At 72.6% G+C, this 56,017-nt stretch carries 56 protein-coding genes and 1 tRNA gene (2 of these 57 only partly in view); 35 read left to right on the plus strand and 22 right to left on the minus strand.

Annotated features, from left to right (window positions below; translation table 11 throughout):
• Positions 1–243: the 5' portion of a PIG-L deacetylase family protein gene (locus ABT295_RS01285; RefSeq protein ID WP_352392616.1), read on the minus strand. Its footprint begins 507 nt before the window's first position; the window shows 243 of its 750 coding nt (coding positions 1–243); it begins with the start codon at positions 241–243; the stop codon falls past the left edge of the window.
• A 55-nt stretch (positions 244–298) separates the two neighbouring features.
• Between ABT295_RS01285 and ABT295_RS01290 the strand changes: the two genes are divergently transcribed.
• Positions 299–739, plus strand: a complete 441-nt coding sequence (locus ABT295_RS01290) for a pilus assembly protein CpaE (RefSeq protein WP_352392617.1) — start codon at positions 299–301, stop codon at positions 737–739.
• On the opposite strand, the gene ABT295_RS01295 is transcribed toward ABT295_RS01290, so the two are convergent.
• A complete protein-coding gene (locus ABT295_RS01295; protein WP_352392618.1) occupies positions 736–1,500 on the minus strand; it encodes an Rv1486c family protein in 765 nt (254 codons plus the stop codon). The two genes, ABT295_RS01290 and ABT295_RS01295, sit on opposite strands and share 4 nt — an antisense overlap.
• 59 nt (positions 1,501–1,559) lie before the next feature.
• On the opposite strand from ABT295_RS01295, the gene ABT295_RS01300 reads away from it, so the two are divergent.
• From ABT295_RS01300 to ABT295_RS01320, 5 genes are all read left to right on the plus strand, one after another.
• Positions 1,560–2,345, plus strand: a complete 786-nt coding sequence (locus tag ABT295_RS01300) for an ABC transporter ATP-binding protein (protein ID WP_352392619.1) — start codon at positions 1,560–1,562, stop codon at positions 2,343–2,345.
• Positions 2,346–2,473: 128 nt separating this feature from the next.
• Positions 2,474–2,923 carry an NfeD family protein gene (locus ABT295_RS01305; RefSeq protein WP_352392620.1) on the plus strand — a complete coding sequence of 150 codons (450 nt, stop codon included), beginning with the start codon at positions 2,474–2,476 and terminating at the stop codon, positions 2,921–2,923.
• Between the two features lie 107 nt (positions 2,924–3,030).
• Complete coding sequence (locus ABT295_RS01310; protein ID WP_352392621.1) at positions 3,031–4,257, plus strand: SPFH domain-containing protein; 1,227 nt, start codon at positions 3,031–3,033, stop codon at positions 4,255–4,257.
• 108 nt (positions 4,258–4,365) lie between these two features.
• Positions 4,366–5,136 carry a sulfite exporter TauE/SafE family protein gene (locus tag ABT295_RS01315; protein WP_352392622.1) on the plus strand — a complete coding sequence of 257 codons (771 nt, stop codon included), beginning with the start codon at positions 4,366–4,368 and terminating at the stop codon, positions 5,134–5,136.
• 38 nt (positions 5,137–5,174) lie between these two features.
• Positions 5,175–5,984 (plus strand): TrmH family RNA methyltransferase, encoded by an 810-nt coding sequence (locus tag ABT295_RS01320; RefSeq protein ID WP_352392623.1) that lies wholly within the window; start codon positions 5,175–5,177, stop codon positions 5,982–5,984.
• A 9-nt stretch (positions 5,985–5,993) separates the two neighbouring features.
• Here ABT295_RS01320 and ABT295_RS01325 read toward each other — a convergent pair whose 3' ends face one another.
• The 6 genes from ABT295_RS01325 to ABT295_RS01350 are packed head-to-tail and all read right to left on the minus strand — an operon-like array spanning position 5,994 to position 11,100.
• A complete protein-coding gene (locus ABT295_RS01325; RefSeq protein ID WP_352392624.1) occupies positions 5,994–6,371 on the minus strand; it encodes a DUF3037 domain-containing protein in 378 nt (125 codons plus the stop codon).
• Positions 6,368–7,138 (minus strand): HipA family kinase, encoded by a 771-nt coding sequence (locus ABT295_RS01330; protein ID WP_345508901.1) that lies wholly within the window; start codon positions 7,136–7,138, stop codon positions 6,368–6,370. The genes ABT295_RS01325 and ABT295_RS01330 overlap by 4 nt, the downstream gene beginning before the upstream one ends.
• 9 nt (positions 7,139–7,147) lie before the next feature.
• Positions 7,148–8,422, minus strand: coding sequence for an MFS transporter (locus tag ABT295_RS01335; RefSeq protein ID WP_352392625.1), 1,275 nt, complete (start codon positions 8,420–8,422; stop codon positions 7,148–7,150).
• Between the two features lie 16 nt (positions 8,423–8,438).
• On the minus strand, positions 8,439–8,939 hold the full coding sequence (locus ABT295_RS01340; RefSeq protein ID WP_352392626.1) for a MarR family winged helix-turn-helix transcriptional regulator: 501 nt from the start codon (positions 8,937–8,939) through the stop codon (positions 8,439–8,441).
• A 39-nt stretch (positions 8,940–8,978) separates the two neighbouring features.
• Complete coding sequence (locus ABT295_RS01345) at positions 8,979–10,106, minus strand: baeRF3 domain-containing protein (protein ID WP_352392627.1); 1,128 nt, start codon at positions 10,104–10,106, stop codon at positions 8,979–8,981.
• A complete protein-coding gene (locus tag ABT295_RS01350) occupies positions 10,087–11,100 on the minus strand; it encodes a TerC family protein (protein WP_352392628.1) in 1,014 nt (337 codons plus the stop codon). The genes ABT295_RS01345 and ABT295_RS01350 overlap by 20 nt, the downstream gene beginning before the upstream one ends.
• A 144-nt stretch (positions 11,101–11,244) precedes the next feature.
• Between ABT295_RS01350 and ABT295_RS01355 the strand changes: the two genes are divergently transcribed.
• Complete coding sequence (locus ABT295_RS01355) at positions 11,245–11,595, plus strand: winged helix-turn-helix domain-containing protein (protein ID WP_352392629.1); 351 nt, start codon at positions 11,245–11,247, stop codon at positions 11,593–11,595.
• A gap of 41 nt (positions 11,596–11,636) precedes the next feature.
• Here the strand turns inward: ABT295_RS01355 and ABT295_RS01360 are convergent.
• Positions 11,637–11,723, minus strand: a tRNA-Leu gene (locus tag ABT295_RS01360).
• Between the two features lie 125 nt (positions 11,724–11,848).
• Here ABT295_RS01360 and ABT295_RS01365 point away from each other — a divergent pair.
• The gene (locus tag ABT295_RS01365; RefSeq protein ID WP_352392630.1) at positions 11,849–13,207 is read left to right on the plus strand and encodes a M20/M25/M40 family metallo-hydrolase; all 1,359 of its coding nucleotides are present in this window, start codon (positions 11,849–11,851) and stop codon (positions 13,205–13,207) included.
• A 92-nt stretch (positions 13,208–13,299) separates the two neighbouring features.
• On the opposite strand, the gene ABT295_RS01370 is transcribed toward ABT295_RS01365, so the two are convergent.
• The gene (locus ABT295_RS01370) at positions 13,300–13,485 is read right to left on the minus strand and encodes a DUF5703 family protein (protein ID WP_345508894.1); all 186 of its coding nucleotides are present in this window, start codon (positions 13,483–13,485) and stop codon (positions 13,300–13,302) included.
• Between the two features lie 244 nt (positions 13,486–13,729).
• Here ABT295_RS01370 and ABT295_RS01375 point away from each other — a divergent pair, with 244 nt between their 5' ends.
• Entirely contained in the window at positions 13,730–14,530 is an 801-nt protein-coding gene (locus ABT295_RS01375) for an SCO4651 family lipoprotein (RefSeq protein ID WP_352392631.1), read from the plus strand.
• Between the two features lie 148 nt (positions 14,531–14,678).
• A complete protein-coding gene (locus ABT295_RS01380; RefSeq protein WP_352392632.1) occupies positions 14,679–15,107 on the plus strand; it encodes a hypothetical protein in 429 nt (142 codons plus the stop codon).
• 61 nt (positions 15,108–15,168) lie between these two features.
• Here the strand turns inward: ABT295_RS01380 and ABT295_RS01385 are convergent, their stop codons facing one another.
• Positions 15,169–16,131: an aldo/keto reductase gene (locus ABT295_RS01385; RefSeq protein ID WP_352392633.1), complete on the minus strand. Its 963-nt coding sequence runs from the start codon at positions 16,129–16,131 to the stop codon at positions 15,169–15,171.
• 75 nt (positions 16,132–16,206) lie between these two features.
• Here ABT295_RS01385 and ABT295_RS01390 point away from each other — a divergent pair, with 75 nt between their 5' ends.
• Together ABT295_RS01390 and ABT295_RS01395 are read left to right on the plus strand one after the other, a co-directional pair.
• Complete coding sequence (locus ABT295_RS01390) at positions 16,207–17,283, plus strand: LLM class F420-dependent oxidoreductase (protein WP_352392634.1); 1,077 nt, start codon at positions 16,207–16,209, stop codon at positions 17,281–17,283.
• Between the two features lie 126 nt (positions 17,284–17,409).
• The gene (locus tag ABT295_RS01395; protein WP_352392635.1) at positions 17,410–18,270 is read left to right on the plus strand and encodes an undecaprenyl-diphosphate phosphatase; all 861 of its coding nucleotides are present in this window, start codon (positions 17,410–17,412) and stop codon (positions 18,268–18,270) included.
• A gap of 43 nt (positions 18,271–18,313) precedes the next feature.
• Here the strand turns inward: ABT295_RS01395 and ABT295_RS01400 are convergent, their stop codons facing one another.
• Positions 18,314–19,315, minus strand: a complete 1,002-nt coding sequence (locus tag ABT295_RS01400) for a magnesium and cobalt transport protein CorA (protein WP_352392636.1) — start codon at positions 19,313–19,315, stop codon at positions 18,314–18,316.
• 81 nt (positions 19,316–19,396) lie between these two features.
• Between ABT295_RS01400 and ABT295_RS01405 the strand changes: the two genes are divergently transcribed.
• The 7 genes from ABT295_RS01405 (at position 19,397) to ABT295_RS01435 (ending at position 25,796) form a co-directional block, all read left to right on the plus strand.
• Positions 19,397–20,134 carry a histidine phosphatase family protein gene (locus ABT295_RS01405; RefSeq protein WP_352392637.1) on the plus strand — a complete coding sequence of 246 codons (738 nt, stop codon included), beginning with the start codon at positions 19,397–19,399 and terminating at the stop codon, positions 20,132–20,134.
• A gap of 10 nt (positions 20,135–20,144) precedes the next feature.
• A complete protein-coding gene (locus tag ABT295_RS01410) occupies positions 20,145–20,690 on the plus strand; it encodes a DUF3090 domain-containing protein (protein ID WP_352392638.1) in 546 nt (181 codons plus the stop codon).
• A complete protein-coding gene (locus ABT295_RS01415; protein ID WP_352392639.1) occupies positions 20,674–21,483 on the plus strand; it encodes an SCO1664 family protein in 810 nt (269 codons plus the stop codon). Before ABT295_RS01410 ends, ABT295_RS01415 begins: the two co-directional genes overlap by 17 nt.
• A gap of 76 nt (positions 21,484–21,559) precedes the next feature.
• Positions 21,560–22,816: a cysteine--1-D-myo-inosityl 2-amino-2-deoxy-alpha-D-glucopyranoside ligase gene (mshC, locus tag ABT295_RS01420; protein ID WP_352392640.1), complete on the plus strand. Its 1,257-nt coding sequence runs from the start codon at positions 21,560–21,562 to the stop codon at positions 22,814–22,816.
• A gap of 457 nt (positions 22,817–23,273) precedes the next feature.
• Complete coding sequence (locus tag ABT295_RS01425; protein WP_352392641.1) at positions 23,274–24,644, plus strand: hypothetical protein; 1,371 nt, start codon at positions 23,274–23,276, stop codon at positions 24,642–24,644.
• Positions 24,645–25,167: 523 nt separating this feature from the next.
• Positions 25,168–25,389, plus strand: a complete 222-nt coding sequence (gene vapB / locus ABT295_RS01430; RefSeq protein WP_352392642.1) for a type II toxin-antitoxin system VapB family antitoxin — start codon at positions 25,168–25,170, stop codon at positions 25,387–25,389.
• Positions 25,386–25,796 carry a PIN domain nuclease gene (locus ABT295_RS01435; RefSeq protein ID WP_352392643.1) on the plus strand — a complete coding sequence of 137 codons (411 nt, stop codon included), beginning with the start codon at positions 25,386–25,388 and terminating at the stop codon, positions 25,794–25,796. Before vapB ends, ABT295_RS01435 begins: the two co-directional genes overlap by 4 nt.
• Before the next feature lie 197 nt (positions 25,797–25,993).
• On the opposite strand, the gene ABT295_RS01440 is transcribed toward ABT295_RS01435, so the two are convergent.
• Positions 25,994–26,848, minus strand: a complete 855-nt coding sequence (locus tag ABT295_RS01440; RefSeq protein ID WP_345508883.1) for a PAC2 family protein — start codon at positions 26,846–26,848, stop codon at positions 25,994–25,996.
• 223 nt (positions 26,849–27,071) lie between these two features.
• Here ABT295_RS01440 and metH point away from each other — a divergent pair, with 223 nt between their 5' ends.
• Positions 27,072–30,860, plus strand: coding sequence for a methionine synthase (gene metH, locus ABT295_RS01445; RefSeq protein ID WP_502991063.1), 3,789 nt, complete (start codon positions 27,072–27,074; stop codon positions 30,858–30,860).
• 73 nt (positions 30,861–30,933) lie between these two features.
• On the plus strand, positions 30,934–31,572 hold the full coding sequence (locus ABT295_RS01450; RefSeq protein WP_502991118.1) for an HAD family hydrolase: 639 nt from the start codon (positions 30,934–30,936) through the stop codon (positions 31,570–31,572).
• On the opposite strand, the gene ABT295_RS01455 is transcribed toward ABT295_RS01450, so the two are convergent.
• Positions 31,569–32,528, minus strand: coding sequence for a LysR substrate-binding domain-containing protein (locus ABT295_RS01455; protein ID WP_352392645.1), 960 nt, complete (start codon positions 32,526–32,528; stop codon positions 31,569–31,571). The genes ABT295_RS01450 and ABT295_RS01455 overlap by 4 nt on opposite strands.
• A 101-nt stretch (positions 32,529–32,629) precedes the next feature.
• Between ABT295_RS01455 and ABT295_RS01460 the strand changes: the two genes are divergently transcribed.
• Positions 32,630–33,001 (plus strand): DUF5997 family protein, encoded by a 372-nt coding sequence (locus ABT295_RS01460; RefSeq protein ID WP_352392646.1) that lies wholly within the window; start codon positions 32,630–32,632, stop codon positions 32,999–33,001.
• Positions 33,002–33,011: 10 nt separating this feature from the next.
• On the opposite strand, the gene ABT295_RS01465 is transcribed toward ABT295_RS01460, so the two are convergent.
• Complete coding sequence (locus tag ABT295_RS01465) at positions 33,012–34,409, minus strand: aminotransferase-like domain-containing protein (RefSeq protein ID WP_352392647.1); 1,398 nt, start codon at positions 34,407–34,409, stop codon at positions 33,012–33,014.
• Between the two features lie 59 nt (positions 34,410–34,468).
• On the opposite strand from ABT295_RS01465, the gene ABT295_RS01470 reads away from it, so the two are divergent.
• Both ABT295_RS01470 and ABT295_RS01475 read left to right on the plus strand, forming a co-directional pair.
• On the plus strand, positions 34,469–35,968 hold the full coding sequence (locus tag ABT295_RS01470; protein WP_352392648.1) for a CoA-acylating methylmalonate-semialdehyde dehydrogenase: 1,500 nt from the start codon (positions 34,469–34,471) through the stop codon (positions 35,966–35,968).
• Between the two features lie 17 nt (positions 35,969–35,985).
• Positions 35,986–37,368 carry an aspartate aminotransferase family protein gene (locus ABT295_RS01475; RefSeq protein ID WP_352392649.1) on the plus strand — a complete coding sequence of 461 codons (1,383 nt, stop codon included), beginning with the start codon at positions 35,986–35,988 and terminating at the stop codon, positions 37,366–37,368.
• Between the two features lie 149 nt (positions 37,369–37,517).
• Here the strand turns inward: ABT295_RS01475 and ABT295_RS01480 are convergent, their stop codons facing one another.
• Positions 37,518–38,357 (minus strand): RecB family exonuclease, encoded by an 840-nt coding sequence (locus tag ABT295_RS01480; protein ID WP_352392650.1) that lies wholly within the window; start codon positions 38,355–38,357, stop codon positions 37,518–37,520.
• A gap of 148 nt (positions 38,358–38,505) precedes the next feature.
• On the opposite strand from ABT295_RS01480, the gene ABT295_RS01485 reads away from it, so the two are divergent.
• From ABT295_RS01485 to arc, 4 genes are all read left to right on the plus strand, one after another.
• A complete protein-coding gene (locus tag ABT295_RS01485) occupies positions 38,506–39,651 on the plus strand; it encodes a site-2 protease family protein (protein WP_352392651.1) in 1,146 nt (381 codons plus the stop codon).
• Positions 39,652–39,868: 217 nt separating this feature from the next.
• Positions 39,869–40,279, plus strand: coding sequence for a single-stranded DNA-binding protein (locus tag ABT295_RS01490; RefSeq protein WP_352392652.1), 411 nt, complete (start codon positions 39,869–39,871; stop codon positions 40,277–40,279).
• 11 nt (positions 40,280–40,290) lie between these two features.
• Positions 40,291–41,439 carry a tRNA (adenine-N1)-methyltransferase gene (locus tag ABT295_RS01495; RefSeq protein ID WP_352392653.1) on the plus strand — a complete coding sequence of 383 codons (1,149 nt, stop codon included), beginning with the start codon at positions 40,291–40,293 and terminating at the stop codon, positions 41,437–41,439.
• Positions 41,440–41,494: 55 nt separating this feature from the next.
• The gene (gene arc, locus ABT295_RS01500; RefSeq protein WP_352392654.1) at positions 41,495–43,249 is read left to right on the plus strand and encodes a proteasome ATPase; all 1,755 of its coding nucleotides are present in this window, start codon (positions 41,495–41,497) and stop codon (positions 43,247–43,249) included.
• 74 nt (positions 43,250–43,323) lie between these two features.
• Here arc and ABT295_RS01505 read toward each other — a convergent pair whose 3' ends face one another.
• Entirely contained in the window at positions 43,324–43,896 is a 573-nt protein-coding gene (locus ABT295_RS01505; protein ID WP_352392655.1) for an NADPH-dependent F420 reductase, read from the minus strand.
• 103 nt (positions 43,897–43,999) lie between these two features.
• Between ABT295_RS01505 and ABT295_RS01510 the strand changes: the two genes are divergently transcribed.
• A complete protein-coding gene (locus ABT295_RS01510) occupies positions 44,000–44,485 on the plus strand; it encodes a MarR family winged helix-turn-helix transcriptional regulator (RefSeq protein WP_352392656.1) in 486 nt (161 codons plus the stop codon).
• Between the two features lie 3 nt (positions 44,486–44,488).
• On the opposite strand, the gene ABT295_RS01515 is transcribed toward ABT295_RS01510, so the two are convergent.
• From ABT295_RS01515 to ABT295_RS01530, 4 genes are all read right to left on the minus strand, one after another.
• Positions 44,489–45,064, minus strand: a complete 576-nt coding sequence (locus tag ABT295_RS01515) for a dihydrofolate reductase family protein (RefSeq protein WP_352392657.1) — start codon at positions 45,062–45,064, stop codon at positions 44,489–44,491.
• Positions 45,065–45,265: 201 nt separating this feature from the next.
• Entirely contained in the window at positions 45,266–45,670 is a 405-nt protein-coding gene (locus ABT295_RS01520) for a DUF3054 domain-containing protein (protein WP_352392658.1), read from the minus strand.
• Entirely contained in the window at positions 45,667–46,656 is a 990-nt protein-coding gene (locus ABT295_RS01525; RefSeq protein WP_352392659.1) for a ribose-phosphate diphosphokinase, read from the minus strand. Before ABT295_RS01525 ends, ABT295_RS01520 begins: the two co-directional genes overlap by 4 nt.
• A gap of 40 nt (positions 46,657–46,696) precedes the next feature.
• On the minus strand, positions 46,697–47,743 hold the full coding sequence (locus ABT295_RS01530; protein WP_352392660.1) for an alpha/beta hydrolase: 1,047 nt from the start codon (positions 47,741–47,743) through the stop codon (positions 46,697–46,699).
• Positions 47,744–47,836: 93 nt separating this feature from the next.
• On the opposite strand from ABT295_RS01530, the gene ABT295_RS01535 reads away from it, so the two are divergent.
• The 5 genes from ABT295_RS01535 to prcA all read left to right on the plus strand — a co-directional run bounded on the left by ABT295_RS01535 (position 47,837) and on the right by prcA (position 53,900).
• Entirely contained in the window at positions 47,837–50,425 is a 2,589-nt protein-coding gene (locus tag ABT295_RS01535) for a lysylphosphatidylglycerol synthase domain-containing protein (protein WP_352392661.1), read from the plus strand.
• Positions 50,426–50,545: 120 nt separating this feature from the next.
• Positions 50,546–52,066, plus strand: a complete 1,521-nt coding sequence (gene dop, locus ABT295_RS01540; protein WP_352392662.1) for a depupylase/deamidase Dop — start codon at positions 50,546–50,548, stop codon at positions 52,064–52,066.
• 102 nt (positions 52,067–52,168) lie between these two features.
• Positions 52,169–52,375 (plus strand): ubiquitin-like protein Pup, encoded by a 207-nt coding sequence (locus ABT295_RS01545; RefSeq protein ID WP_352392663.1) that lies wholly within the window; start codon positions 52,169–52,171, stop codon positions 52,373–52,375.
• Positions 52,372–53,190, plus strand: coding sequence for a proteasome subunit beta (gene prcB, locus ABT295_RS01550; protein WP_352392664.1), 819 nt, complete (start codon positions 52,372–52,374; stop codon positions 53,188–53,190). Before ABT295_RS01545 ends, prcB begins: the two co-directional genes overlap by 4 nt.
• Positions 53,187–53,900, plus strand: coding sequence for a proteasome subunit alpha (gene prcA / locus ABT295_RS01555; protein ID WP_352392665.1), 714 nt, complete (start codon positions 53,187–53,189; stop codon positions 53,898–53,900). Before prcB ends, prcA begins: the two co-directional genes overlap by 4 nt.
• Before the next feature lie 94 nt (positions 53,901–53,994).
• On the opposite strand, the gene ABT295_RS01560 is transcribed toward prcA, so the two are convergent.
• A complete protein-coding gene (locus ABT295_RS01560) occupies positions 53,995–55,191 on the minus strand; it encodes a DivIVA domain-containing protein (RefSeq protein ID WP_352392666.1) in 1,197 nt (398 codons plus the stop codon).
• Between the two features lie 126 nt (positions 55,192–55,317).
• Between ABT295_RS01560 and pafA the strand changes: the two genes are divergently transcribed.
• On the plus strand, positions 55,318–56,017 hold the 5' portion of the coding sequence (pafA, locus tag ABT295_RS01565) for a Pup--protein ligase (RefSeq protein ID WP_352392667.1). It continues 692 nt past the right edge of the window; 700 of the gene's 1,392 nt are visible here — the first part of the coding sequence; its start codon is at positions 55,318–55,320; its stop codon lies off the right edge, out of view.

Below are 56,017 nucleotides of genomic sequence, written 5' to 3' on the forward strand. Positions count from 1 at the left end.
GCGTTCCTCCTGCTCGCGCAACGGGCCCGCCTGCGCGGGCGGCACCGTGTCGATGCCGGCCTCGCCGCGGGTGACGAGCAGGTACGTCACGTGCTTGCCGGCCCGGACCCAGCGGTCCACGGCCGCCGCCGTGCCGTACTCGAGGTCGTCGGGATGGGCCGCGACGCAGAGGATGCGCTCGAAGGCCTCGTCGGCGAGGACGTCGAGGGTGGGTGGCGAGGACTGCTGCGAGGGCTGGGTCATGCAGCAAATCTAGGGTTGCTTGGCGCCTCGCCGCGTCGATGTGACGATGGTGCCCATGTTGACCATCGAGCTGGCCCGCCGCCTCGCCGACGCGGGGCTCACCTGGCAGCCTGCCTCCGGCGACCGCTTCGTCGTGCCCGTCGACGGGATGGAGCAGGACGTCTTCGTCATCAGCGACCTCACGGTCGACGTCCACCACTTCAGCACCGGCGACGTCATCGGCTTCAACGGCACGACCGAGTGGGCGCTCGACAGCGTCGAGCAGGCCAAGGTGGTGTGGCTCCCGCGCGAGGAGCAGCTGCGCGACCTGCTCGGGGACGCGTTCGTCTCCCTCGAGCAGCTCGACGGCGGGTATGCCGTCACCGTCGTCACGCCCGCGGGTGGCACCGAGCGCCACGCGGACATCGACGCCGAGCGCGCCTACGCCCGGGCGGTCGTCGCCCGGCTCGAGGCGGACTCCTCCGGTGGAGCAGGCGGCTCCGGCGCCCCCGACTAGGCCGGTCGCCAGCCGGCGATCGACATGACGGCCACGTTCGTGGCGTCGGCGAGGGCCGCGTCGGCGTCCCCGGCGAGGTCGCGCAGGAGCATCCCCCGGGTGCGCACCGTGCCCGCGTCGAGGCCGCCGGAGCCGAGCGAGGTCAGGCCGAGGGTCCGGTGCGCGAGGCGGGAGAGGTTCGCCGCGAGCGACATGATGCGCAGCGCGCGGCCCGAGGTCGCCGGCGGGATGCCCCAGAGGGCCGTGTCGAGGTCGGCCTGTGCCTCGGCGCGGGCCTCGTCGCCCCACGGGTGGCCGCCGACCTGCTCGAAGCGCTCGGTGTGCTCGCGCAGTCGCAGCAGCAGGCCGCGTTCGATGTCGCGCAGGTCGAGCATCTCGAGCCGGTGACGGGGGATCGGGTCGGCCTCGTAGGCGGTCCAGTCCGCGCGCACGCCGACGTCGCCCTCGGGCCCGAACTCGCTGAGGGTGGGCACGAGCACCCCGCCGAGGCCGGCCACGAAGACGCACTCGCCCGCCTCCGCCGCGTGCGCGGTCGCGGCGGTCGAGCCCCGCGGCATCCGGCTGGGGTCTCCCGGGCGGGGGAGCGCGACGAAGAGGGCGCGCTCGCCGAGGTCGCGCCACACGTCCAGGCGGGCGAGGTCACCGGCGACGTGGTCGAGGTCGGGGAAGGCGCGGCCGAGCGCGGCCGTCGTGTCGAGGTCGCCCCGCCACGATGCCGTCATCCACAGGGCGAGGCGCACGGAGGCGGGCAGCTCGGACACGACGCCATCGTAGGGTGCGCCGCCGCAGCGGCCCCGAGGCCGTGCCATAGGGTCGAGCCATGAGCGACGTCCTCGCCTTCGCCGGAGTCACCGTCCGCCGCGGTGCCTCCACGCTCCTCGACGACGTGACGTGGGAGGTGGAGGAGGGCGAGCGCTGGGTCGTGCTGGGCGCCAACGGTGCCGGCAAGACCACGCTGCTGCAGGTCGCCGCGGCCCGGATGCACCCGACGAGCGGCGTGGCCGGCATCCTCGGCGAGGTGCTCGGCGCCGTCGACGTCTTCGAGCTGCGCCCGCGGATCGGTCTCGCCAGCTCCTCGATGGCCGAGCGCATCCCGGCCGGCGAGCTCGTCGGCAACGTCGTCGTCACGGCGTCCTACGGCATCATCGGTCGCTGGCGCGAGAGCTACGACCCGATGGACTACGTGCGCGCCATGGAGCTGCTCCGGGCGCTCGGCGCCGAGCGCCTCGCGGACCGGCCCTACGGCACGCTGAGCGAGGGGGAGCGCAAGCGCGTGCAGATCGCGCGGGCCCTGATGACCGACCCCGAGCTCATGCTCCTCGACGAGCCGGCCGCCGGCCTCGACCTCGGGGGCCGCGAGGACCTCGTGCGACGCCTCGGGACGCTCGCCGCCGACACCGAGGCGCCGGCCATGGTGCTCGTCACGCACCACGTCGAGGAGATCCCGCCGTCGTTCACCGACGTGCTGATGATCCGCGACGGCCGGGTCGTCGCCGCCGGGCCGATCCCGCTCACCCTCACGGCCGAGAACCTCAGCGAGACGTTCGGGCTGCCCCTCGTGCTCGAGCAGCACGGCGACCGGTGGTCGGCGCGCGCCGCCTCGTGATCGAGACCGTCCCGTTGCCCGGCTCCACCGATCACCCGATGGAACTGGGGCAGACTTGATGACGTCACAGGAGTGACGCACGGGACGTCGGTGTCTGCGCCGACCCGATCAAAGGCAGGGTGTTGCACGTGTTCGAGGGGCACGCATGGATGGTGTGGCTCGGCGTGGCCCTCGTGCTCGTCGCCATCGAGACCCTGACCGTCGACTTCACCTTCCTCATGCTCGCCGGCGGCGCCACGGGTGCCTCCGTCGCGGCGGCCTTCGGAGCCCCACCGGCGGTGCAGGCCGTCGTGGCCGCGCTCGTCGCGGTCGCGCTGCTCGCCGTCGTGCGTCCCTGGCTGCGCAAGCGCTTCCAGGCGTCGTCGCCGACCCAGCTGATGGGGACGGCGGCCCACGTGGGTCGCTCGGCCGTCGCCCTCGACCGCGTGACCCCGGAGGGCGGGCAGGTCAAGCTCGCCGGCGAGACGTGGTCGGCCCGCACCCTCGGCGACAGCATCGAACCCGGCGAGGAGGTCGTCGTCGACTCCATCGACGGCGCCACCGCCATCGTCAGCCGCGCCCACCTCGTCGGGGGCTGAGGCACCGACGACACCAGACGAACCACCGAGCGGTCCACCCGGACCGTTCGCACACGCCGCGCCCCTCGGGGGAGCGCGGACCGCACAGGGAGAAGGTCGAGGAACCCGTGGACCCGGTACTCATCATTCCGTTGCTCATCCTGCTGCTCGCGATCGTCGTGGTGCTGCGCACCGTGCGCATCGTGCCGCAGCAGACCGCACAGATCGTCGAGCGGCTCGGCAGCTACAACAAGACGCTGACGGCGGGGATCCACTTCCTCATCCCGTTCGTCGACAAGGTGCGCGCGAACATCGACCTGCGTGAGCAGGTCGTGACGTTCCCGCCGCAGCCCGTCATCACGAGCGACAACCTCGTCGTCAACATCGACACCGTCATCTACTACTCCGTCACGGACGCCAAGGCGGCCGTCTACGAGATCGCCAACTTCATCCAGGGCATCGAGCAGCTGACCGTGACGACGCTGCGCAACGTCATCGGCTCGCTCGACCTCGAGCAGGCGCTGACGAGCCGCGACCAGATCAACGGCCAGCTGCGCGGCGTCCTCGACGAGGCCACCGGCAAGTGGGGCATCCGCGTCAACCGCGTCGAGCTCAAGGCCATCGACCCGCCCCACTCGGTGCAGGAGACGATGGAGAAGCAGATGCGCGCCGAGCGCGACCGTCGCGCCGCGATCCTCACGGCCGAGGGCTTCAAGCAGTCGGCCATCCTCACGGCCGAGGGTGAGAAGCAGAGCCAGATCCTGCGCGCCGAGGGCTCGGCCCAGGCCCGCATCCTCGAGGCCCAGGGCCAGGCCCGCGCCATCCAGCAGGTCTTCTCGGCCATCCACCGCGGCAAGCCCACCCAGAAGCTGCTCGCCTACCAGTACCTCCAGGTGCTCCCGCAGCTCGCCCGGGGCGACTCGAACAAGATGTGGATCATCCCGTCCGAGCTGACCGACGCCCTCAAGGGCATCGGCAACGCGCTCGGTGGCGCCGAGACCGCGCCGACCGGTGGCGGCGACGACGAGGCCTGGGTCGACCCGGGGGACTCGGACGACGACGCCTTCGCCGAGACGGTGCTCGAGGACCCGGCCAAGGCGCTCGCCGAGGCCCGCGGCCAGGCCGCGCAGGCGAGCGCGGAGTCGACCGAGCAGGCGGCCCCGCTCTACCGCCAGCAGGCACCGAGCCACGCCGTCGACGCCGAGACGAAGCCCGTGACGGCCGCCCCGTCCACGCCGGCGGTCGCGGCCCCGGCGGTTCCGGCCGTCCCGGAGGCCACCGAGCCCCCGGCCATCGCGCCGCCGGCCCCGGCCGACCTGCCCGAGAACCCGACGGAGGCGCCCGGCACGCGCTGAGCGCCACGGCCGTCCGCACGGCCTGACGGCCTGACGGGCTGACGGCCCACGGCTGGACGGCACGACCTCCGACCGACGACACCCGGCCACCCTCTGTAGGGTGACCGGGTGTCGTTCTGGTCCGCCGTCGCCGTCGCGCTGGCGGGCACCGGCGCGGGCCTCATCAACACCATCGTCGGCTCCGGGACGCTCATCACCTTCCCGACGCTCCTCTTCTTCGGCGTCAACCCGCTCGTGGCCAACGTGTCGAACAACATCGGCCTCGTCGCCGGCGGGGTCACCGGCGCCTGGGGCTACCGCCACGAGCTGAACGGCCAGGCGCCGGTGCTGCGCCGGCTCATGCCGCTCTCGTTCCTCGGGTCCGTGGCCGGGGCGGGCCTGCTCCTCGTCCTGCCGGCCGCCGCGTTCCGCGCCATCGTGCCGGTGCTCATCCTCGTCGCGCTCGTGCTCGTGCTCGCGGGTCCACGGATCCAGGCGCGGGTGCACCCCGAGGGGTCCGACCGGCCGGTGCCGGGCTGGCACGCCCCCGCCATGGGCGCGGGCGTCTTCGTGGCCGGCGTCTACGGCGGCTACTTCGGCGCGGCGCAGGGCGTGCTGCTCATGGGCCTGCTCAGCGCGCTCAGCCTCGAGCCGCTCCAGCGGCTCAACGGCTACAAGAACGTCCTCTCGCTCGTCGTCAACCTCGTCGCCGCCGGCGTCTTCGTGCTCTTCGCCCGCGACCACATCGACTGGCTCGTCGTGCTGCTCATCGCGGTCGGCGCCTTCGTCGGGGGCATCATCGGGGCGAAGGTGGGGCGGCGCATCCCGCCGGCGGTGCTGCGCGGGCTCATCGTGCTCATCGGCGTCGTCGCCATCGTCAAGCTCGTCTGGTTCCCCTGAGGCGAGCGGCTCCTAGAAGGCGCACTACCCTGACGGGCGTGCCGATCGCGATTACCGACCCCACCGACCCCCGCCTCGAGGACTACGTCTCCCTCACCGACGTCGCCCTGCGCCGGCGCACGGAGCCGGAGCGGGGGCTCTACGTCGCGGAGAGCCAGAAGGTCATCCGCCGGGCGCTCGCGGCCGGTCACCGGCCGCGCTCCTACCTCATGGCCGAGCGGTGGGTCACCGACCTCGCCGACCTCGTCGACGCCGCCGAGGCCGACGGCATCCCGGTCTACGTCGGGGCGCACGACGTCATCGAGGCGCGCACCGGCTTCCACCTGCACCGCGGCGCGCTCGCCTCGATTCAGCGGCCCGAGCTGCCCGCCGTGGCCGACGTCATCGCCGGTGCGCGCCGGGTCGTGGTCGTCGAGGACGTCGTGGACCACACCAACGTCGGGGCCATCTTCCGGAGCGCCGCCGCCCTCGGCGTCGACGCCGTGCTCGTGACGCCGCGCTGCGCCGACCCGCTCTACCGCCGCTCGATCCGGGTGTCGATGGGCACGGTGTTCCAGGTGCCGTGGACGCGGATCGACCCGTGGCCGCAGGGGATCGGGCTGCTGCGCGAGGCCGGCCTGCAGGTGGCCGCGATGGCGCTCTCGGACGACTCGGTGTCGCTCGCCGACCTCGAGTCCGACCCGCCGGAGCGCCTCGCGCTCCTGCTCGGCGCCGAGGGCGACGGGCTGTCGGCCCGCACCGTCGCGGACGCCGACCTGACGATCCGCATCCCGATGGCGGGCGGGGTCGACTCGCTCAACGTCGCGGCGGCGAGCGCCGTCGCCATGTGGGCGCTGCGCGGCCGCTGACGCCGGTCGTCAGGGGCGCACGAGCCGGCCGAGCAGGCGCTGGAGCTCGACCGCGGGGTCGTCGCACAGTCCGCCGTGCACGGGCCCGGGCTGCACGACCGTCGAGCGGGGCGCGATGATCCAGCCGAAGCGCTGGCCCGGCTTCTCGAGCGTCGGCAGCCCCCGCCCGGTCTCGCCCCGGCACACGGCGCGCACGCGGTCGAGCATCGAGCGCACGCCGTCGAGGTCGCACGTCGGGGCGAGCGCCGCGGCGCGTGCCTCGTCGAGCTCCCAGGCCGCGTCGAGGAACCCGGCGTCCTGCGAGTAGAGCACGACGCCGACGTTGATGAACTCCTCGCGGTCGACGCGCGGCACGAGGCGGAGCAGCACGTACTGGTATGCGTTCACGCGGCGACCCCGCTCGGCACCCAGGTGAGCGGCCCGTCGAGGCGCGCGCGCAGCATCCGGCCGTATGCCGTCCGCACCGCGTCGGCGTCCACGAGCTCGTCGGTCGTCTCGAGCCACTCCTCGGGCACCTCGGCGACGACGGCCTCGAGGGCCTCCGGCGTCAGGCGCGCCGCCAGCTCGTCGTGTCGACGGGCCACGTCGCCGGCGACGTCGCGCAGCACGTGGCGGCTCGCGTCGAAGGGCTGCGCCGCGAAGCGCTCCGGCGACGGGGCGCGGCTCGGCCACGAGTGGTGGAAGTAGAGCGCCGCACCGTGGTCGATGGCCCAGGTGCGGCCGTGCCAGACGAGCAGGTTGGGGTTGGCCCACGTGCGGTCGACGTTGGCCGTCAGGGCGTCGAGCCAGATGATCCGCTCGGCGAGGTCGGCGTCCGGTGGCCGCGACCCGTCGTAGCCGAGCGAGCCGGGCAGGAAGTCGACGCCGAGGTTCGTGCCGACCGACGCGGTCAGCAGGTCCTGCACCTCCTCGTCGGCCTCGTAGCGGGCGATGCGGGGGTCGAGGCGCACGACGGCGAGCTCGGGCACGGGCACGTCGACGAGGCGGGCGATCCCGGCCACGACGACCTCGGCCACGAGCACCTTGAGGCCCTGCCCGGCGCCGCGGAACTTGAGCACGTAGGTGCCGTCGTCGTCGGCCTCGACGATGCCGGGCAGCGAGCCGCCCTCCTTGAGCGGCGTCACGTAACGGGTGGCGGTCAGCTCCGGAAGCACCGGGTCAGCCTACTGTCCGGCCGGGGACCGGCCGAGGTCGAGCCGGCTGGCCCGACCCCAGAGCCGGGCGAGCAGCATCGCGAGCCCGCCGTAGAGGCACGCGAACGCGAGCAGCGGCCACCACGCCAGGCCGCTCGCGGGCAGCACGAGCGCGCCGAACGCCGCGGCCGCGACCATGCCGGCGTTGTAGACGACGTCGTAGGCCGAGAAGGCCCGGCCGAGGAGGTGGTCGTCGACGTGGGCCTGCAGGAGCGAGTCGACGGTGATCTTGACGCACTGCGAGGTGAACGCGACGGCGAAGGAGACGGCGACGATGCTCCACGGCGTGAGGAAGGGACCGAGGAGGGCGCAGACGACGGCGCCGACGGCGAGCATGCGGGCGGCATACGGCACGGCCGTCAGACGCGGGGCGAGCCACGGGGTGACGAAGGCGGCCGACGCGAAGCCGACGGCCGAGGCGCCGGCCGCGATGCCGAAGCCCATCGCGCCGTGGCCGCCCTCGAAGGGGCCGCGGAAGAGGAGCAGCGTCTGCAGCAGGAGGAAGCCGAAGGGGATGCGGGTGAGGAAGACGAGCGCGAGCAGGAGCCAGGCGCGGTGCGGGAACGTCTTCACGGCCTCGACGAGTCCGGTGACGACCGAACGCGTGATCTGCCCGACGGAGGGTGCCCCGCTCGTGTCGTCGGGACCGATGAAGGGCAGGCGAGAGGCCACCCAGGCGGCGCCGAGCACCCCGACGGCCGCGAGCAGCACGTCGACGACGTCGCTGCTGCCGAGCGCGCGCACGCCCGTGCCGACCGCCCCACCGAGGAGGTAGGCGAGCGAGCCGCAGGTCGGCGCAACGGAGTTCGCGCTGACGAGCTTGTCCCGCGTGACGACGTGGGGCATGCCGGACGAGAGCCCTGCGAGGATGAAGCGGTTGACGGAGAAGACGAGCAGGACGAGGGCGTAGAAGGCCGGCCCCGTGTCGGTGCCCGAGACGAGCGCCGCGACGCCCAGCATGGCCGTGGCCCGGACGAGCTGGCTGACCACGAGCACGCGCCTGCGCGGCCACCGGTCGAGCAGCACGCCGACGAACGGGCCGAGCGCGCTGTAGGGGAGCAGGACGACGGCGAACGCGATGGCGATGCCGCGGGCGTCAGCAGCCTGCTCGGGGTTGAAGAGGACGTGGCTCGCGAGGGCGACCTGGAAGATGCCGTCGCTGAACGACGAGGCGACCCGGCTCGCGAAGAGGCGACGGAAGCCGCGCCCCCGCAGGAGGGTCGCCAGGGCGCGCAGGAAGGTCACGCGGCACAGCGTACGGTCAGGCGCGAGCCTGATCAGCCGGTGTGCGCGGTAGGGCGGTGACGGTCGCGTCGTCGTCGGTGAGCGACGCGGCGACCCGCGCGATCGTGGTCAGGGCGGCGGCGAGACGCTCGCGCTCCACCTCGTCGAGGGTGGCGAGAGCGGCGGCGGTGGAAGCGGCTCTGCGATCGCGCCACCGCTCGAGTCCCTCGCGGGCCGACGCCGTCAGCTCGAGCCGGACGACACGTCGATCGGTCGTGTCGCGGGCGCGCACCACGACGCCGACCGTGACGAGCTGGCCGACGAGCGTCGAGACGGTGTTCGCGGCCAGCCCGAGGACGCGGGCGGCCTCCGCGACGGTGATGCCGGGGTTGCGGCGCACGACCCGCGCGAGCTCGAGCTGCGCACCCGACAGGGCGAGGTGGGGCAGCGGCGAGCCGACGAGTCGGCCCGAGCGGCGTCGGAGCAGCCCGATGACGTCGTAGAGGTCATCGGCCAGGGCCAGCGGGTGCTCGTCCACGACCCGAGAGTACCGAAGCAGGTCGGCGACGCCCGCGGATCAGCGAAGTGGGTCCCTCGGCCGGAGGGTGAGGGCGACCCGCTCCCGGGTCGACAGGGCACCGTCGCGGACGAGGGCGATCCAGCCGCCCCGGCGCAGGACGGCCTCGATGACCTCGTCGACGGCGTCGTCGATGACATCCGGGTGCTCGACGTCGGTGGCGGGCGTCAGGAAGTCGCCGTCCGCGCTCAGCCGCGCCGGGTAGAAGAGGCCCTCCTCGACCGCCAGCATCTCCGGCCGCTCGGCCCGGGACGCCAGCCACACCGCCGGCATGCCGGTCGCCACCGCGCCGGAGCCGCTCCGTTCGTCGAGCAGGGCGAGGGCCTCCTCCTCGCGGGAGCGCAGGTAGGCCTCCAGGACGGGTCGCGTCAGCCGAGCGAGCTCGGGCAGCGGCGTCCGTGCGTGGCTCCCGTGGATGCGCCCGGCCAGACGGCGCAGGTTGGCCGAGATCCCGCCGAAACGAGCCAGTGTGCGCGCGGTCCCGATCAGGACGAGCGGTGCCGGGTGCAGCCTGAGGTACGTGCCGAGCGCCCGGTCGACCGTCCGGAGGAAGGCGTCGGTCCGTCGGTCGGCCCCCGTCGACGTGGCGCGTCCCCGGTCGTCTCGCCTGACCAGGGGGAACGCTGTGGAGTGGGCCGGCGTCAGCGAGTCGCCGACGCCGTCGAAGAGCCGCGCCTCGCGCTCCGTCAGGACGAGGACGACGTGGCGCGGTGTCCGGTGCAGCGCGCGCACGAGGTCACGGGTGGCGAAGGTCGGGTCGACCACCACGCGGTCGACGACGGCTTCGGGCAGGCCCCAGGCCGAGGAGTGGAGACCGGCGACGAAGAGCGCGACGGCCGCACGGGTCGGTCGTCGTCTGGTGTCGTCGACCAGGCGCTCCAGCTCGTCCCTGGCGGCACCGCAGACGACGTCGCCGAACTCGGCGCGCACACGTTGGACGGCGTCCTCGACGAGCGCCTCGAGCCGGTCGAGGTCGCCGGTGGTCATGACGGGAGCCGGGGTCGTGGTGCACAGGACCGAGATCGCCGGGTAGTCCCGAACGGACTGGAGGGCGAGCACGTCGGTGGGTGTCGGCGACGGCAGGGCTGCAAGCCGAGCGCCGGTCGTGTCATGGGCGGTCATGGTCATCGTGTCCTCCTCGGGAGATGGCGGATGCGGTGGTGGTCCGGTCGGGGAGCCCGCTGCGGGTGGGACCGGTGCCGCGCGTGCTCCAGAGGCTGGTCACGATGCTGGCCGCGAGCGTGACGAGGATGACGCCGAGGGTGAGGGCCACCGGCAGCTTGCCGACAGGCGTCTCGGCGAGGACGAGCTTGACCCCGGCGAAGGCGAGGAGGACGGCGAGCCCGTAGTGCAGGTGCACGAACCGCACCAGCAGTCCCGAGAGGCAGAAGTAGAGAGCGCGCAGGCCGAGGACGGCGAACGCGTTGGCCGCCCACACGATGAAGGTCGTCGTCGTGATCGCGAGCACGGCAGCCACCGAGTCGAGGGCGAAGACGAGGTCGGTCGCCTCGACGGCGACGAGTGCGACGAACAGCAGCGTCGCCGTCCGGCGCCCGTCGATGCGAACGAAGAACCGCCCGCCGTGGTAGGCCGGCGTCGTCGGCACGACCCGTCGGACGATGCGCACGACGAGGTTGCGTTGCGGGTCGACGTCGGTCGAGTGGTGGAAGGCCATCTTCCAGGCGGTGTAGAGCAGCAGCACGCCCAGCAGCACGGCGGTCCACGACAGGGACTCGAGGAGGGCGACGCCCGCGAAGATGAGGACGAGGCGGAAGACGAGGGCGCCGATGACGCCCCAGAAGAGGACCCGGTGCTGCAGGGCCCGTGGCACGGCCAGGGCGGCGAAGACCATGGCGAAGATGAACACGTTGTCGATCGAGAGCGCCTTCTCGATGAGGTAGCCGGCGACGTAGGTGCCGGCCACGTCGGGGCCCTGCCAGACCCACAGGACGACGCCGAAGCCGAGTCCCACGGCGATCCAGACGCCGCTCCAGACGGCCGCCTCGCGCAGGCCGATCTCGTGGTGGTCCCGGTGGAGGAGCAGGTCGACCCCCAGCATCACGACGATGGTGGCGACCAGGGCGGCCCAGGCCCACCAGGGGACGGCGAACGTGTGGTCCACGGCGGCTCCTTCGACGGTGTCGAAGGTCTCTCCCACCGGAACGGGCCACGGTCGAGGCGCCGGGTCGGGGTCGACCGGGGTGACGACGCTCTCGTTTCGGGATACTCCCCTTGTGCGACACAGTATTGGCGAAATACTTGTCGCATGTCAACGACCCGGTGGACCTTCCTGTCCAACCACACGCACGTGCTGGTGTGCATCGCCCGCGATCCTGCCGCCACCATGCGCGAGGTCGCCGAGCGGGTGGGGATCACCGAGCGGGCGGTGCAGCGGATCGTGCGGGACCTCGAGGCGGCCGGTTACGTGCGACGGCGTCGTGAGGGCCGGCGCAACACGTACGCGCTGCGCTCCGACCGCCCGCTGCGGCACCCGCTCGAGGCGGGGACGGACGTGCGCACCCTGCTCTCCGTGCTCGACCCGGGCGTCGTCGACGACGTCGACCGAGGAGAGGCCGCGGCGACCGCGACGTCCGGCCCGGGCGAGGCCGGGACATGAAACGGTCCCGGGCCTTCGACGAGCGAAGACCCGGGACCGGTTGGTGTCGAGGGGGGGACTTGAACCCCCACGCCCGTTAAGGGCACTAGCACCTCAAGCTAGCGCGTCTGCCATTCCGCCACCCCGACAAGGTGATCTGCAAGGCACTCCGGGGAGCCCCTTGCGGCGAGACGAAACGTTAGCACGGGGCCTGTGCAAAAGACCAAACCGGGCGGACGCGCCCCGGTGGGGCGTGCGGCATACGCTGATCGGCATGAGCCACAGTGACGCCGACCGCCCCGTGACGCCCTCTGCGACAGGGGCGTCCGCGCCCGAGGACGAGGTCGCCCGGCTCTGCGCCGAGCTGATCCGCATCGACTCGTCGAACTACGGCGACGGCTCGGGGCCGGGGGAGCGCGAGGCGGCGGAGTACGTCATGGGCCAGCTCTCCGACGTCGGCCTCGAGGGCACCCTGCTCGAGAGCGAGCCGGGGCGCGCGACGGTCGTCGTGCGGCTCGAGGGCGAGGACTCCTCGCGTCCGGGCCTGGCCGTGCACGGGCACCTCGACGTCGTGCCCGCGAACGCCGCGGACTGGCAGGTCGACCCCTTCGGCGCCGAGGAGCGCGACGGCTGCATCTGGGGGCGCGGCGCCGTCGACATGAAGGACATGGACGCGATGATCCTCGCCAACATCCGTCACTTCGCCCGCACCGGCACGAAGCCGGCCCGTGACACGACCTTCGTCTTCTTCGCGGACGAGGAGGCCGGCGGCACGTACGGCAGCCACTGGCTCGTCGACCACCACCCGCAGTGGTTCGAGGGCGTCACCGAGGCGATCAGCGAGGTCGGCGGCTACAGCGTCACGGTGCCGACGCCGACGGGCCGGCAGCGTGCCTACCTGCTCCAGACCGCCGAGAAGGGAATCGCCTGGCTGCGGCTACGCGCGCACGGCCGGGCGGGGCACGGCTCGGTGCCCAACGACGAGAACGCGATCGTGCGGCTCGCGGGCGCCGTCGGGCGCATCGCCGCCCACGAGTGGCCGCGCGAGTACATCGCCTCGGTGCGCGAGCTGCTCGACACCCTGAGCACGATGACCGGGCTCTCGGCCGACGACGCCGACCTCGAGCCCCTCCTCGCCACGCTCGGCGGCGCCCAGGGCTTCGTGCGCGGCACGCTGCGCGACACGGCGAACGTGACGATGCTCGAGTCGGGCTACAAGCACAACGTCATCCCGCAGACGGCCACCGCGGCCGTCGACTGCCGCTTCCTGCCCGGTCACGAGGACGCGCTCATGGCCACGATCCGCGAGCTGGCGGGGGAGCACGTCGAGGTCGAGGTCGTGCACCGCGACGTCGCGCTCGAGGCACCGTTCTCCGGCGACCTCGTCGAGTCGATGAAGCAGGCGCTGCTGCGCGAGGACCCCGAGGCGGCCGTGCTGCCCTACTGCCTCTCCGGCGGCACGGACAACAAGGCGCTCCAGCGCCTCGGCATCCAGGGCTACGGCTTCGCGCCGCTGCGCCTGCCCGCCGACCTCGACTTCGCCCCGATGTTCCACGGCATCGACGAGCGCGTGCCCGTCGACTCGCTCCGCTTCGGCGCACGGGTGCTCGGCGACTTCCTGCGCAGCTGCTGACGCGCCCGCTCACCCACCCGCTGACCCACCTGCCGACCCACCCGCTGACCCGCGGCCGTATGCCGGTCGCTGCACCGCGCGGACGCGCGGCCTCAGGCCGTGCGCTCGATGCGCATGATGCGCCGGCGCAGCCACATCCGGCGGACACCGCCCTCGTAGATCACCGTCCGCGACAGCTCCCACCGGCCGTATTCGGCGTGCTCACGCACCGCCTGCCGCGCCTGGGACTTGGACGTGTGGCGGTCGAAGGTGAGGACCCGGTACTCGTACTCCGTCATCGCCGACCATTCTGTCACCCCGGTGCTCCTGCCGTCCCGCCGCCGGGGTGATCCCCGAGGCCGAGCTCAGGGACGACCCTGGACGCACCCCGGAAGGTCGCGGTGGTGGGTCGGTTCGAGCGGCCGGCGCGATACGGTTCGAGGGTCAGTTGACCGCTCGTGCGGCCCGGAGACGGGTGCGGACGGGCGGCCGTCGGGGGAACCGCCCGGACCCACCCGGCGTCCAGGGGCCAGGAGGTCAGTCATGAAGTGGAACATCCGCCGCACCGCGGCAGCAGTCATCGTCCTTCCCGCCGTGCTCGGCATCGCCGCGTGCGGCTCGAACGGGAGCCCGGCCCCGGCCGGCCAGAACCAGAGCCAGACGCCGGCCGCCAGCAGCTCGGCCGCGCCCACCACGGACGCGTCCGCGCAGCCGTACAAGGACAAGGCCGCGTTCGTCGCGGCGATGAAGTCGGCCGGCCAGGACGCCACGTCGGCGCACGTGAGCATGACGATGGACGCCGCCGGCCAGAAGATCGCCATCGAGGGCGACACGAAGGTCGACGCGTCGAACCCGGCCATGAAGATGAGCATGGACATGGGCAGCTCGATGAAGCTCGACATGATCGTCGTCGACAAGAAGGTCTACATGAAGGGCTTCCCCGGCCTCGCCGCGGGCAAGTGGGCCGTCATCGACAGCAGCTCGACGACGGGCAAGCAGCTCGCCGACGCGCTCAACCAGGCGGACCCGTCGAAGATGTACGACCAGTTCGGCGCGGCGGTCTCGGACGTCAAGTACGTCGGCGAGGACACCGTCGACGGCGCCAAGACGTTCAAGTACGACCTGACGCTCGACACGAAGGCCATGCAGGCCCAGCTCGGCTCCGACGCGACCAAGCTCCCGTCGTCCATCACCTACACCGCCTGGCTCGACGAGGAGAACCACCTGCGCAAGGTGACCTTCGACCTGTCCGGCGTCAAGGCGGTCATGACGATGAGCAAGTACGGCGAGCCCGTCGACATCACGGCCCCCGCGGCCGCCGACACGGTCAAGGCCCCGCTCTGACCCGACTGCGACCGACCCGGCCCGGCGCCAGCCGGCCACCCGCACGACCGAACGGCCCCGCCACGAGATCTCCTCGCGGCGGGGGCGTTCGCCGTCCCGTCACGTCGATGCGGTTCTCAGCACCCCACGGGTCGACTACGGTCGACCCATGACCGTGGACCCCCGCGCCGCCCTCGAGCAGCTGATCGCCGCCCTCGAACGCCACCTCGAGGCGGCGAACGCCAGCCGAGACCCCGACCACCCGATGGTCATGGCTGCCGCCCAGGACCTCGCCGAGGCCTTCGACGACTACGACGAGGCGCTCTACGAGGCGACCGAGGTGGCGACCCCGCTCGCCATCTACGGCGACGAGTTCGACGGCCCCGAGGACGAGGACCGCGAGGAGGGTGCCGTCTACGCCGGTCTCGACGCGGACGAGTACGACGAGGACGACGACGAGGAAGACCTCGACGACGACGAGGACGACGAGGACGACGAGGACGACGACCTCGAGGACGACGAGGACGACGAGGACGACGAGGACGAGGACTTCGACGACGGTCCCCACCCCACCGACGGGGCGTCCACGCGGTCCTGACCCCGGCGCAGCGACCCTGGGACCGGCCGAGACCAGCTGGGCCGGCTGTGGTCCGCGGGGGTCAGCGCCGTCCCGGGGCGCCGGCGGCCGGCGACGACACGTCGTCGAGGGCCGCCACGATCTCGTCGGGCAGCACCAGCTCGAGGCTGGCGATGGCCGAGCGCAGCTGGCCGGACGTGCGCGCTCCGACGATCGGCGCCGCCACACCGGGCCGGTCGCGCACCCAGGCGAGCGCGACCTCGGCGGGCGACGTGCCCAGCCCGCGGGCCGCCATCGCCACTGCGTCGGCGATCCGCGACGAGCGTTCGTCGAGGAACCGGCCGGCGAAATTCGGGAAGTCGGCGGACCCCGCCCGCGAGCCCGAGGGGATGCCGTTGCGGTACTTGCCGGTGAGGACGCCGCGCGCGAGCGGTGACCAGGGGAGGAGCCCGAAACCGAGCGCCTCGGCGGCCGGGGCGAGCTCGGTCTCGGGTGCGCGGGAGGTCAGGGAGTACTCGATCTCGTTGGCCACCAACGGGATCCGAGCAGCCTCGAGCAGGCTGAAGGCGCGCGTGGCCTGCCAGGCGGAGTAGTTCGACACCCCGACGTAGCGAGCCCGCCCGGACGTCACGGCCCACTCGAGCGCCGACATCGTCTCGGCCAGCGGCACGTCGTCGGACCACGTGTGCACGAGCCAGAGGTCGACGTGGTCGCTCCGGAGCCGACCGAGCGAGGTGTCGAGCTGCGCCATCAGCCCCCGCCGCGACACGTCGACGCGTCGCGTGCCGTCCGCGCGCGAGATGCCGGCCTTGGTGCAGACGACGACGTCCTCGCGGGGAACCGTGCCGTCGAGCAGCTCGCCGAGGATCGACTCGGCGTCCCCGCCGCCGTAGCCGTAGGCGGTGTCGACGAGGTTGCCACCCGCGTCGACGAAGGCGCGCAGGTGCTCGCCCGCCTCGTGGCGGTCGACGGCGTTGCCCCAGAGCATCGTCCCGAGGGCGAGCGGGGTGACGGGAAGACCGGACGAGCCGAGACGCCTGCGCATGGACCTGACGGTAGTGGGCGGCACGCCGCGCCGGGCGCCCGCCACGTCGATGTCGGCGCCGATACCCTGCGGGACATGAGGATCGGTGTGAATCTCGGGTACTGGGGACGCGGCACGACCGGAGCCGACCAGGTGGCCCTGGCCCAGGCGGCGGACCGCCTCGGCTACGACAGCGTGTGGGTCGCGGAGGCCTACGGGTCGGACAGCCCGTCGATGCTCGCGTGGATTGGGGCCCTGACCGAGCACGTCGACCTGGGGTCGGCCGTCATGCAGATCCCCGGACGCACGCCCGCCATGACGGCCATGACCGCCACGACGATCGACACCATGTCGGGCGGTCGCTTCCGCCTCGGCCTCGGCGTCTCCGGGCCGCAGGTGAGCGAGGGCTGGCACGGCGTGCCCTTCCGCCACCCGCTCGGACGCACCCGCGACTACGTCGAGATCGTGCGGGCGGCCGTGCGCCGCGACACGGTGAGCCACGACGGCCCGTACTACCCGCTGCCGCTGCCGGGCGGTCCGGGCAAGGCGCTGAAGCTCGGCTCGCGCCCGGTGCGCGCCGACATCCCCGTCTACCTCGCCGCGGTCGGCCCGAAGAACCTCGAGCTGACCGGCGAGGTCGCCGACGGCTGGCTCGCGATCTTCTTCAGCCCCGAGCACGCCGGCGACCTCCTCGCCGCCCTCGAGACGGGTCGACGGCGCGGTGGCCGCGGCCCGATCGAGCATGCCATGACGGGCTTCGACGTCGTGGCGACGACGCCCGTCGTCCTCGTCGACGACGTCGCGGCTGCCGCTGACCACGTGCGCGACTACTGCGCCCTCTATATCGGCGGGATGGGCTCGCGCGAGCAGAACTTCTACAACCAGCTCGCCTGCCGGATGGGCTTCGAGGACGCCGCCGCCCGCATCCAGGACCTCTACCTGGCCGGCCGGCACCGCGAGGCCGCCGCCGCCGTGCCCCTCGAGTTCATCGACGAGACAGCCCTGCTCGGCTCACCGGCCCGCGTGGCGAGCCGCCTCGGGCGCTACGAGGCGGCCGGCGTCACGACGCTGTCGGTCGCCGTCGGCGGCGGCATGACGCGCGACGAGGCCCTGACGACGCTCGACGTCGTCGCCCGCGTCGCAGGCCTGGAGCCGCCGGGGCCGGCGGCCTGACGCCGCGCCCGGCCCGGGCTCCCACCGAAGGCTCGGGGTGAGGTGCGAGACTGTGCCCGACCGGCTGCCACCCACGGGTGGGCGGCCACGCCCGTCTCTCCCCGCGCGGAAGGCCCACCCTGACCCATGGCTGACCTCAGCTACCTCGACGCCGTCGTCCTCGGCATCGTCGAGGGCCTCACCGAGTACCTCCCCGTCTCGTCCACCGGGCACCTCACCATCACCGAGAAGCTGCTCGGGCTGCAGGTCGACGACGCGGCCGTGACGGCCTACACCGCCGTCATCCAGCTCGGCGCGATCGCGGCCACGCTGCTCTACTTCTTCCGCGACATCGTGCGCTTCGCCGTGGCGTGGTTCCGCGGCCTCGGCTCCGTCGAGGCCCGCAAGGACCCGGACTACGGCCTCGCCTGGGCGGTCGTCATCGGCTCGATCCCCGTCGGCGTCGTGGGCTTCCTCGGCCGCGGCATCGTCTCCGGACCGCTGCGCAGCCTCTGGGTCGTCGCGGCCGCGCTGCTGCTCTGGAGCGTCGTCATGGTCGTCGCCGAGCGGATGCACAGTCGGTTCGAGGCGCAGGGGACGCTCCGGGGCGAGCACTCGGTGCGCCCGGTCGACGGGCTCGTCATCGGCCTCGTGCAGTGCTTCTCGCTCGTGCCGGGCGTCTCCCGCTCGGGAGCGACGATCTCGGCGGGCATCGCGCGCGGCATCGACCGCGTGACGGCCACCCGCCTCAGCTTCTTCCTCGCGATCCCCGCGCTCACCGCGGCCGGCCTCTTCCAGGCCGTCGGGGAGAAGAGCGGCCTGGCGGCCCTCGGTGTCGGCCCCGTGCTCGTCGGGCTCGTCGTGGCGTTCGTCGTCGCCTTCGCCTCGATCGCGTGGCTGCTGCGCTTCGTCGCCTCCAACAGCCTGATGGCCTTCGTCTGGTACCGCGTGCTGCTCGGGGTCGTGCTCGTCGTCGTGCTTGCCACGAACGTCATCACGGCGACCTGAGCACGGCGACCCCGAGCACGGCGACCCAGAGCGACGGGCCCGCTCAGAGCCAGCCGGAGCGCTTGAAGGCCCGGAACAGCCCGACGCACGCCGATCCCATGACGAGCAGCACGACGAAGTAGCCGTACTGGAACTCGCCGTCACCGAGGTGGATGCTCGCGCTGAGCTCGGGCATGTGCTCGAAGTTCATGCCGTAGATGCCGGCGATCATCGTCGGCACCGCGGCGATGGCCACCCAGGCCGAGATGCGCCGCATGTCCTCGTTCTGCTTGACCGAGACGCTCGCGAGGTGCGCCGACAGCACGTCGGTCAGGAGGCGGTCGTAGGACTCGACGTGGTCGTTGACGAGCCGCAGGTGGTCTGCGACGTCGCGGAAGAACGGCATGATCGCGTCCGGGAGCGTGCGCCCGCGGCCCCGCTCCATGAACTGGGTCAGGGTGTCGGCGAGCGGCTGGCTGGCCCGGCGGAACTCGAGCACCTCGCGCTTGAGGCGGTAGATCGTGTTCGCGTCGCCGCCGAGGTGCGAGGCGAAGACCTGCTCCTCGATCTGCTCGAGGTCGCGGCGCACCTCGCGGTCGACGACGAGGTAGTTGTCGACGACGGAGTCCATGACCGCGTGCAGCACGGTCATCGCGCCGTGGTGGAGCCGGTCAGGCTCGTTCTCCAGCCTCTGGCGCACGCCGGCGAGCGGGTTGCCCTCGCCGTGCCGCACCGTGACGACGAACCGGTCGCCGATGAAGAGCATCACCTCGCCGGTCTCGATGTCGCTCGTCGCCTCGATGTAGCGCAGCGTCTTCAGCACGACGAACGTCGAGGTCTCGTACTGCTCGATCTTCGCGCGCTGGTGCCCGTTGACCGCGTCCTCGACGGCCAGCGGATGCAGGTGCAGCTCCTCGTTGACGAGGTCGAACTCCTCGTCGGTGGGGTCCTTGAGGCCGATCCACAGGAAGCCGTCCTGGGTGAGGCGCAGCACGTCGAGCTCGTCGCTGAGGTCGCCGCACCCCTGGCGCCGTCCCTCGCGGTAGATGGCCTTGTCCACGATCACCTCCCTACTTCACCACGTCGCGCGCCCGACCGCGCCCAGGGCGTGCCGAACCCGCCGGAGCGGCCGGGCTAGGGTGGCGGCGTGCCCACCGTCCTGCTCGTGCGCCACGGGCGCTCCACCTCGAACACCGCCGGCACGCTCGCCGGCTGGACTCCCGGCGTGCTGCTCGACGAGACCGGCGAGGCGCAGGCGACGGCGCTCGGCCGACGCCTCGCGGCGGCCGGGCTGCCCCTGGCCGAGATCGTCACGTCGCCGCTCGAGCGGTGCGTGCAGACGGCCGACCTGCTCACGGCTCCGCTGGAGGGGGCCGTGCCCCGCACGGTCCACGACGGGCTGGGGGAGTGCCGCTACGGCGCGTGGACCGGGCGCCCCATCGCGGAGCTGGCCAAGGAGGAGCTCTGGAAGGTCGTGCAGGACCGCCCGAGCGAGGTGCGCTTCCCGGACTCGGAGGCCTACGAGGCCGAGTCGATGGCGCAGATGCAGGCGCGCGCGCTCGCGGCGGTGCACGAGACCGACGCCCGGCTGCGGGAGTCGCACGGCCCGGACGCCGTGTGGATCGCGGTCTCGCACGGCGACGTCATCAAGGCCATCGTCTCGGACGCGAGCGGCGCCCACCTCGACGACTTCCAGCGCATCCACGTCGACCCGGCATCCGTGAGCGTCGTGCGCTACACGAGCCGCAAGCCCTTCGTGCTGCGGGTCAACGACGTCGGGGGTGACCTCGCCGGCCTGCGACCGCCGGAGCGGCCGGCCACGCCGGAGGGCGACGCCGTCGTGGGCGGGGGAGCGGGAGCCGGAGCGGACGAGGCCGTCGGATAGGGTCGGGAGCATGACCTACCAGGACTTCGACCCGGTCGACCGGTTCGTCGCCGGCACCGTCGGCCCGGCCGGTCAGCGCGCCTTCTACCTGCAGGCGAGCACCGGCCCGCTCGTGGTCACCGTCGGCCTCGAGAAGCAGCAGGTCTCGATCCTCGCCGACCGTGTCAACGACGTGCTCGACCAGCTCGCGCCCGGCGCGGCCGTGGAGCCCGGCGAGCCCGGCGGTGCGCCCGAGGACACCGACCCGCTGCAGACGCCGTTCGACGAGGACTGGCATGTGCAGACGCTGTCGCTGGCCTGGGACGAGGACCGGCAGCGGCTCGTCATCGAGTGCCACGACCACGACCCGGACGAGCAGGACGACGCCTCGGCGGATCCCGTCGCGCCGCTGGCGGGCAACTCGATCCGGGTGAGCCTCACGCCGGCGCAGGCGCGCGCCTTCGCGCGGCGCAGCAACGCCCTCGTCGCCGCCGGCCGGCCGCCCTGCCCCTTCTGCGGCAACCCGCTCGACCCCACGGGCCACATCTGCCCGCGGGCCAATGGCTACAAGCGCTGAGACCACCCCGGCGCCCGTCGACCTGACGGGCGAGCTCGAGGTGCTGGGGCGGGTGGCCGACTCCTCCAACCTCGCGGTCGTCGCACGCATCTCGAGCGTGCCCGGTGGCCATGTCATCTACAAGCCGGTGCGCGGCGAACGGCCGCTCTGGGACTTCCCCGACGGCACGCTGGCAGGGCGCGAGGTGGCCGCGCACGTCGTCTCGCGGCTCGGCGGCTGGCACGTCGTGCCGCCCACCGTGATGCGTGACGGGCCGCTGGGCCCGGGCTCGGTCCAGCTCTGGATCGGTGACCCGTTCGACCCGGTGGCCGACGACGTCGTCGTCGACCTCGTGCCCGAGGGCCGCACCCCCGACGGGTGGCGCGCCGTCCTCGACGGTGAGACCCCGACCGGCTCGGCGGTCACCGTCGTGCACTCCGGCGCCGACGACGTGCGCTCCCTGTCGGTGCTCGACGCCGCCCTCAACAACTCCGACCGCAAGGGCTCGCACTGCTTGCGCGACAAGGCCGGTCGGCTCTGGGCCATCGACCACGGCGTCACCTTCTCGCCGACGCCGAAGCTGCGCACCGTGCTCTGGGGCTGGGCCGGCGAGCCGTTGCCGGAGCGCGACCTCGAGCGGCTCGAGCAGCTGCGTCGGGCGCTCGACGACGACCTGGTGCGCGCCGAGCTGCTCGAGCTGCTGCCGGAGGACGACGTCGACGCGCTCGTGAAGCGGGTGGGCCGGCTCATCGCGCGGGGCGTGCACCCGCAGCCGCGCCGCGACTGGCCCTCGGTGCCCTGGCCGCCACTCTGACCCGGACCCGGACCGTCACGCGTGCCGGGACGCCACCGGGCGCGGGGCACCGTGGACGCCGGGATAGAGTCTGCGCGTGAGAAGTTGGCCGATGCCGTTCATCCCAGAGGTTCCCGGCCGCGCACCCGAGGTGCGGGTCCGAGACACGGCATCCGGAGAGCTGGTGCCCGCCGCTCGTGGCGACGTGGTCACGCTCTACGTCTGCGGCATCACGCCGTACGACGCCACGCACATGGGTCACGCGGCGACCTACGTCACCTTCGACCTGCTCGGTCGGGTGCTGCGCGACAGCGGCCACGCGGTGCGCTTCGTGCAGAACATCACCGACATCGACGACCCGCTGCTCGAGCGGGCCGAGCGCGACGGGCTCGACTGGCGCCACCTCGCGACCCGCGAGATCGCGCTCTTCCGCGAGGACATGACGGCGCTCGCCGTCATCCCGCCGGACGAGTACCTCGGCGCGGTCGAGAGCATCCCGACCTTCGTGCCCCCGATCGAGCGCCTCGTCGCGCAGGGGTGGGCGTATGCCGTCGCCGCCCCCGACGCGTCGCGCCCGGGTGCGCAGGACTACTACTTCGACGTCGCGAAGGACCCGCGCTTCGGCTCGGTCAGCCACCTCGACGAGGACGGCATGCTCGAGGTCTTCGCCGAGCGCGGGGGAGACCCCGACCGCGCGGGCAAGCACAACCGGCTCGACGCGCTGCTCTGGCGCGCGCACCGCGAGGGCGAGCCCGAGTGGGACGGCGGCTCGCTCGGGTCCGGCCGGCCGGGGTGGCACATCGAGTGCGCCTGCATCGCCCTCGACCACCTCGGCGTGCCGATCGACGTGCAGGGCGGCGGCACCGACCTCGTCTTCCCGCACCACGAGATGAGTGCCGCCCACGCGCGCGCCCTCAGCGGCTCGGCGTCGTTCGCAGGCTCCTTCGTGCACCAGGGGATGGTCGGCCTGGACGGCGAGAAGATGAGCAAGAGCAAGGGCAACCTCGTGCTCGTCTCGCAGCTGCGGCGCGACGGGGTCGACCCGATGGCGATCCGCCTCGCCCTGCTCGCCCGGCACCACTCGCATGACTGGATGTGGACAGCCGGCCAGCTCGCCGAGGCCCAGCAGCGGCTCGCGACATGGCGAGAGGCCCTCTCCGGCAACGGCGGTCCCGTCGCGGACCAGACGGTCGACGACATCCGGGCCGCCCTCGCCGACGACCTCGACAGCCCGCGTGCCCTCGAAGCGGTCGACCGGTGGGCGAGCCAGGCACTGTCGCGTGGCGGCGACGACCCCGGCGCCCCGGGCGTGCTCGGTCGGGCGCTCGACGCGCTCCTGGGCGTGCGGCTCTGACCTCTGTGCCTCGTTGCTGACGTCGCTCGGTTCTCCGTCGAGAGGGGTCATCCGGAGCGGTCACCGCCGGTCCTGGGCCATCGCAAAGGCGCGAACGACGGACGATAGCGCCGAGAAGCGACACGGCCGGGCAAGGCGCCTACTCGACCGCGACACCAGCGCTCGTGCTCGGTGGATGGGACGTCAGGTCAAAGCCCCCGACGGTCTTGACCCGGGCCTTGAAATCCCGCTAAGAAGTCCCTGCGCCTGAGCCTCTGTCGCCGAGAGGGGCGGGGCACGTGAGCAGGGGGGAATCTTGAGAGCACGCAGGATCGTCACGTCACTGATCGGGACGGCCATTCTGGCGTCCGCACTCGCCCCCGTGGGGGCAACAGCTTCACCGGCTGCCGTGTCAGCGGTGACCGTCGTCGCGCAGGCCGCAGACGGCTCGCTCCCAGCACCGAACGATCCTGCGTGGGTGTCGACCTTCTTCGACGACTTCAGGGACACCAACATGTCCAACTGGGACAACGTTGGCACGTCCTCTCGAGGGAGGTGCTTCACAGCCGAACCGACGTGGAAGGGCGCAGACGTTGGACGGGTTCTGATCAAACCAACTGTCAAGTGGAGCTCCACAGATCCCTCGAAGTGGAATTGCAGGATGACCTCGAAGCAAGATTTCCCCTCGGGGACATACATCTTCGCCGCACGGGTGAAACTGCACAGCGACGAGGGGCACCTCAGTTCCTTCTGGTTGAACGCTTCGATCGGCTACAACGAGATCGACGTGATCGAGAACGCCGGCAAGAAGGCCAGTCCAAGCTCTTGCGAGGGCAAGGCGGGCGAGTCCGTGGCCGTCAACCGCACCAACTTCAACGGCCTCAACTCCGCTTACTACAGCACTGACAAACCCCAAAGAACGGGGTACAAGTACTGTTTTGCGGCGGCAGAGGCGGCCTCGGCGCAGGACAACGGGTTTCACACGGTTCACGTGAAATACACGACTGGCCAGAGCGTCCAGTACTTCCTCGATGGTGTGCCGGGCCTGAGCTACGTCCCGACCAGCGACGGTCCGCTCAGACTGGTCCTCACCAACATCGACCAGCAGAAGACGGCCTTCCCCAACCCAGGGGACTTCGCTGTCAGCTGGGTGCAGGTCTGGAAGCAGAATCCGGCTCCGGGTTCGCCCGGCGGAGGCACGACGCCCCCGCCGCCACCGCCGGTGTGTGACAACGACTGCTGGCGCGCCCAGTTGGGCTCCGAGCCGTACAACTACATCCTGAACTCGAACATGTCGGACCCGCGGCTCGCTCGAATCATCTTCGACCGGAAGTTCTACGCCATGGCCTACCCGGATGTCCGGCCATGGGCGGAGGGCAAGGTCGCCACCCAGGGCGGGAACTTCTACGACCACGTGCAATGGCACTGGCTCAACTATGGCATCCCCTGGGGCAGAGCTGGCTCGGCCACGTTCGACCCCAGCTACTACATGGCCAACAACGGCGACGTCGCTGCCGCCTACGGAGGGGCGACCAACTTCACCGGAGCCATCAGTCACTTCATTTCCTACGGCCGGTTCGAGGGCCGTCGAGGGTCGACGCTCTTCGACGCCGGCTACTACCGTTCCCGTTACGGGGACCTGGCCGGGATGGAGGCATGGGCCCTGCTGGACCACTTCACGAACTATGGAATGAGTGAGGGCCGGCAGGGCTCGGCCGAGTTCGGGCCGGCCTTCTACCTAGGCCAGTACGCGGACCTGCGCAACGCCTACGGCCCCAACGGTTACCACGCCGGTATGGGCCACTGGTACGCGAACGGTCGAGCCGAGGGGCGCAGAGCCGTCCCGTGACCGCGCACGCCGGGGTGGGATCCGCCGAATCGGTTCAGGTAGGTCCCCCCGACAGCACCGGACGCTTCGAGCGCGCCATCGAGACTCGGGCTTGGAAGGCGTCGACGGAATCTGCCGGCGCTCCGAGTCCTGTCCGTGACTGACCGGGTGCGAGATCTGCCTGGTCCGCCTCGACAAGACGCGAGCCGCGCTCGTCCTGACCCGGGACGCTGCTCGGGGCGTGATGACCAGGGTGACCGTGGCCCCCATCACGGGCACCATCAAGGGGGTTGTCCAGCGAGGTGGCGGTCGGCCCCGGCAAGGGTCTTGACCACGAGTGCGTGGTCTCGTTGGACAATGTCCTCACGCTTCCGGTGGGCATGCTGGGTCGCACGGTCGGCTCCTCAGCCCCGCCCAGGAAAGGCTGCTGGCCCGAGCCGTGGTGCTGGCGTACGACCTCGATGTGCCACTTCTCTAGTAGCTCAGGGCGGCACATGAGTTGGTGTCGAGGGCGTGATATCGTTCGATATCTAGGAGGTGCACCATGCCCGACGTCTTGATTCGCAACTTCCCCGCCGAAGACCTCAGCCTGCTCGACGAGCAGGCCGCCCGACTGGGCATCTCCCGGACCGAGTACCTCCGACGGCACCTTCATCGGGAGGCCCGACGCACGGCAGGTTCGGTGACCGCAGGTGACCTTCGGGCGGTGGCCGAGCTACTACCCGACCTCGGAGACGACACGATCATGTCCGACGCCTGGTCGTGAGCACGTCCTGGCTAGTAGACAAGTCCGCCCTCGTTCGGCTGGGTTCAAGCCCCGACGCGCAGGAGTGGGCGAACCGCATCGAGCGTGGACTTGTCGCCATCAGCACCGTCACCCTGCTCGAGGCGGGCTTCTCCGCCAGATCAGCAGCCGACCTGTCCCGAGCGATGGGGTCCCCGCCATTGGCAGCCATGCCGGTGGAGTACCTGACCCCCGCGGCCGAGGACCGCGCGGTCGAGGTGCAACGACTGTTGGCAGAACGCGGCCAGCATCGCGCACCGTCCATCCCCGATCTGCTGATCGCCGCCGCCGCCGAACTGAACCAGCGCACCGTGCTGCACCTGGACAAGGACTTCGACCTCATCGCAGAACTGACTGCCCAACCCGTTCAACGCCTCCGCATCGAGTAAAAGGGCGATCACCTCGCACGGACCGCGGCGTGTACGTGCGTCTGGGCGACGGCGGCCCCTGGACGATGGCGAGCTAGAACGTGGTGCGCGACTCGCTTCGAGGGTCGCAGGTCCGTGACGGGGAACGCCGGTCGCTCGAGGGCACCGGACGGCATACGTGCTCGGGGGCGGGGGGAGCGGGACGCGGCCCGTCGGCGTCAGCGGCCGGTCTGGTCGTCGTCGCGTCCGCGGAGGTAGCGCTCGAACTCGCGGGCGATGGCGTCGCCGCTCGCCTCGGGCAGCTCGGCGGTGTCCTGCGCCTCCTCGAGCGACTGGACGTACTCGGCGACCTCCTCGTCCGACTGCGCGAGCTCGTCGACGCCGCGCTCCCAGGCGCGGGCGTTCTCCTCGAGGTCGCCGTGCGGCACGGTGATGCCGAGCAGCGACTCGATGCGGCGCAGCAGGCTGAGCGTCGCCTTGGGCGACGGCGGGCCACCGGCATAGTGCGGCACGGCCGCCCACGCCGAGACGGTGGGGATGCCGGAGTCGCTCGCCGTGTGCGAGAGCACCCCGACGATGCCGGTGGGGCCCTCGTACCGGCTCGCCTCGGCGTCGAAGCGGTGGATCGCCGCCTCGTCCTCGGCCGTCGCGGTGACGGGGATCGGCCGGGTGTGCGGCACGTCGGCGAGCAGCGCGCCGATCGTGATGATCGTCGTCACGCCCAGCTGCTCGGCGAGCTCGAGCAGCTCCACCGAGAAGGCGCGCCACCGCATGGACGGCTCGATGCCCTGGACGAGCACGACGTCGCGGTCGAAGCCGGTCTCGGTGGCCACGAGGATGCGCGTGGTCGGCCAGGTGAGCAGCCGACGGCCGTCCTCCATCGAGACGCGGGGACGGTTGACCTGGAAGTCGTAGTAGTCCTCGGGGTCGAAGGCGGCCACCACCTCGGCGTCCCACACCTCCGCGAGGTGCCGGACGGCGCTCGTGGCGGCCTCCCCGGCGTCGTTCCAGCCCTCGAAGGCCGCGATGAGCACCGGGTCGTTCAGCTCCGGCACGTCCTCGAACTCCAGCACGTCGTCTCCTTCACCGCGGACGCCCTCGCGCCCACCCCACCAGCCTAGGACCTGCCGGTGCCGATGGGCCGCAGTCCCGCGGGCGCGCCCCGGCCACGTGTGACGGCCTCGGGAGGGCTGGGTGACCGCAGACCGGGCGGCGGCGCGCCCGGGGCGGCCCGGTCCGTAGAATCGGGCCGGTCCGACATCCGGCGCGAGATCCGCGCCGCCGAGAGGAGCCCCGTTGTCCCAGTCGCCGCAGCAGCGACCCGACGCCACCGAGAGCCTGACCGCCACCCTCGGTCGGCGCATCATGATCCTCGACGGCGCGATGGGCACGGCGATCCAGCGTGACCGGCCCGACGAGGCCGGCTACCGGGGCGAGCGCTTCGCCGACTGGCCGAGCGACGTCCAGGGCAACAACGACCTGCTCACGCTGACCGCGCCGCAGATCATCGCCGGCATCCACCGGGAGTACCTCGAGGCCGGCGCCGACATCATCGAGACGAACACCTTCAACGCCAACGCGATCTCGCTCTCCGACTACGGCATGGCCGAGCTCGCCTACGAGCTGAACTACGAGGCGGCCGCGCTGGCCCGGCGCGAGGCCGACGCCGTGGGCGCGACGACCCCCGACCGGCCCCGCTACGTCGCCGGGGCGCTCGGGCCGACGACGCGTACGGCCTCGATCTCGCCGGACGTCAACGACCCCGGGGCGCGCAACGTGTCCTACGACGAGCTCGTCGCCGCCTACCTCGAGGCCGCCCGTGGGCTCGTCGACGGCGGCAGCGACCTCATCTTCATCGAGACGATCTTCGACACCCTCAACGCCAAGGCGGCGATCTTCGCCGTCGAGACCCTCTTCGAGGAGCAGGGGAGGCGCTGGCCCGTCGTCGTGTCGGGCACCATCACGGACGCGTCCGGCCGCACCCTCTCGGGCCAGGTGACCGAGGCGTTCTGGGACTCGATCCGGCACGTCTCCCCGCTCGCGGTCGGCCTCAACTGTGCCTTGGGCGCCAAGGAGATGCGGCCCTACATCGCCGAGATGGCCCGTCTCGCAGACTCATTCGTCTCGTGCTACCCGAATGCCGGTCTGCCCAATGCCTTCGGCGAGTACGACGAGGCGCCCGAGGAGACCGCCGCCATCCTCCGCGAGTTCGCCGAGGCCGGTCTCGTCAACCTCGTGGGCGGCTGCTGCGGCACGACGCCCGAGCACGTGGCCGCGATCGCCCGTGCCGTCGAGGGCCAGCCGGTCCGGGTCGCCGAGCCGCTCGTCCCGGCCATGCGCCTCTCGGGGCTCGAGCCGTTCACCGTCACCGACGACAGCCTCTTCGTCAACGTCGGGGAGCGCACCAACATCACCGGGTCGGCCCGGTTCCGCACCCTCATCAAGGACGGCGACTACGACACCGCGCTCTCGGTCGCCGCGCAGCAGGTCGAGAACGGCGCGCAGGTCATCGACGTCAACATGGACGAGGGGATGATCGACGGCGTCGCCGCGATGGACCGCTTCCTCAAGCTCGTCGCGAGCGAGCCCGACATCAGCCGCGTGCCCGTCATGGTCGACTCCTCGAAGTGGGAGGTCATCGAGGCCGGCCTGAAGTGCGTGCAGGGCAAGGCGATCGTCAACTCGATCTCCCTCAAGGAGGGCGAGGAGGCGTTCGTCGAGCACGCCAGGCTCGTGCGCAAGTACGGCGCCGCCGCGGTCGTCATGGCCTTCGACGAGGACGGCCAGGCCGACTCGCTCGAGCGCCGCAAGCAGATCTGCGCCCGCGCCTACCGTATCCTCACGGAGGAGGTCGGCTTCCCGGCCGAGGACATCATCTTCGACCCGAACGTCTTCGCCGTCGCGACGGGCATCGAGGAGCACGCCTCCTACGGGCTCGACTTCATCGAGGCGACGCGCTGGATCAAGGCGAACCTGCCGGGCGCCAAGGTGTCGGGCGGCATCTCCAACGTCTCGTTCAGCTTCCGCGGCAACAACCCGGTGCGCGAGGCGATCCACGCCGTCTTCCTCTACCACGCGATCCGTGCGGGCCTCGACATGGGCATCGTCAACGCGGGCGCCCTCGCCGTCTACGACGAGGTCGACCCCGAGCTGCGCGAGCGCATCGAGGACGTCGTGCTCAACCGCCGGCCCGACGCCGCCGAGCGACTGCTCGAGATCGCGGAGGAGTACAACAAGGTCGGCCAGGCCGCCGAGGTGACCGAGGAGGAGTGGCGCGCGCTGCCGCTCGGCGAACGGATCACGCACTCGCTCGTCAAGGGCGTCGACGCGCACATCGAGGCCGACACCGAGCTGCTGCGCGCAGAGATCGCCGAGCGCGGCGGTCGGCCCATCGAGGTCATCGAGGGCCCGCTGATGGACGGCATGAACGTCGTCGGCGACCTCTTCGGCTCGGGCAAGATGTTCCTCCCGCAGGTCGTCAAGAGCGCGCGCGTCATGAAGAAGGCCGTCGCCTACCTCATCCCCTTCATCGAGAAGGAGAAGGCCGACGACCCCGAGCTGGCGAAGGCGAAGGACACGAACGGCACGATCGTCATGGCGACGGTCAAGGGCGACGTCCACGACATCGGCAAGAACATCGTCGGCGTGGTGCTCCAGTGCAACAACTACGAGGTCATCGACCTCGGCGTCATGGTGCCCGCGCAGAAGATCCTCGACGCCGCGAAGGAGCACGACGCCGACATCATCGGCCTCTCGGGCCTCATCACCCCGTCCCTCGACGAGATGGTCGGCTTCGCGGCCGAGATGCAGCGCCAGGGCCTGACGCTGCCGCTCCTCATCGGCGGCGCGACGACCTCGCGCGCGCACACGGCCGTCAAGGTCGACCAGCGCTACGACGGCCCGGTCGTCTGGGTCAAGGACGCGTCGCGCTCGGTGCCGACGGCGGCAGCCCTGCTGAGCGACGAGCTGCGACCGAAGCTGATGGCCCAGGTCAAGGACGACTACGACGCGCTCCGCGCCCGGCACGCGAACAAGCACGAGCGCAAGCTGCTGACGCTCGCCGAGGCCCGCGACCGGCGTACGCCCGTGGACTGGTCGGGCTACCGCCCGCCGCACCCGCACCTGCTGCTCCAGCAGGATCGCGACGTCTCGACGATCACCCGCTCGCGTGCGAGCGCCCAGCACGTCAAGGTGCTGCGCGACTACCCGCTCGGGGAGCTGCGCCGCTACATCGACTGGCAGCCGTTCTTCAACGCGTGGGAGATGAAGGGCAGCTTCCCCGACATCCTCAACAACCCGGCGAGCGGGCCGACGGCGCGCAAGCTCTACGACGACGCGCAGGCGATGCTCGACCGCATCATCGAGGAGAGGTGGCTGCGGGCCAACGGGGTCGTCGGGTTCTTCCCGGCCAATGCCGTCGGCGACGACGTCGAGGTCTACCGCGACGAGAGCCGCACCGAGCCGGTCGAGGTGCTCCACCACCTGCGCCAGCAGGGCGACCACCGCCAGGGCGTGCCGAACCGCTCGCTCGCCGATTACGTGGCCCCCAAGGGCACGGCCAAGGACTGGGTCGGCGGCTTCGCCGTGACGGCCGGCCTGGGCGGCGCCGAGCGTGTGGCCGCGTTCAAGGAGGCGCTCGACGACTACGACGCGATCCTTCTCGAGTCGCTCGCCGACCGGCTCGCCGAGGCGTTCGCCGAGCGCCTCCACGAGCGGGTGCGCAAGGAGCTCTGGGGCTACGCGCCCGACGAGCACCTCGACAACGTCGCGCTCATCAAGGAGCAGTACGCCGGCATCCGGCCCGCCCCCGGCTACCCCGCCTGCCCCGAGCACACCGAGAAGGACACCCTGTGGCGCCTGCTCGACGTCGAGGCGAACACCGGGATCACGCTCACCGAGAGCCGCGCCATGGCGCCCGGCGCCTCCGTGTCCGGGTGGTACTTCTCCCACCCGCAGTCGCAGTACTTCGTCGTCGGCCGACTCGGCCGCGACCAGGTGCAGGACTATGCCGACCGCAAGGGCTGGACGCTCGCCGAGGCCGAGCGCTGGCTGTCCGCGAACCTCGCCTACGACCCGGAGGACTGACCCGGTGACCGCTTCCCCCAGCACCCACCCCGAGGGTGGGCCGTCCCTGCTGCCCGCCGCCGTCCTCTGGGACATGGACGGCACGCTCGTCGACACGGAACCCTACTGGATCGAGGCCGAGCACGAGCTCGTCGCGGCCCACGGCGGCGTGTGGAACGACGAGTTCGCCCACCAGCTCGTCGGCAACGCGCTCGAGGTGTCGGCGCAGCTGATCATCGACCGCTCGGGCATCGCGCTCTCGGTGCCCGAGATCATCGACGCCCTGCTCGAACGGGTCATCGCGCAGGTGCGGGTCCGCGTGCCGTGGCGGCCGGGCGCCCGGGAGCTGCTGCTCGAGCTCGGGGCGCTCGGCGTGCCCTCGCTGCTCGTCACCATGTCGTGGCGCTCGCTCGCCGACACGGTGGTGGGCAACCTGCCCGAGGGCGCCTTCACGGCGCTCGTCACCGGCGACGAGGTGAGCCACGGCAAGCCGCACCCGGAGCCCTACCTGGCGGCCGCACGCCTCGTCGACGTCGACCCCGCGCGCTGCGTCGCCATCGAGGACTCGCCCACCGGGGTGCGCTCGGCGACCGCCGCCGGGGTGCCGACGATCGCGATCCCGCACGTCGTGCCGGTGCCCGCCATCGAGGGTGCCGTGCGCATCGACACCCTCGCGGGCGTGCACGCCGCCGACCTGCTGCCGATCGTCAGCCGGGTGCGGGCCGGCCTCTAGCGCCGGCCCTTGCGGCGCGAGCCGCCCTTGCCGCCCGCACCACTGCCGCCGGAGCCGGCGCGCCGACGAGGTGCGCCGCCGCGCTGGGGGAGGGCGCGGCCGCGGTCCTGCTTGGCGCCCTGCTTGCGCGCATCCTGCTTCTTCGCGTCCTGCTTCTTGCTCTCCGTGTGCCGGCCGCCCGCCCTGGCGTCGCCGTCCGCACCCGCGGCGGCGCCACGGCTCGAGCGCTCGGTGCGGCCGCGCACGATGCCGATGAACTCCTCGAGGCGCGGGTCGTCGTCGTCGACGCGCCACGCGAGGCCGACCCGCGAGGGCGCCACCCCGGTGACCGGGCGGTGCACGACGTCCTTGCGGTGGTGCAGCCGGGCGACCGACATCGGCACGACGACGATGCCCGAGCCGCTCGCGACGACGGAGACGGCCTGCTTGACCGTCATCGCCGGCATGGCCGTTGACCGCTCGCGGGCCTCGGCGGTAGCCACGGCGGTCCACTCCGGCACCGCCCCCGGGTCCTGGACGAGCACCTCGCCCGCGAGGTCGGCGACGTCGACCTCCTCGAAGGCGGCGACGACGTGCTCCTTGGCCACGACGACGACCGGCACCTCCTCGTAGAGCGGGATGACGTGCAGGCCGTCGCGGTCGACGGGCAGGCGCACGAGCGCCATCGAGGCGCTGCCGTCGCGCAGGTGCGACACCGCCTCGACCTGCTCGACGGGCGCGAGGTCGAGGGCGACGTCGGGCAGCCGCTGCAGCCAGGTGCGACGCCACTTGTCCGGCGTCACCCCCGGCACGAACTCGACCCGGAAGGCGTCACCGTCGGGGGTGGCCTCGTCGGGGGCGGCCTCGCGGGGGGCGGACTCGCGGGGGGCGGCCTCGCGGGGGGCGGCCTCGCCGGGGGCGGCCTCGCCGGGGGCGGCCTCGTCGGGCTGGTCGTCCACCACTGCGTCGTCCGTCACCGTCCGAGGGTAGAGGACGTCGCGGGAGTGGCCGGCGAGCGGCGGGCACGGCCGGCGACGGGGTGGCGCGCGGAGGTCCGGGCGCGCCCTAGGCTTGACCCATGCCGAAGTCGCAGACCATGAAGCCCCAGACGGCCGCGAAGAAGCTCGGCGTCCTGCTCGCCGAGACCCCCGCCGAGTTCCGGGAGGGCGTCGTCAGCCGCGAGGAGCTCAACGCCCTGCAGGCCGAGCCGCCGGAGTGGCTGTCGAACCTGCGCCGCAACGGTCCGCACACCCGCCAGGAGACCGCGCGCCGCCTCGGCATCTCGAACTCGGGCCTGACCCGCAGCGGCATCGGCGAGCACCTGACGACCGACGAGATCAAGGCCGTGCTCGAGCAGATGCCCGACTGGCTCGTCGCCGAGCGAGACATCCTCGCGCAGGTGCGGGCCGAGGAGGCGCGCCTGCGGGCGCGCGACGCCGAGCGCGCCTGAGCCACACCCGTCAGCGGTGCTGCGCGGTCCACGCCCCTGCAGCGGCAGCCTCGGCGATGAGATCGGCCACCTCGGCGTGGTTCTCGCGGAGCAGGCCGGTGGTGACCCGGACGTGACCGGCCGGGCCGGTGGAGCTGCTCGAGCCGGTGGAGCCGGTGGGCGCACCCGTCCCGGTCGGGTGGTCGACGGTGAACGGCGACCCGGGCGTCACGGCGATGCCCTGGCTGGCCAGCCGGAGCACCGCGGCCGCCTCGTCGCGCACGGGGACCCAGATGTTCAGCCCGTCGCTGCCCGGCACGTCGATGCCGTGCGTGGCGAGGCGGTCGACGACGAGCTCGCGCCGGCGCGCGTACTCGGCCCGGGCCGCCGCGGTGCTCCGGGCGCACGCGTCGTCGCGCAGGAGGCCGGCGAGCACCCGCTGGAGCAGCCGGCTCGTCCAGCCCTGCCCGACGGCTCGGGCGTGGCGCACGGGCGCGAGCAGCGCTGCAGGGCCGCTCATCGCCGCGATCCGCAGGTCGGGGCCGTGCGACTTGCTGAAGCTGCGGATGTGCAGCACCTGGTCGGGGATCCAGGCGCCGAGGCTGATCGCCGCGGACGCCGAGATGGGTCCGCTCGAGTCGTCCTCGACGACGATGCAGTCGTGCCCGCGCAGCAGCGCGGCCAGGCGGCGCGCACGGGTCGGTGACATCGACACGCCGGTCGGGTTCTGGCCGCGGGGCTGGAGCACCACCGCCGCCGGGCGCCGGGGGAGCAGCTCCTCGACGCGGTCGAGGTCGAGGCCGGTCTCGTCGAGCGGCACCCCCACGACGTCGACCCCGCGGTCCTCGAGCAGGTCGAGCAGCGGCGGGAAGCCGGGGTTCTCGACGAGCACGAGGTCGCCGGGCCGCAGCAGGGTGCGCGAGACGAGGTCGAGCGCGTCCATCGCGCCGTCGACGACGAGCAGCTCCTCGGCGGCATACGGCCAGTCGTCGACGAGCACGGCGCGCAGCTCGTCGAGCACGGGGTCGTCGAGGTAGCTGCTCGGGGTCGCCGGCTCGGACAGGCCGGCGAGCACGGGTCCGAGCGGAGGCAGCAGGGCGCCGTCGGGGATCCCGGTCGAGAGGTCGAGGCGCACGGGGGACTCGTGCCGCAGGGCCCGGGTGTAGCGCTCGCCTCCGCGCGCGGTGGGGGCGATCGTCGTGCCGCGGCGACCGTCCGAGCGGATGGTGCCGGAGCGCGCGAGCAGCTGCCAGGCCGCGCTCACGGTGGTCGGCGACATCATCAGCTCCTCGGCCACGCGGCGGATCGGCGGCAGCTGGTCGCCGGGCTGCAGGGTCGCGTCGCGGATGGCCCGGGAGACCGCCTGGGCCAGGCCCTTGGCGGTCGGGGCGTCGAGGCGCTCCTCGAGGGCTGAGATGACGACGCGCATCTTCGTAACATAGCAATCGATGCTTTGTGTGGGCTAGTGGTGGCACGTAGCGTTGGGGCATGACGACGCAGCCTGTGCCCATCGACCACTGGATCTCGGGCGCGCGCGTGCCCGGCGCCTCGGGCCGCACCGCCCCGGTGCACGACCCCGCGACGGGCCGCGTGACGGGGGAGGTGCCGCTCGCCTCGGTCGCCGAGGTCGACGCCGCGGTCAAGACCGCCACCGCGGCGGCCCGCGACTGGCGCACGAGCTCGCTCTCGCGGCGGGCCGCCGTCCTCTTCGCGTTCCGCGAGCTGCTGCACACGCGCACCGACGAGCTGGCCGCCATCGTGACGGCCGAGCACGGGAAGGTGCTCTCCGACGCGGTCGGCGAGATCGCCCGGGGCCTCGAGAACGTCGAGTTCGCGACCGGCGTCCCGCAGCTGCTCAAGGGCGGCTTCTCCGAGCAGGCCGCGAGCGGCGTCGACGTCTACAGCATCCGTCAGCCGCTCGGCGTCGTGGCCGGCATCACGCCGTTCAACTTCCCCGTCATGGTGCCCCTGTGGATGTGCGCCAACGCCATCGCGTGCGGCAACGCGTTCGTGCTCAAGCCGAGCGAGAAGGACCCGTCCGCGTCGCTCTTCCTCGCCGAGCTGTGGAAGGAGGCCGGCCTGCCCGACGGCGTCTTCACCGTCGTGCACGGCGACAAGGAGGCCGTCGACGCCCTGCTCGACCACGACGACGTCGCGGCCCTCAGCTTCGTCGGCTCGACCCCCATCGCGAAGTACATCTACGAGCGCGGCACCGCGAACGGCAAGCGGGTGCAGGCGCTCGGTGGCGCGAAGAACCACGCCCTCGTGCTGCCCGACGCGGACGTCGACATGGCGGCCGACGCGATCGTCTCGGCCGCGTACGGCGCGGCCGGCGAGCGCTGCATGGCGCTCTCGGTCGCCGTGGCCGTCGGGGGGATCGGCGACGAGCTCGTGGCGGCCGTCTCCTCGCGCCTGCCGAAGCTGACGGTCGGCCCCGGCGCGGCCGAGGGCACCGACATGGGGCCGCTCATCACGCGCGAGCACCGCGACAAGGTCGCCGGCTACGTCGCGGCCGGCGCGGAGGCCGGGGCGACCGTCGTCGTCGACGGACGCGAGCAGGAGGTGCCCGCCGACGGGTTCTTCCTCGGCATGACGCTGCTCGACGACGTGACGCCCGACATGACCGTCTACCGCGACGAGATCTTCGGACCCGTGCTCTCGGTCGTGCGCGTCGACACCTACGACGAGGGCCTCGCGCTCATCAACCGCAACCAGTACGCCAACGGCACCGCGATCTTCACCCGTGACGGGGGCGCGGCCCGCCGCTTCCAGAACGAGGTCGAGGTCGGCATGGTCGGCATCAACGTGCCGATCCCCGTGCCGGTCGCGTACTACTCCTTCGGCGGCTGGAAGGACTCGCTGTTCGGCGACACCCACATGTACGGCCCCGAGGGCATCAACTTCTTCACGCGCGGCAAGGTCGTGACGCAGCGGTGGCCCGACCCGGCCACCTCGAGCGTCGACCTCGGCTTCCCGCGCACCCGCTGACGGCAGGAGCACCCACCATGACCGACCTCGACCAGCGCACCGTCGTCTCCGAGCTCCTCGACTCGATGACGGAGCAGCAGGTGCGCACCCTCGACCGCGACCACGTCTTCCACTCGTGGTCGGCCCAGGGGCTCATCGACCCGCTGCCCATCGCCCGGGCCCAGGGATCGCACTTCTGGGACTACGACGGCAAGCGCTACCTCGACTTCAGCAGCCAGCTCGTCAACGTCAACATCGGCTACAACCACCCGAAGGTCGTCGCCGCGATCCAGGAGCAGGCCGCCCGGCTCGCGACGATCGCGCCCTCCTTCGCCAACGACGCGCGCAGCGAGGCGGCCCGGCTCATCACCGAGGTCGCGCCCGAGGGGCTGTCGGCCGTCTTCTTCACGAACGGGGGAGCCGAGGCGAACGAGAACGCGATCCGCATGGCGCGCCTGCACACCGGCCGCCACAAGGTGCTCGCGACCTACCGCAGCTACCACGGCGCCACGGCCGGCTCGATCACGCTGACGGGAGACCCGCGCCGCTGGCCGTCCGAGCCGGGCATCGCCGGGGTCGTGCACTTCTGGGGCCCGTACACCTACCGCTCGGCGTTCCACTCCGAGACCGAGAAGCAGGAGGCCGACCGGGCGCTGGCCCACCTGCGCGACACGATCATGGTCGAGGGGGCGCACACCATCGCTGCGATCATCCTCGAGACGGTCGTCGGCACGAACGGCATCCTCGTGCCGCCGGACGGCTACCTCCAGGGCGTGCGCGACCTCTGCGACGAGCACGGCATCATCCTCATCGCCGACGAGGTCATGGCCGGCTTCGGCCGGTGCGGCGAGTGGTTCGCCGTGGACCGCTGGGGCGTCACCCCCGACCTCATCACCTTCGCCAAGGGCGTCAACTCCGGCTACGTGCCGCTCGGCGGCGTCGTCATCTCCGACGAGATCCGGGCGACCTTCGACCAGCGGGCCTTCCCCGGCGGGCTCACCTACTCGGGCCACCCCCTGGCGTGCGCCTCGGCGGTCGCGTCGATCACCGCCTTCCGCGAGGAGGGCATCATCGAGAACGCCCGGATGCTCGGCACCGAGGTCATCGGGCCGCGGCTGCGCGAGATCGCCGCGAAGCACCCCAGCGTCGGCGACGTGCGCGGCCTCGGCGTCTTCTGGGCCGTCGAGCTCGTGCGCGACCGCGAGACGCGCGAGCCGCTCGTGCCCTACAACGCGGCCGGGCCGGCCGCCGCGCCGATGACGGCGTTCGCGGCCGCCTGCAAGGAGCGCGGGCTGTGGCCGTTCACCCACTTCAACCGCACCCACGTCGTGCCGCCGTGCACGACGACCGCGGCCGAGGCCGAGGAGGGGCTGGCGATCCTCGACGAGGCGCTGTCGGTGGCCGACGAGCACACCGTCTGAGGCGACGCCGGCGGTGACGTGATGGTCGGGTGCCGCCGGGCCGCACCCGGAGGCACCCGACGACGGTCAGGGACGGTCAGGGCGCCGCGCCAGGCGGGTCGGCGTCGGTCGGGACGGCGTCAGTCGGGACCGCGTCGGTCGGGACCGCGTCAGTCGGCGACCTCGACGTCCCCGGTGACGGTGGGGTCGACCGCCCGCTCGGCCGCGTCGACCGGCAGCGGCGGGGGAGTGCCGCCCCAGGCGGGGCACAGCGGGCGGTGGTCGCACCAGTCGCAGAGCCGGCTGGGGCTCGGCCGCCAGTCGCCCGTCGTCGCGGCCCGCTCGATGGCGGCCCAGAGCGCTTTGACCTTGCGCTCGGTGCCGAGCAGGTCCTGCTCGTCGGGCTCGTAGGCGACGATCTCGCTGTTGCCGAGGTAGACCAGCTGCAGGCGCTTGGGGATGACGCCGCGCTGGCGCCAGAGCACGAGCGCGTAGAACTTCATCTGGAAGAGGGCCTTGGCCTCGAAGTGCTCCGAGGGGGAGCGGCCCGTCTTGTAGTCGACGACGCGCATCGCGCCGCCCGGGGCGACGTCGAGACGGTCGACGTAGCCCCGCAGCACGAGCCCGTCGATCTCGGTCTCGACGTACAGCTCGCGCTCGGCGGGCTCGAGGCGGGTCGGGTCCTCGAGCCCGAACCACGTCTGCAGGAGTCCGGCTGCCCCCGCGAACCACTCGTCGGTGCGGCCGTCGTGCTCCTTGAGCAGGTCGAGCATCGCCGGCTCCTCGTCGGCGAGGCGGTCCCACTCCTGGGGCACGAGCCCGACGGCGGCGTCGATGGTGCGCTCGTGCGCGGGCAGGTCGAAGAGCCGCTCGAGGACGGCGTGCACGAGGGTGCCGCGCGCCGTCGCCGTCGTGGGCGGCGACGGCAGCTTGTCGATGACCCGGAAGCGGTAGAGCATCGGGCACGTCATGAAGTCGGCGGCTCGACTGGGGGACAACGCGGAGACCATGGCCCGACTGTATGCCGCGGCGGCGACAGCCCCGCGTCGCGACCCACAGCCCCGTCGCGACCCGTAGCCCCGTCGGCCCCGCAGCGGTCACAGCGCCCGCACGCTCCCGGCATACGGCCCGCACGGGCGCGGGCACTAGGGTCGAGGTATGAGCAGTCCCGCCCGCCCCTCCGCGGCCCACGGGTGGCGCATCGGCAGCCTCGCCGGCACCCCGGTCTTCCTCGGCCGGTCCTGGCCCGTCATCGCCGTGCTCATCGTCGTGGTCTTCGGGCCCAACCTGGCGCGCGCCGACCGGGGCCCGGAGTACGGCTACCTGCTCGCCGCCGGCTACGCCGTGCTGCTGCTCGTCTCGGTGCTCGTGCACGAGGCCGCGCACGCCCTCGTCGCGCAGTGGCGGGGGCACCCCGTCAGCCGCATCGTGGCCGACGTGTGGGGTGGCCACACCGTCTACGACGCGACCCGCTCGTCGCCGACGACGACGGCGCTCGTGGCGGTCGTCGGCCCGCTGTCCAACCTCGTGCTCGCCGGCGCCGTCTGGGCGCTCAACACGGTCGTGACGAACGAGACGGCGCACACCCTCCTCGGCATCGTCGCCGTGGCCAACCTGCTCGTCGGCCTCTTCAACCTGCTGCCCGGCCTCCCGCTCGACGGCGGCCAGATCGTGAGCGCGCTCGTGTGGCGCGCCACCGGGAGCAAGGGGCGCGGCCTCGTCGCGGCCGGGTGGCTCGGGCGGGTCGTCGCCGTCCTCACCGTCGCGTGGTTCACGCTCCGGCTCGTGTCGAGCGGCCGCGCTCCCGATCTCTTCGACCTCGTCTGGCCCGTCGCGATCGCCTTCTTCCTCTGGCAGGGCGCCACCGGCGCCGTCCGCGCGGGCCGCATCCACGTGGCGACAGCCGGCCGCGCGACCGACGTGCTCGAGCCGCTCGTGCTCGTCGCCGGGACGTCCTGGCTCGCCGAGGTGGACGACGCCCTGGCGTCGGGCACCTGGGTGGCCGCGGCCGACCCAGTGGGGTGGCCCATCGGCGTCGTCGACCGGGACTCCGCCGCCGCGGTGCCGGAGACGGTGCGCGGGCGCACGAGCATCGCGTCGGTGACGCTCGCGCAGCCCGCCGCGTGGGTCGTGCCCCTCGAGGCCGACGCGGTGCTCACCGACCTCATCCAGGTGATGAGCGAGCGCGAGCTGTCGCTGGCCGTCGTCGTCGACGCCACGAGCCGCGACGTGCGCGGGCTGGCCAGTGCGGAGCGGATCAACGCCGTCGTCGGCGCCGAGCTCGGGCGGCGCACCCGCCGCTGAGGGCGTATGCCGGGTCGCCCGGTCCCAGCCCACGTGCACCCGCGGCACGTCCCTCCGACGGCACGCCCACGTTGCGCGCCGCGCGCGGTCGGCGTGGCTGTCCACACCCCCTCGGCGCGGCAGTGGGTCGTCCACAGGCCCGTGGTCCGGGGTGTCGCCGACGGATCACGCGCGGCACGGTGGGACCGACCCGAGGGACGGGTGGGAGGGAGACAGCATGAGCACGAGCAGGGTCGAGTCCGCGGCGGAGCCCGCGGTGGGGTCGGAGAGCTGCGGCCGCAACGAGGTGGCGCTGCGGGGCAGGGTCGCGGCGGCCGCCGAGGAGCGCGAGCTGCCGAGCGGCGACCGCATCGCCGTCCTGCGCGTCGTCGTGCCGCGACCGCCCGCCCGGGGCCGCCGCCGGGCCGGCGAGCCCGCGCGGCGGGCGACGGTCGACACCATCGACGTCGTGTGCTGGACCGCGGCGACCCGGCGCGCGGCGCTGCGGCTGCAGGGCGACGACGTCGTGGAGGTCGCGGGCGCACTGCGCCGGAGGTTCTTCGGCGCCGCGGGTGGACGACAGAGCCGCTACGAGGTCGAGGCGGAGGTGGTGCGCCGGGTGTCCGGAGGTGGCGCGCGCGGCACCTAGACTGTGCTCCCATGACCGACGCCGCACAGTCCGACCACCCCGGTGCAGTCCGCACCCGACGCGGCGTCTTCGAGGTGGGCGAGCGCGTCCAGCTGACCGACCCGAAGGGTCGCCTGCACACGATCACGCTCGAGGCCGCGCGCGAGTTCCACACGCACCGCGGCTTCCTCAAGCACGACGACATCATCGGGGCGCCCGACGGCTCGGTCGTGACGAACACCGCCGGCGTCGAGTACCTCGTGCTGCGACCGCTGCTCAGCGACTACGTCATGTCGATGCCGCGCGGGGCCGCCGTCGTCTACCCCAAGGACTCCGGCCAGATCGTGCAGATGGCCGACATCTTCCCCGGCGCCACCGTCGTCGAGGCGGGTGTCGGCAGCGGTGCCCTGTCGATGTCGCTGCTGCGCGCCATCGGCGAGCAGGGGCGACTGCTGTCGTTCGAACGTCGCGAGGACTTCGCCGACATCGCCCGGGGCAACGGCCGCGCCTTCTTCGGCGGGGACCACCCGGCCTGGACCGTCACGGTGGGCGACCTCGTCGAGACCCTGCCCACCGTCGCCCCGTCCGGCACCGTCGACCGGGTGGTGCTCGACATGCTCGCGCCGTGGGAGTGCCTCGACGCCGTCTCGGACGCGCTCATCCCCGGCGGCGTGCTGATCTCCTACGTCGCGACGACGACCCAGCTGAGCCGCGTCGCCGAGGGCATCCGCGCGCACGGCGGCTTCACCGAGCCGACCGCGTGGGAGTCGCTCGTGCGCGGCTGGCACCTCGAGGGTCTCGCCGTGCGCCCGCAGCACCGCATGCACGGCCACACCGGTTTCCTCATCTCGACGCGGCGGCTCGCGCCCGGCGTCGAGGCGCCCGAGCGCAAGCGCCGCCCGGCCAAGGGTGCCTACAGCGAGGCCACCGGCAACGGCACCGGCACGGTCGACGGCGCACCGGACGGCGCCGCCCCCACCGCCAGCGGCGCGTCGGGAGCGGGCGACACGGCATCCGTCCTCGGGGGCGGCGCGGCGACGGTGATCCCGGGCTCGACGGCCTCGACCGACATCCCGGCCGACGCGTGGACGCCCGAGGCCCTCGGCGAGCGGGTCAAGAGCGACAAGACGATCCGACGCGTGCGCCGATCACTGGCTGAAACGTCCGACGATCTGCGCTGACGCGGGGTTAGGGTCGAATCGTCACTGTGTGCGAGTGACGGATGAGGAGGCCGAGATGTCTGATGACGTCCGCAACCCAGACCCCGACGGTGCCACCGGTGCCGCGGCCGGGGACCGTGAGCTGAACGCCCTGCGCGCGGAGGCGGAGGCGTTGCGCGAGACCGCGCGGCACTCGCCGCAGCGCACCCGGGAGCTCGAGGCGCGTCTCGCCCACGTGCAGACGAGCCTGTCGACGCTCTCGTCGCAGAACGAGCGCCTCGTGCGCACGCTCAAGGACGCGCGCGAGCAGATCGTCACCCTCAAGCAGGAGGTCGACCGGCTCGCCCAGCCGCCGAGCACCTACGGCCTCGTCGTCGACGCGCCGGACGACGGCACCGTCGACATCCTGACCGGCGGCCGGAAGATGCGCGTCGCGGTCAGCCCGTCGGTCGACCAGCAGCAGCTCGGGCTCGGCCGCGAGGTCATGCTCAACGAGGCGCTCAACGTCGTCTCGGTGCACGGCTACGAGCGGGTCGGCGAGGTCGTCACCGTCAAGGAGCGCCTCGACGACGATCGCGTCGTCGTCGTGACGCACGGCGACGAGGAGCGCGTCTGCCGCATCGCGAGCCCGCTCCTCGCGGAGCGGATCCGGGTGGGCGACTCGCTCACCCTCGACTCGCGCTCGAACTTCGTGCACGAGGTGATCCCCAAGCTCGAGGTCGAGGAGCTCGTGCTCGAGGAGGTGCCCGACGTCGCCTACGAGGACATCGGCGGCCTCTCGGGGCAGATCGAGCAGATCCGCGACGCCGTCGAGCTGCCCTTCCTGCACCCCGACCTGTTCAAGGAGCACCACCTCAAGCCGCCGAAGGGCGTGCTGCTCTACGGGCCGCCCGGGTGTGGCAAGACCCTCATCGCCAAGGCCGTCGCGGCGTCGCTGGCCCGGCAGGTGGCGGCGCGCACGGGCAAGCAGCTCGAGAAGAGCTACTTCCTCAACATCAAGGGCCCCGAGCTGCTCAACAAGTACGTCGGCGAGACCGAGCGGCACATCCGCCTGATCTTCCAGCGGGCCCGCGAGAAGGCGTCCGACGGCACTCCGGTCGTCGTCTTCTTCGACGAGATGGACTCGCTCTTCCGCACCCGTGGGTCGGGCGTCAGCAGCGACGTCGAGACGACGATCGTGCCGCAGCTGCTCGCCGAGATCGACGGCGTGGAGCGGCTCGACAACGTCATCGTCATCGGCGCCTCCAACCGCGAGGACATGATCGACCCCGCGATCCTGCGGCCCGGCCGACTCGACGCGAAGATCAAGATCGAGCGCCCGGACGCCGAGAGCGCGCGCGACATCTTCAGCAAGTACCTCGTCGACACGCTGCCGCTCCACGAGCAGGACCTCGCGGTCAACGGCGGCGACCGCGACGCGACGGTCGAGGCGATGATCACCGCCGCGGTCGAGCGGATGTACTCCGAGATGGAGGAGAACCGCTTCCTCGAGGTCACCTACCAGGGCGGCGACAAGGAGATCCTCTACTTCAAGGACTTCAACTCGGGGGCGATGATCCAGAACATCGTCGACCGGGCGAAGAAGCTCGCGATCAAGGACTTCCTGACCACCGGTCAGAAGGGCATCCGCGTCGAGCACCTGCTCGCCAGCTGCGTGGACGAGTTCAAGGAGAACGAGGACCTGCCGAACACGACGAACCCCGACGACTGGGCGCGCATCAGCGGCAAGAAGGGGGAGCGGATCGTCTACATCCGCACCCTCATCAAGGGCAAGGACGGCACCGAGCCGGGCCGCTCCATCGCGACGGCGAACACGGGCCAGTACCTCTGACCCACTCCCACACGGCTCGGCAGACACACCGACAGGCACCCGGCGAGAGCCGGGTGCCTGTTCGCTGTCGCGGGTCAGTCGTGGAGCGCGAAGCCGGTGGTCCAGGAGGTCTGCTCGCTCGCCGCGAGCCCGATCTGCAGCAGCGCCAGGCCCTCGAGCTCGCGGGCGCGAGCCAGCGGCCCCACGTCCGCGGTCCGCAGACCGCCGGCCGTGACGAGCTCGGCGACCTGCGCCTTGGCCTCGGCGTCGTCACCGGCGAGCAGCACCGTGGCCGGCTGATCGCCGACCGTGCCGGCAGCCAGGGTGGCGGCGAAGTTGGTGTTGAAGGCCTTGACGACGCGGGCGTCGGGCACGGCGGCGGCGATCTCCGCGGCGGCGGAGGAGTCCGCGGGCACGGTCAGGCTGAAGGTCGCGAAGTCGAGCGGGTTCGTGATGTCGACGACGACCTTGCCGGCGAGCTGCTCGCCGCGCTCGGCCAGCAGACCCGCGACCGCGGTGTGCGGCACGGCGAGCACGACGATGTCGCCGGTGGCGCGCCGGTCGGCGTCCGCGCTGCCGTAGAGCTCCACGGTGTGCCCGGCCTTCTCGGCGATGCCGGCGATGGCCTGCCCCATGTTGCCCTTGCCCAGGATGGTGACGGTGCTCATGACGATCCTCCTCGGCGGCGTGGCCGCCCCTTGGTTGTCGGTACAAGTGCAACGTACCCCGGGTCAGTTGTCGCGACAACCAGCGGGTCGGCATACTGCTGCCATGGAGACGAAGTGGCTGTCCGCCGACGAGCGCGAGGCCTGGCTGGGCGTCTTCGCGGTGCTCGAGCTGCTGCCCGCGGCGCTCGACGCCCAGCTGCGCCGTGAGTCCGAGCTGACGCGGTTCGAGTACTACGTCCTCGCGATGCTCTCGGAGCGGCCCGACCGCACGTTGCAGATGACCGGTCTGGCCGCCCTCAGCAACGCGACGCTCCCGCGCCTGTCGCACGTCGTCCGGCGCCTGAGCGAGCGGGGCCTCGTCGACAAGGAGCCCTGTCCCGGCGACGGTCGGGCCACGAACGTCCGGCTCACCGACGCCGGCTGGGACAAGCTCCGGGACGCGGCGCCCGCACACGTCGCCACCGTGCGCCGGCACGTCATCGACGCCCTCACGAGCGAGCAGGTCGAGCAGCTGACGCAGATCACGCAGGCCATGCTCGCCAGCCTCGACCCCGACGGCGCCATGAAGCCGCCCCGGCCCGCGTCCTGACGGTCAGCGCACCCGGTCGCGGTGGCGGACCGCGTGCCGGACGTGGACCACGCCGTTGTCGAACCGCCCGTGCTCGAGCAGCTCGAGGTCCAGGCGGACGCCCCGTGGCAGGGCCGGCTTGCCGCCGCCGACGACGACCGGGCAGAGCAGCAGCACGCACTCGTCGACGAGCCCGTGCCGGAACGCCTCGAGGGCGATGCCCGCGCCACCGATGCTGAGGTCGGAGTCTGAGGTCTCCTTGAGGCGTCGCACCTCGTCGGGGTCGAACTCGCGCACGATCCTCGTGCGGGCGGTCGACACCTCGGTCAGGGAGGTGGAGTAGACCACCTTGTCGGTGTCGCGCCAGATGCCGGCGTACTCGCGCACCACGTCCGGCTCGTCGGCCAGCCAGTCGTCGTCCTCCCAGACGCGCATCGTCTCGTACATGCGCCGGCCGTAGAGCGACGTGCCGATGCGCCGCTCGTGCTCGTTCCAGAACGCGTGCACGGCCTCGTCGGGCACCGACCAGTCGAAGGCCCCCGTCTCGTCCTCGAGGAAGCCGTCGAGCGAGACGTTGGCGGCGTAGATCAACCTGCCCATGGAGCTCTCCGTCCGGATGCCGAAACGCGCGTGTGAGGTGTCGGGCCCAGTCAACCGCACCGGCCGCCCGCGCGGGCGTGCCGCGACCGACGGGGTGCGCTCGATCGCTCGACGCCTTTGCGTGCGCCGCGCGGGACAGGGCGTCCAGGTCGTGGGCGCAGGAACGCACCCACCCGCAGGCGGGGTCGCCGCCGGGGGCCGCTAGCGGGCAGCCGACGGATGCCGGGTGGCGCGGCGGGCGGCATACGCCCCCAGCGCCCGCCACCCGAGCAGGAAGGCAGCGAGCACGACCGAGGCGACGACGACGAAGCTCACCGCGGTGCCCTGCCCGGTGGCGCGACGCAGCACCATGCCGACGAGCACCGTGGCGAACCACACCGTCACGCCGGGCGCGACCGCCACGGGCCAGGAGCGGCGCGTGGCGCGCACCACGACCCAGCCGAGCCCGGTGCCGACGAGGAACGGCCACGCCGTCGAGAGGACCCCGACGACCGGGTTCGCCTCCTCGTGGCTCGCGCGACCGATGCCGGCGAAGAGCGCGACGAGCACGACGTCGACCGCGAGGGCGACGGCGGGCCGGCGCCACCAGGGGAGCGGTCCGGTCATGCGTGCGTGTCGAAGGGCAGCTTCGCCTGCGGCGGCGCGTGCGTCGGGTCGACGCCCTCGAAGAGCGAGCTGACCGAACGGCCGTGGTGGATCCGGCTGATCGTCTCGGCGAAGAGCTCCGACACCGAGCGGACCGTGAGCTCGGGCCAGTCCGGGGGCGGCGGCACGGTGTCGGTCGTGACGACCTCGGTGACGAACGGGTGCGACCGCAGCCGCTCGACGGCCTTGCCGGCGAAGAGCCCGTGCGTGCACACGACGGCCGCCTCGGTGGCGCCGGCGTCCTTGAGCCGGTCGATGAGCTCGACCATCGAGCCCCCGGTCGCGATCTCGTCGTCGAGGATGATCGCGCGCCGACCGGAGACGTCGCCGACGATCGAGTCGATGACGACGCGGTCGTCGGCGACCCGCTGCTTCGAGCCGGCGGCGACGGGCAGGCCCAGCAGCCGGGCGAACTGGGTCGCCACCTTGGCGTTGCCGAGGTCGGGGCTGACGACGATCGAGTTGGTGAGGTCGTGCGTGCGGAAGTGGTCGGCGAGCACCCCGATGGCCGTGAGGTGGTCGACCGGAGTCGAGAAGAAACCGTGCACCTGCGGCGCGTGCAGCGCCATCGTCAGCACGCGGTGCGCGCCGGCGGTCGAGATCATGTCGGCGACGAGACGCCCGCCGAGGCTGATCCGCGAGGCGTCCTTCTTGTCCGAGCGGGCGTACGCGTAGTGCGGCATGACGGCCGTGATCTGCGCGGCCGAGGCCCCGCGCGCGGCGTCGATCATCAGCAGCAGCTCCATGAGGTGCTCCTGCGTCGGCGGCACGAGGGGCTGCACGATGTAGACGTCGCGCTGGCGGCAGTTCGCGAGCAGCTGCGCCTGCAGGCAGTCGTTGCTGAACCGCTTGATGTCGACGGGGGAGCGCCGCACCCCGAGGTGGGAGCAGATCCGGTCGGCGAGCGCTGGGTGCGCCGACCCGCTGAACACGACGACATCGTTCACTTCGAGCCCATCCCTACCGAGGTTCGCGTGCCCTCGCACCCTAGCCGACCTCGCCGGGACGCGTCTGCAGGGAGCCCGAGGCGTGATCGGCCACCCAGTCCGCGAGCTCCGCCCGGGCCGCGCGACCGCCGTTGGCCGCCCCGGGGAAGCTGAGGAACCCGTGCGGCGCGCGCGGGTAGTTGGTGTGCCGGACGGTCACGCCGTGCTCGCGCAGCAACCGCGCGTAGGCCTCACCCTCGTCGCGGAGCGGGTCGAGGTCGGCCGTCTGCACGAGGGTGGCCGGCAGCCCGGCGAAGTCGCTGGCGTGGAGCGGGGAGACGAGCGGGTCCATGGCGTCGAGCGCGTCCGCGCCGTCGCCAAGGTAGTGCGCGAGGAAGGTGTCCATGTCGAGCCGGGTGAGGATCGGCGCGTTCGCGTGCTCGCGCACCGACGCCGAGCTCATCGTCGCGTCGACCGCGGGGTAGCAGAGCGCCGTGTAGCCCACGTCGGCCCCGCCCTCGTCGCGCAGCACGTGGGCGGCGACGGCCGCGAGGTTGCCGCCGGCCGAGTCGCCCGCGAGCCCGAGCCCCTCCGTCCGTATGCCGGCACCACCGTCCGTGCCCCGGCTGCCGTCCGCGGCCGGGGCCCCGGAGGCCGCCCAGCGGGCGGCGTCGACGCAGTCGTGGGCGGCCTGCGGCGCGCGGTGCTCGGGCGCCAACCGGTAGTCGACGTTGAGCACGACCACGCCGGCGTGCGCGGCGATCCAGGCGCACACCGGGTCGTAGGCCCGCACGTTGCCGAGCACCCAGCCCCCGCCGTGGAACCACAGGAGCGCGGGCAGCGGCCCGGGCCCGGCGGCGCGCGGGCGGTAGGTGCGGACCCCGACCTCGTGCCCGTCGCGGGCGCGGAAGCTCGTCGTGCCGATCTGCACGCCGGCCGGCACCGGCCCGGTCACCCAAGTGTACGGCGCTCGCGCCGGCGCGAACCACGCTCTGCTGCGGGCGATCTCGTCGAGCGTCTCCATCCGCTCGGGCCGTCGCGACCGGCGCAGGGCGCGGGCGAGGAGCTGGGTGCGAAGGGGCATGTCCCACGAGTCGGTCACGGTCACGGCGCCAGTCTCGCACCGACCCCCGACCGCCGGCGCGGCGACGTCGCACCGACCCTGCGGCGATTGTGCCCCCGACTCGGGCAGGATTGGCCCATGCCCGACGACGAGACGACGGCCGCGCCCCCCGAGGAGGGGCACCCGTCGACGCGTCCCGGGCCGACGGACGACACCACGGGGGGACGCATGAGCCGATCGGCGCAGGACGTGCAGGAGCGCGATCCGGACGAACGGGAGGACGGCGGCGACCCGAGGGACCGTGACGGGTCGATCGAGGCCATCGCGGTCCCCGACGAGCCCGGCGTCGACGCCCCGCCGGCGCCCGAGGTCGAGGTCGTCGAGCCGCCGATCCCCGAGCGCGTGCGCCGGCCCGTCGACGCGGTGCGCCTCGTCGCGGCGCTCGTGCTGCTCGTGCTCGGCCTCGTCATCGCCGACGTCGCCGCCGGCACCCGGGGCGCCGTCGAGCAGGACCTCACCGACGCCACGAGCGGGCTGCCCCGCGTGCTGCTGACCCTCCTGGGCCTGATGAGCGGCGTCGGCGTCATCGTCCTGCCGATCGGCGTGGGCATCGACCTCGCCATGCGGCGACGGCCGATCCAGCTCATCCAGGCCCTCGGCGCCGCCGTCGTCGCCGGGGTGCTCGTCATCGTGCTCGCCGTGCTCGTGCAGTCGGGCAACGGCGGCTTCGTCACCGACGTGCTGACCCGGCCCACACCGACCGGTCGCACCGGTCCGCTCGACATCGTGCTCGTCTCGATGCTGGCGCTGCTGACCGTCGCCGACATCTCCGGCCGCAAGTGGCTCTCGCCGATCGCCACGACGATCGTCATCGCGACGCTCGTCACGACCCTGCTCTCGGGCGCCATGACCCTCGCGGCCCTCGCCTGCTCGCTCCTGCTCGGCTGGATCGTCGGCCTGGCCTTCCGCCTCGGCCTCGGGGTCACGTCCACCCGGCCGCCGGGCACCGAGGTCGCCGCCGTCCTCGTCGCCGGCGGCATCGACCTCACCCGCCTCGAGCTCATCGACGCCAACGACGCGGGCGACCGCCGGTATGCCGGCTCGACCGCCCGTGGGCCGCTCGACGTCCACGTCGTCGACCGCGACACCTTCGGCCTCGCCTCCGGCCGCCGCCTCCTGCGGGTGCTGCGGCTGCGCAGCGGGTTCACCCGGCCGCCGGCCCTCACCCTCCGCTCGGAGATCGAGCACCGCACGCTCATGGGCCTGGCCCTGCACGACGCCGGCATCCGGGCCCCGCGCCCGGTGCTCGTCTCGGAGGTCGGGCCGTTCTCGGCCGTCATCGCCTACGACGAGCCGCGCGGCACCACCCTCGCCGAGATCGACGGGGCCCTCGACGACGAGCGGCTGACGGCGATCTGGGAGCTCGCCGCGACGCTGCACCGGCGCCGCATCGTGCACCGTCAGCTCGGCCCGTCGACGATCATCGTCGACGACGACGGCCGGGTGGCCCTCTCGCGGCTCGGCAGCGGCGACGTCGCGGCCGACGACATCAGCCTGCGCCTCGACCTCGCCCAGCTGCTGACGACGGTCGCCCTGACCGTCGGCCCGCAGCGGACCGTCGACTCCGCGGTGGCGGTGCTGGGGGAGGAGGCCGTGCTGCGCGCTGTGCCCGTGCTCCAGCCGGTCGCCCTCAGCCCCGACGCGCGGGTCGCGCTCAAGGAGTCCAAGACGGTCATGGGCGAGCTGCGCGAGCGCCTCGTCGCCCTGCGCCCCCAGGCCGAGGCCGTCGAGCCGGTGCAGCTGCGGCGCATCTCGATCAAGAGCGTCGCCACCCTCGTCATGGGCGGGGTCGCGGGCTACATCGTGCTGAGCCAGCTGGCCCAGGTGGACTTCAATCAGGTCGTCGAGACCGCCGACTGGCGGTGGGCCGCGCTGCTCGTCGGCGCCGCCGTGCTCACCTTCGCCGGCGCCTCGATCGCGCTCGCCGGTGCGGTGCAGATCCACCTGCGGTTCGTGCGCACCTACATGACCCAGCTCGCCGTGGCGTTCACCGGCCTCGTCGCCCCCGCCGCGGTCGGCAACATCGCGCTCAACACCCGCTACCTGCAGACCTCCGGCCTCACGCCGACCGTCGCGGGGGCGAGCGTCGGCGTCGCGCAGGTGGCCCAGTTCTGCTCGTACTTCGTGCTGCTCGTCATCTCCGGTGTGCTGGCAGGCACGGGACCGGCCGTCTCGTTCAGCCCGTCGCCGGTGCTCGTCGCCGGCATCCTCGCCGTGCTCATCGCGCTGCTGGCCCTGCTCGCCGTGCCGCGCGTGCGGGCGCTCATCACCGACCGGGTGCTGCCGCAGATCAAGTCGGCCGTGCCGCAGGTGCTGGCCGTGCTCCAGCACCCGCGGAAGCTGGCCCAGCTGCTCGGCGGCGCCCTGCTGCTCGACCTGTCGTTCGTCGCCGCGCTCGTCTTCGCGACCAAGGCGTTCGGCGCGAGCGCCCCCGTCGCGGCCATCGCCGTCGTCTACTTCGCCGGCGCGATCATCGGCTCCGCGGTGCCGACCCCCGGTGGGCTCGGTGGCATCGAGGCCGCCATGTCGGCGGGCCTCATCGCCATCGGCGTCGACAGCGGCACCGCCGTCTCGTCGGTGCTGCTCTACCGCCTCGCCACCTACTGGCTGCCCATCCCGTTCGGCTGGTTCTCGCTCAACCGGCTGCAGAAGCTCGGGGCCATCTGAGCCCAGCCGCACGGCATACGGCCCCCGGACGCGCGCGACGGCGGGCGCGCGGCAGGGGCGCGGCAGGGGCGGCGGCGGACCGGCCACGGCGCGGTCGGGGGCGGCGGTTATCGTCGGGCCATGACGGTGCGGCGGATCATGGGGCTCGAGACCGAGTTCGGCATCTCGGTGCCGGGCGACCCGATGGCCAACCCGATGTTCCTCTCGGGGCAGGTCGTCAGCGTCTACGCCGCCGCGCAGGGCATCCGCTCGAACCAGTCGAGCTGGGACTACGCCTTCGAGGACCCGCTCCGCGACGCCCGCGGCTGGCAGCTCGACCGGCAGACTGCCGACCCGAGCCAGCTGACCGACGTCGAGGACCCCACCCTCGCGAACGTCGTCCTGACCAACGGCGCCCGCTACTACGTCGACCACGCGCACCCGGAGTACAGCTCGCCCGAGGTGACCCTGCCGCGCGACGCCGTCACGTGGGACCGCGCGGGCGACGCCATCGCCCTGGAGTCGGTGCGGCTGCTCGCCTCGCGGCCCGGGCAGCCGCCGGTCAACCTCTACAAGAACAACGCCGACGGCAAGGGCCAGTCCTACGGCACGCACGAGAACTACCTCATGCCGCGCCGCACCCCGTTCCCCGACATCGTGCGCCACCTCATCCCTTTCTTCGTGACGCGGCAGGTCGTCTGCGGCGCGGGCCGGGTCGGCCTCGGCGTCGACAGCAGGGGAGCGGGCTACCAGATCAGCCAGCGGGCCGACTTCTTCGAGACCGAGGTCGGGCTCGAGACGACGCTCAAGCGGCCCATCATCAACACCCGCGACGAGCCGCACGCCGTCGCCGACCGCTACCGGCGGCTGCACGTCATCCTGGGCGACGCCACCCACCTCGACGTCGCGACCCTGCTCAAGACCGGCACGACCTCGCTCGTGCTCGGCATGATCGAGGACGGACACCTGACGCAGGACTGGTCGGTGCGGCGGCCCGTCGCGGCGCTGCAGGCCGTCAGCCACGACCCGTCGCTGCAGGCCACGGTCGAGCTCGTCGACGGCCGCACGATGACGGCCCTCGACGTTCAGTGGATGTACCTCGAGGCCGCGCGCGCCTGGCTCGACCGGCGCGGCGACGACCCGGAGCCGGAGGCCACGGCCGAGGTGATGGCGCTCTGGGAGGACGTGCTCACCCGCCTGGGCTCCGACGTCGGCTCGGCCGCGCCCTTCGTCGACTGGGTGGCCAAGCTGGGGCTGCTCGAGGGCTACCGGTCGCGCGACGGGCTCGCGTGGGACGACCACCGCCTGGCCGCCATCGACATCCAGTGGGCCGACGTGCGCCCCGAGAAGGGGCTCGTCCACCGGCTGCGTGACCGCGGCATGTTCCACGACCTCGTCACGCCCGAGCAGGTCAAGGCAGCGCGCTCGACCCCGCCGGAGGACACCCGGGCGTGGTTCCGCGGCGAGTGCGTGCGCCGGTTCTCCGGCCAGGTGTTCTCCGCCAGCTGGGACTCCGTCGTCTTCGACGTGCCCGGGCGGGCGAGCCTGCAGCGCGTGCCGATCCTCGAGCCCGAGCGGGGCACGCGCGCCCAGGTCGGCACGCTGCTCGAGCAGAGCGCCGACGTCGACGAGCTGCTCCGGGGCCTCGCCACCCCCGAGTGACGGGTGCGCCACGCCCGTGGGGACGGGTCCGGACCGCCGCTGCTCCGGCCCGCCCACGCGTTAGGGTCGGAGCAAGAGGTCGTCCACGTCTGGGAGGTAGCCATGCCGGGTCAGGAGCACGTCAAGCCGCAGCATCGTGACGAGGAGCCCCCGGAGACGCCCGACGCGCCGCCGACGGCACCGAGCGGCGCCGCCGTCAAGGAGGGCCTCTCCGACGACATCGACAGCGTCCTCGACGAGATCGACGGGGTGCTCGAGAGCAACGCCGAGGAGTTCGTGCGCGGGTTCGTCCAGAAGGGCGGCCAGTGACCCGGGGTCGCCGCCTCGACGACGCCTTCCTCAGCGCCGGGTCGTCCTCGTTCACCGAGTTCGTCTCGAGCTACCGTCCCGAGGTGCTCCCGGGCGGGCGCCGGCTGCCCGTGGGGGCCAGTCTCGAGGCGCCGCACGGCACGACGATCGTCTCGTTGCTCTTCGACGGCGGCGTGGTCATGGCCGGTGACCGCCGCGCCACGATGGGCAACGTCATCGCGAACCGTGACATGGAGAAGGTCTTCGCGGCCGACGACTTCAGCGTCGTCGGGATCGCCGGCACCGCGGGCGTCGCGATCGAGCTCGTCCGCCTCTACCAGGTCGAGCTCGAGCACTACGAGAAGATCGAGGGCGCCATCATGTCGCTCGAGGGCAAGGCGAACCGCCTCGCCTCGATGATCCGCGGCAACCTCGCGCTCGCGATGCAGGGCCTCACGGTCGTGCCGACGTATGCCGGGTTCGACCTCGAGTCGGCCACCGGCCGCATCTACTCCTACGACGTGACGGGCGGCTGCTACGTCGAGGGCGGGCACCACTCCACCGGGTCGGGCTCCGTCTTCGCCCGCGGCGCCCTGAAGAAGCTGTGGCGCCCGGGCCTCGAGGAGCAGGCCGCCGTCTCGGTGGCCCTCGAGGCGCTCTACGACGCGGCCGACGACGACTCGGCCACCGGCGGCCCCGACCTCGGCCGCCAGATCTGGCCCACCGTCGCGGTCGTCGACCACGCGGGCGCGCGCTTCGTGGGGCAGGACGTCCTCGAGGCGCACGTCGAGCGCATCGTGGCCGCCCGCCGCGACAACCCGGGAGGTGCCCGATGAGCATGCCGTTCTACGTCCCGCCCGAGCAGGTCATGAAGGACCGGGCCGACTTCGCGCGCAAGGGAATCGCCCGCGGCCGCTCGGTCGTCGTGCTCGGCTACGACCGCGGCATCGCCTTCGTCGCCGAGAACCCCTCGCGCGCGCTGCACAAGGTGTCGGAGATCTACGACCGCATCGCGTTCGCCGCGGTCGGCCGCTACAACGAGTTCGAGAGCCTGCGCGTCGCCGGCATCCGGTATGCCGACCTGCGCGGCTACTCCTACGACCGCACCGACGTGACCGCGCGGGCCCTCGCCAACACGTACGCGCAGACGCTCGGTGCCGTCTTCACGCAGGAGTCGAAGCCCTTCGAGATCGAGATCGTCGTGGCGGAGGTGGGCGTCGACAGCGACGCCGACCAGATCTTCCGCCTCACCTACGACGGCTCGGTGGCCGACGAGCGCGGCTTCGTGGCGATGGGCGGCGCGAGCGACGTCGCCGAGGAGCGGCTGGGCGCCGCGTGGCGGCCGGGCATGACGCTCGGTGAGGCCCTCACCGTGGCCGTGGACGTGCTCGCCTCGGGGGAGAACGGCGAGCGCCGACCCCTGGACGCCGCCCAGCTCGAGGTGGCGGTGCTCGACCGCGACCGGCCGCGCCGCTCGTTCCGACGGATCACCGGCCCGCTGCTGACCCGCCTGCTCGAGGGCCCCGACGAGGCGCCCCCCGCCTAAATCCGGCAACACACCGAGAAGGTCGCAACACCCCGGGATCGGTTCCCGGTGCGTTGCGACCTTCTCGGTGTGTTGCGCGGTGGTGCGGGTCGGGTCAGCGGTGGCCGGCCGAGGCGGGCCTCACGTCGGCGTCGTCGCGCACGACCTCGAGCACCTGCGTCGCGTCCGGCACGAAGGCCTGCTCCGACTGCGAGGACGCCTCGTCGGCGCCGCCGCCCGGCTGCTCGGCCTCGGTCGACGCCACGTCGGCCTGCTCGGCCTGCTCGGGCTCCTCGCGCTCCTCGGACCGCTCCGACTGCTCGGGCGGCTCGGACTGCTCCGGCCGGGGCTGCCCGGTGCCGGCCTCGGCGTCGCCGGCGGCGGCCGGCACCCCGAGCGACTCGACGAGCGCGCCGCCACCCAGCGTGGCGAGCATCTGGCGCACGTTGCCCAGCTGCGCGGTGATGCTGTCGCGCTGCGCGGTCGCCGCGGCGAGCTCGCGGTCGGACTCCTCGCGGACGCGCGAGGCGTGGTCACGGGCCTCCGAGACGATCTGGTCGGCCTGCGCCTCGGCGCTGTGGAGCAGCTGCCGCGCGCGCGTGCGCATCTCCTCGGCGTCGCGCTCGGCACGCTCGGTGAGCTGGCCCAGGCGCGCCTCGGCCTCGGCGAGGGCGGCGTCCTGCTGCGCCCGACGGGCCGCGAACTCCTGGTCGGCCGACTCCCGGCGCCCGGCGAGCTGCACCTCGAGCTCGGCGTTGGCCGAGCTCGCCTTGAGCCGGTGCGACTCGAACTCGGCGGCCGCCTCCTGGCGCTGCGCGGCGGCGACCGCCTGGGCCTCGGCGACGATGGCCTGCGCCTCGCGCGTGGCCTGGGCGATGACGCGCACGGACTCCTCGTCGGCGTGGGACCGGGCCTGCTCGGCGTACGACCCGGCGGCCTTCTTGACGTCCGCGGCATCGCGGAGCGCCCGCTCGCGGATCTCGTTGGCCTCCGCGCGCGCCCGGTCGCGCATCTCGGCGGCCTCCTGGTCGGCGAGCGCGAGGATCTGCCCGACGCGCTCACCGAGGTCGGTGAAGGTCCGGCTCGGCGCGGCGGCCGGGGCCTGCTTGAGCTCCGCCACCAGGCGCGACTGCTGGCCCAGCTGGCTGCGCAGGTCGGTGATGGCGGCGTTGAGCTTCGTCAGCTCGACGCTGCGTTCGGCGGCGTCCTTCTTCGCCGCCTGCAGCGTGCGGTTCTGCGAGTCGAGGAAGGCGTCGACCTCCTCGGGCTCGTATCCGCGACGGGAGAACTTGAAGTGCGGTCTGTCGATCATGTCCGTCCAGAGTGGGGTGGGGAGTCGGGCGTGAGGGGTCGCCACACATTGTGTCAGGAGCCGTCCGGCGCGGCCCGGGGAGCGGCGTGCCGACGCATCCGTGGCGGCGCCGCCTAGAGTTACGTCATGGAGCGGCGGATCTTCGGGATCGAGAACGAGTACGGCGTGACCTGCACGACGCAGGGCCAGCGCCGGCTGACTCCCGACGAGGTCGCGCGCTACCTCTTCCGGCGCGTCGTCGCCTGGGGGAGGTCGAGCAACGTCTTCCTGGGCAACGGGGCCCGGCTCTACCTCGACGTGGGCTCGCACCCGGAGTACGCGACGGCCGAGTGCGACTCGGCCCGCGAGCTCGTCATCCAGGACAAGGCGGGGGAGCGCATCCTCGAGGGGCTCGTCGAGGACGCCCAGGGCCGACTGCGCGACGACGGGGTCGAGGGCGAGATCTTCGTCTTCAAGAACAACACCGACTCGGCCGGCAACTCCTACGGCTGCCACGAGAACTACTGCTACGGGCGCACGGGGGACTTCCAGCGCGTGTCGGACATGTTCATCCCCTTCCTCATCAGCCGGCAGATCGTCTGCGGCGCCGGCAAGGTGGTCGCCACGGCGCACGGTGCGTCGTTCGCGGTCAGCCAGCGCGCCGACCACATCTGGGAGGGCGTGTCGTCGGCCACGACGCGCAGCCGGCCCATCATCAACACCCGCGACGAGCCGCACGCCGACGCCGAGAAGTACCGCCGCCTGCACGTCATCGTCGGCGACTCGAACATGTCCGAGACGACGAACCTGCTCAAGATCGGCAGCGCCGACCTCGTGCTGCGGATGA

Origin of the sequence: Terrabacter sp. NPDC000476, assembly GCF_040300125.1 — a bacterium.
Classification (GTDB): Bacteria; Actinomycetota; Actinomycetes; order Actinomycetales; family Dermatophilaceae; genus Terrabacter.

Excerpts from the sequence above, each read along its gene's own strand:
- ABT295_RS01545 (WP_352392663.1), top strand. The coding sequence starts at position 52,169 with ATGCCGGGTCAGGAGCACGTCAAGCCGCAGCATCGTGACGAGGAGCCC.
- ABT295_RS01300 (WP_352392619.1), top strand. The coding sequence starts at position 1,560 with ATGAGCGACGTCCTCGCCTTCGCCGGAGTCACCGTCCGCCGCGGTGCC.
- ABT295_RS01510 (WP_352392656.1), top strand. The coding sequence starts at position 44,000 with ATGGAGACGAAGTGGCTGTCCGCCGACGAGCGCGAGGCCTGGCTGGGC.
- ABT295_RS01470 (WP_352392648.1), top strand. The coding sequence starts at position 34,469 with ATGACGACGCAGCCTGTGCCCATCGACCACTGGATCTCGGGCGCGCGC.
- ABT295_RS01415 (WP_352392639.1), top strand. The coding sequence starts at position 20,674 with ATGGCTACAAGCGCTGAGACCACCCCGGCGCCCGTCGACCTGACGGGC.
- ABT295_RS01345 (WP_352392627.1), bottom strand. The coding sequence starts at position 10,106 with ATGACCATGACCGCCCATGACACGACCGGCGCTCGGCTTGCAGCCCTG.
- ABT295_RS01395 (WP_352392635.1), top strand. The coding sequence starts at position 17,410 with ATGGCTGACCTCAGCTACCTCGACGCCGTCGTCCTCGGCATCGTCGAG.
- ABT295_RS01485 (WP_352392651.1), top strand. The coding sequence starts at position 38,506 with ATGAGCAGTCCCGCCCGCCCCTCCGCGGCCCACGGGTGGCGCATCGGC.
- ABT295_RS01460 (WP_352392646.1), top strand. The coding sequence starts at position 32,630 with ATGCCGAAGTCGCAGACCATGAAGCCCCAGACGGCCGCGAAGAAGCTC.
- ABT295_RS01560 (WP_352392666.1), bottom strand. The coding sequence starts at position 55,191 with ATGATCGACAGACCGCACTTCAAGTTCTCCCGTCGCGGATACGAGCCC.
- ABT295_RS01355 (WP_352392629.1), top strand. The coding sequence starts at position 11,245 with ATGTCAACGACCCGGTGGACCTTCCTGTCCAACCACACGCACGTGCTG.
- ABT295_RS01390 (WP_352392634.1), top strand. The coding sequence starts at position 16,207 with ATGAGGATCGGTGTGAATCTCGGGTACTGGGGACGCGGCACGACCGGA.
- dop (WP_352392662.1), top strand. The coding sequence starts at position 50,546 with ATGACGGTGCGGCGGATCATGGGGCTCGAGACCGAGTTCGGCATCTCG.
- ABT295_RS01450 (WP_502991118.1), top strand. The coding sequence starts at position 30,934 with ATGGACGGCACGCTCGTCGACACGGAACCCTACTGGATCGAGGCCGAG.
- ABT295_RS01520 (WP_352392658.1), bottom strand. The coding sequence starts at position 45,670 with ATGACCGGACCGCTCCCCTGGTGGCGCCGGCCCGCCGTCGCCCTCGCG.
- ABT295_RS01480 (WP_352392650.1), bottom strand. The coding sequence starts at position 38,357 with ATGGTCTCCGCGTTGTCCCCCAGTCGAGCCGCCGACTTCATGACGTGC.
- ABT295_RS01515 (WP_352392657.1), bottom strand. The coding sequence starts at position 45,064 with ATGGGCAGGTTGATCTACGCCGCCAACGTCTCGCTCGACGGCTTCCTC.
- ABT295_RS01495 (WP_352392653.1), top strand. The coding sequence starts at position 40,291 with ATGACCGACGCCGCACAGTCCGACCACCCCGGTGCAGTCCGCACCCGA.
- ABT295_RS01365 (WP_352392630.1), top strand. The coding sequence starts at position 11,849 with ATGAGCCACAGTGACGCCGACCGCCCCGTGACGCCCTCTGCGACAGGG.
- ABT295_RS01490 (WP_352392652.1), top strand. The coding sequence starts at position 39,869 with ATGAGCACGAGCAGGGTCGAGTCCGCGGCGGAGCCCGCGGTGGGGTCG.
- vapB (WP_352392642.1), top strand. The coding sequence starts at position 25,168 with ATGCCCGACGTCTTGATTCGCAACTTCCCCGCCGAAGACCTCAGCCTG.
- ABT295_RS01465 (WP_352392647.1), bottom strand. The coding sequence starts at position 34,409 with ATGCGCGTCGTCATCTCAGCCCTCGAGGAGCGCCTCGACGCCCCGACC.
- ABT295_RS01370 (WP_345508894.1), bottom strand. The coding sequence starts at position 13,485 with ATGACGGAGTACGAGTACCGGGTCCTCACCTTCGACCGCCACACGTCC.
- ABT295_RS01290 (WP_352392617.1), top strand. The coding sequence starts at position 299 with ATGTTGACCATCGAGCTGGCCCGCCGCCTCGCCGACGCGGGGCTCACC.
- ABT295_RS01410 (WP_352392638.1), top strand. The coding sequence starts at position 20,145 with ATGACCTACCAGGACTTCGACCCGGTCGACCGGTTCGTCGCCGGCACC.
- ABT295_RS01535 (WP_352392661.1), top strand. The coding sequence starts at position 47,837 with ATGCCCGACGACGAGACGACGGCCGCGCCCCCCGAGGAGGGGCACCCG.
- ABT295_RS01380 (WP_352392632.1), top strand. The coding sequence starts at position 14,679 with ATGACCGTGGACCCCCGCGCCGCCCTCGAGCAGCTGATCGCCGCCCTC.
- ABT295_RS01505 (WP_352392655.1), bottom strand. The coding sequence starts at position 43,896 with ATGAGCACCGTCACCATCCTGGGCAAGGGCAACATGGGGCAGGCCATC.
- ABT295_RS01375 (WP_352392631.1), top strand. The coding sequence starts at position 13,730 with ATGAAGTGGAACATCCGCCGCACCGCGGCAGCAGTCATCGTCCTTCCC.
- prcA (WP_352392665.1), top strand. The coding sequence starts at position 53,187 with ATGAGCATGCCGTTCTACGTCCCGCCCGAGCAGGTCATGAAGGACCGG.
- arc (WP_352392654.1), top strand. The coding sequence starts at position 41,495 with ATGTCTGATGACGTCCGCAACCCAGACCCCGACGGTGCCACCGGTGCC.
- ABT295_RS01385 (WP_352392633.1), bottom strand. The coding sequence starts at position 16,131 with ATGCGCAGGCGTCTCGGCTCGTCCGGTCTTCCCGTCACCCCGCTCGCC.
- ABT295_RS01475 (WP_352392649.1), top strand. The coding sequence starts at position 35,986 with ATGACCGACCTCGACCAGCGCACCGTCGTCTCCGAGCTCCTCGACTCG.